48 protein-coding genes and 1 tRNA gene (1 of these 49 running past the window's edge) are annotated in these 57,671 nt (G+C 66.7%); 35 read left to right on the top strand and 14 right to left on the bottom strand.

Going from position 1 to position 57,671, the window contains the following annotated elements:
* The 4 genes from VK92_RS21990 to VK92_RS21975 form a co-directional block, all read left to right on the top strand.
* On the top strand, positions 1–132 hold the 3' end of the coding sequence (locus VK92_RS21990) for a YVTN family beta-propeller repeat protein (RefSeq protein WP_021157647.1). It extends 858 nt beyond the left edge of the window; only the last 132 of its 990 coding nucleotides appear in the window; its start codon lies beyond the left edge, outside the window; its stop codon occupies positions 130–132.
* Between the two features lie 16 nt (positions 133–148).
* A complete protein-coding gene (locus VK92_RS21985) occupies positions 149–1,123 on the top strand; it encodes a sterol desaturase family protein (protein ID WP_021157648.1) in 975 nt (324 codons plus the stop codon).
* Between the two features lie 111 nt (positions 1,124–1,234).
* Positions 1,235–2,062, top strand: a complete 828-nt coding sequence (locus VK92_RS21980) for an EI24 domain-containing protein (RefSeq protein WP_021157649.1) — start codon at positions 1,235–1,237, stop codon at positions 2,060–2,062.
* A complete protein-coding gene (locus VK92_RS21975) occupies positions 2,059–2,874 on the top strand; it encodes a competence/damage-inducible protein A (RefSeq protein WP_048024093.1) in 816 nt (271 codons plus the stop codon). The genes VK92_RS21980 and VK92_RS21975 overlap by 4 nt, the downstream gene beginning before the upstream one ends.
* A 115-nt stretch (positions 2,875–2,989) precedes the next feature.
* On the opposite strand, the gene VK92_RS21970 is transcribed toward VK92_RS21975, so the two are convergent.
* Positions 2,990–3,454 carry a rhodanese-like domain-containing protein gene (locus VK92_RS21970; protein ID WP_048024091.1) on the bottom strand — a complete coding sequence of 155 codons (465 nt, stop codon included), beginning with the start codon at positions 3,452–3,454 and terminating at the stop codon, positions 2,990–2,992.
* 407 nt (positions 3,455–3,861) lie between these two features.
* Between VK92_RS21970 and glnA the strand changes: the two genes are divergently transcribed.
* The 4 genes from glnA (at position 3,862) to VK92_RS21950 (ending at position 10,342) form a co-directional block, all read left to right on the top strand.
* Entirely contained in the window at positions 3,862–5,277 is a 1,416-nt protein-coding gene (gene glnA, locus VK92_RS21965; protein ID WP_017331833.1) for a type I glutamate--ammonia ligase, read from the top strand.
* Between the two features lie 160 nt (positions 5,278–5,437).
* Positions 5,438–6,580 carry a nitrogen regulation protein NR(II) gene (glnL, locus tag VK92_RS21960; protein WP_021157653.1) on the top strand — a complete coding sequence of 381 codons (1,143 nt, stop codon included), beginning with the start codon at positions 5,438–5,440 and terminating at the stop codon, positions 6,578–6,580.
* Between the two features lie 46 nt (positions 6,581–6,626).
* The gene (ntrC, locus tag VK92_RS21955) at positions 6,627–8,144 is read left to right on the top strand and encodes a nitrogen regulation protein NR(I) (RefSeq protein WP_021157654.1); all 1,518 of its coding nucleotides are present in this window, start codon (positions 6,627–6,629) and stop codon (positions 8,142–8,144) included.
* A gap of 89 nt (positions 8,145–8,233) precedes the next feature.
* Complete coding sequence (locus tag VK92_RS21950; RefSeq protein ID WP_048024089.1) at positions 8,234–10,342, top strand: prolyl oligopeptidase family serine peptidase; 2,109 nt, start codon at positions 8,234–8,236, stop codon at positions 10,340–10,342.
* 19 nt (positions 10,343–10,361) lie between these two features.
* On the opposite strand, the gene xth is transcribed toward VK92_RS21950, so the two are convergent.
* A complete protein-coding gene (gene xth / locus VK92_RS21945; protein WP_048024087.1) occupies positions 10,362–11,138 on the bottom strand; it encodes an exodeoxyribonuclease III in 777 nt (258 codons plus the stop codon).
* Between the two features lie 183 nt (positions 11,139–11,321).
* Here xth and VK92_RS21940 point away from each other — a divergent pair.
* Positions 11,322–11,398 (top strand) — tRNA-Met (locus tag VK92_RS21940).
* A 98-nt stretch (positions 11,399–11,496) separates the two neighbouring features.
* On the opposite strand, the gene VK92_RS21935 is transcribed toward VK92_RS21940, so the two are convergent.
* Positions 11,497–12,189, bottom strand: a complete 693-nt coding sequence (locus VK92_RS21935) for an aspartate/glutamate racemase family protein (RefSeq protein ID WP_048024085.1) — start codon at positions 12,187–12,189, stop codon at positions 11,497–11,499.
* 136 nt (positions 12,190–12,325) lie between these two features.
* Between VK92_RS21935 and dinB the strand changes: the two genes are divergently transcribed.
* Positions 12,326–13,519, top strand: a complete 1,194-nt coding sequence (gene dinB / locus VK92_RS21930) for a DNA polymerase IV (RefSeq protein ID WP_021157658.1) — start codon at positions 12,326–12,328, stop codon at positions 13,517–13,519.
* Positions 13,520–13,579: 60 nt separating this feature from the next.
* Here the strand turns inward: dinB and VK92_RS21925 are convergent, their stop codons facing one another.
* The 4 genes from VK92_RS21925 to fixL all read right to left on the bottom strand — a co-directional run bounded on the left by VK92_RS21925 (position 13,580) and on the right by fixL (position 20,147).
* On the bottom strand, positions 13,580–15,667 hold the full coding sequence (locus tag VK92_RS21925; protein ID WP_021157659.1) for a M3 family metallopeptidase: 2,088 nt from the start codon (positions 15,665–15,667) through the stop codon (positions 13,580–13,582).
* Between the two features lie 223 nt (positions 15,668–15,890).
* Positions 15,891–16,751, bottom strand: a complete 861-nt coding sequence (folD, locus tag VK92_RS21920) for a bifunctional methylenetetrahydrofolate dehydrogenase/methenyltetrahydrofolate cyclohydrolase FolD (RefSeq protein WP_048024084.1) — start codon at positions 16,749–16,751, stop codon at positions 15,891–15,893.
* 244 nt (positions 16,752–16,995) lie between these two features.
* Positions 16,996–17,634, bottom strand: a complete 639-nt coding sequence (fixJ, locus tag VK92_RS21915) for an oxygen response regulator transcription factor FixJ (RefSeq protein ID WP_006493245.1) — start codon at positions 17,632–17,634, stop codon at positions 16,996–16,998.
* Positions 17,631–20,147, bottom strand: a complete 2,517-nt coding sequence (fixL, locus tag VK92_RS21910; RefSeq protein WP_048024081.1) for an oxygen sensor histidine kinase FixL — start codon at positions 20,145–20,147, stop codon at positions 17,631–17,633. Before fixL ends, fixJ begins: the two co-directional genes overlap by 4 nt.
* A gap of 273 nt (positions 20,148–20,420) precedes the next feature.
* Between fixL and aceE the strand changes: the two genes are divergently transcribed.
* From aceE to lpdA, 3 genes are all read left to right on the top strand, one after another.
* Positions 20,421–23,117, top strand: coding sequence for a pyruvate dehydrogenase (acetyl-transferring), homodimeric type (gene aceE, locus VK92_RS21905; RefSeq protein ID WP_021157662.1), 2,697 nt, complete (start codon positions 20,421–20,423; stop codon positions 23,115–23,117).
* A 68-nt stretch (positions 23,118–23,185) separates the two neighbouring features.
* A complete protein-coding gene (gene aceF / locus VK92_RS21900) occupies positions 23,186–24,838 on the top strand; it encodes a dihydrolipoyllysine-residue acetyltransferase (protein WP_048024080.1) in 1,653 nt (550 codons plus the stop codon).
* Positions 24,839–25,123: 285 nt separating this feature from the next.
* Positions 25,124–26,884 (top strand): dihydrolipoyl dehydrogenase, encoded by a 1,761-nt coding sequence (gene lpdA, locus VK92_RS21895; RefSeq protein WP_048024079.1) that lies wholly within the window; start codon positions 25,124–25,126, stop codon positions 26,882–26,884.
* Between the two features lie 198 nt (positions 26,885–27,082).
* Here the strand turns inward: lpdA and VK92_RS21890 are convergent, their stop codons facing one another.
* The gene (locus VK92_RS21890) at positions 27,083–27,649 is read right to left on the bottom strand and encodes a phasin family protein (protein WP_006481973.1); all 567 of its coding nucleotides are present in this window, start codon (positions 27,647–27,649) and stop codon (positions 27,083–27,085) included.
* Positions 27,650–28,302: 653 nt separating this feature from the next.
* Here VK92_RS21890 and pbpG point away from each other — a divergent pair.
* Positions 28,303–29,472, top strand: a complete 1,170-nt coding sequence (pbpG, locus tag VK92_RS21885) for a D-alanyl-D-alanine endopeptidase (RefSeq protein WP_021157665.1) — start codon at positions 28,303–28,305, stop codon at positions 29,470–29,472.
* Between the two features lie 93 nt (positions 29,473–29,565).
* Here pbpG and VK92_RS21880 read toward each other — a convergent pair whose 3' ends face one another.
* Positions 29,566–30,375 carry an IclR family transcriptional regulator gene (locus tag VK92_RS21880; protein ID WP_027786965.1) on the bottom strand — a complete coding sequence of 270 codons (810 nt, stop codon included), beginning with the start codon at positions 30,373–30,375 and terminating at the stop codon, positions 29,566–29,568.
* Positions 30,376–30,558: 183 nt separating this feature from the next.
* Between VK92_RS21880 and VK92_RS21875 the strand changes: the two genes are divergently transcribed.
* The 12 genes from VK92_RS21875 to iscX all read left to right on the top strand — a co-directional run bounded on the left by VK92_RS21875 (position 30,559) and on the right by iscX (position 39,678).
* Entirely contained in the window at positions 30,559–31,281 is a 723-nt protein-coding gene (locus VK92_RS21875; protein WP_021157667.1) for a (Fe-S)-binding protein, read from the top strand.
* 34 nt (positions 31,282–31,315) lie between these two features.
* Positions 31,316–32,725, top strand: a complete 1,410-nt coding sequence (locus VK92_RS21870) for a lactate utilization protein B (RefSeq protein WP_021157668.1) — start codon at positions 31,316–31,318, stop codon at positions 32,723–32,725.
* A gap of 129 nt (positions 32,726–32,854) precedes the next feature.
* Entirely contained in the window at positions 32,855–33,082 is a 228-nt protein-coding gene (locus VK92_RS21865) for a hypothetical protein (protein ID WP_027786967.1), read from the top strand.
* Positions 33,083–33,183: 101 nt separating this feature from the next.
* On the top strand, positions 33,184–33,666 hold the full coding sequence (locus VK92_RS21860; protein ID WP_048024076.1) for a low molecular weight protein-tyrosine-phosphatase: 483 nt from the start codon (positions 33,184–33,186) through the stop codon (positions 33,664–33,666).
* Positions 33,667–33,780: 114 nt separating this feature from the next.
* Positions 33,781–34,320 (top strand): Fe-S cluster assembly transcriptional regulator IscR, encoded by a 540-nt coding sequence (iscR, locus tag VK92_RS21855; RefSeq protein ID WP_009691731.1) that lies wholly within the window; start codon positions 33,781–33,783, stop codon positions 34,318–34,320.
* A 65-nt stretch (positions 34,321–34,385) separates the two neighbouring features.
* Entirely contained in the window at positions 34,386–35,609 is a 1,224-nt protein-coding gene (locus VK92_RS21850; RefSeq protein ID WP_021157672.1) for an IscS subfamily cysteine desulfurase, read from the top strand.
* Positions 35,610–35,677: 68 nt separating this feature from the next.
* Entirely contained in the window at positions 35,678–36,085 is a 408-nt protein-coding gene (iscU, locus tag VK92_RS21845) for a Fe-S cluster assembly scaffold IscU (protein WP_006481982.1), read from the top strand.
* A gap of 65 nt (positions 36,086–36,150) precedes the next feature.
* Positions 36,151–36,474, top strand: coding sequence for an iron-sulfur cluster assembly protein IscA (gene iscA, locus VK92_RS21840; protein WP_012492710.1), 324 nt, complete (start codon positions 36,151–36,153; stop codon positions 36,472–36,474).
* A gap of 94 nt (positions 36,475–36,568) precedes the next feature.
* Positions 36,569–37,096 (top strand): Fe-S protein assembly co-chaperone HscB, encoded by a 528-nt coding sequence (hscB, locus tag VK92_RS21835; protein WP_042973645.1) that lies wholly within the window; start codon positions 36,569–36,571, stop codon positions 37,094–37,096.
* 54 nt (positions 37,097–37,150) lie between these two features.
* Positions 37,151–39,019: a Fe-S protein assembly chaperone HscA gene (hscA, locus tag VK92_RS21830; protein ID WP_048024075.1), complete on the top strand. Its 1,869-nt coding sequence runs from the start codon at positions 37,151–37,153 to the stop codon at positions 39,017–39,019.
* Positions 39,020–39,107: 88 nt separating this feature from the next.
* Positions 39,108–39,449: an ISC system 2Fe-2S type ferredoxin gene (fdx, locus tag VK92_RS21825; RefSeq protein ID WP_011352558.1), complete on the top strand. Its 342-nt coding sequence runs from the start codon at positions 39,108–39,110 to the stop codon at positions 39,447–39,449.
* Between the two features lie 19 nt (positions 39,450–39,468).
* A complete protein-coding gene (gene iscX, locus VK92_RS21820) occupies positions 39,469–39,678 on the top strand; it encodes a Fe-S cluster assembly protein IscX (RefSeq protein ID WP_048024074.1) in 210 nt (69 codons plus the stop codon).
* Positions 39,679–39,817: 139 nt separating this feature from the next.
* Here the strand turns inward: iscX and VK92_RS21815 are convergent, their stop codons facing one another.
* The 5 genes from VK92_RS21815 to VK92_RS21795 form a co-directional block, all read right to left on the bottom strand.
* The gene (locus VK92_RS21815; RefSeq protein WP_048024073.1) at positions 39,818–40,561 is read right to left on the bottom strand and encodes a glycine zipper 2TM domain-containing protein; all 744 of its coding nucleotides are present in this window, start codon (positions 40,559–40,561) and stop codon (positions 39,818–39,820) included.
* Between the two features lie 348 nt (positions 40,562–40,909).
* Complete coding sequence (lysS, locus tag VK92_RS21810; protein WP_021157678.1) at positions 40,910–42,436, bottom strand: lysine--tRNA ligase; 1,527 nt, start codon at positions 42,434–42,436, stop codon at positions 40,910–40,912.
* Positions 42,437–42,520: 84 nt separating this feature from the next.
* A protein-coding gene (gene prfB / locus VK92_RS40435; RefSeq protein ID WP_099318679.1) for a peptide chain release factor 2 occupies positions 42,521–43,625 on the bottom strand; the annotation gives its coding sequence in 2 pieces (ribosomal slippage) (positions 42,521–43,543 and positions 43,545–43,625; 1,104 coding nt in all).
* A 152-nt stretch (positions 43,626–43,777) separates the two neighbouring features.
* Entirely contained in the window at positions 43,778–45,475 is a 1,698-nt protein-coding gene (gene recJ, locus VK92_RS21800) for a single-stranded-DNA-specific exonuclease RecJ (protein WP_021157680.1), read from the bottom strand.
* A 17-nt stretch (positions 45,476–45,492) separates the two neighbouring features.
* On the bottom strand, positions 45,493–46,569 hold the full coding sequence (locus tag VK92_RS21795) for a hypothetical protein (RefSeq protein WP_048024071.1): 1,077 nt from the start codon (positions 46,567–46,569) through the stop codon (positions 45,493–45,495).
* Between the two features lie 150 nt (positions 46,570–46,719).
* Here VK92_RS21795 and VK92_RS21790 point away from each other — a divergent pair, with 150 nt between their 5' ends.
* The 9 genes from VK92_RS21790 (at position 46,720) to ftsB (ending at position 57,610) form a co-directional block, all read left to right on the top strand.
* Positions 46,720–47,973 carry a lipoprotein-releasing ABC transporter permease subunit gene (locus VK92_RS21790; protein WP_021157682.1) on the top strand — a complete coding sequence of 418 codons (1,254 nt, stop codon included), beginning with the start codon at positions 46,720–46,722 and terminating at the stop codon, positions 47,971–47,973.
* The gene (gene lolD, locus VK92_RS21785) at positions 47,966–48,724 is read left to right on the top strand and encodes a lipoprotein-releasing ABC transporter ATP-binding protein LolD (RefSeq protein WP_021157683.1); all 759 of its coding nucleotides are present in this window, start codon (positions 47,966–47,968) and stop codon (positions 48,722–48,724) included. Before VK92_RS21790 ends, lolD begins: the two co-directional genes overlap by 8 nt.
* A 63-nt stretch (positions 48,725–48,787) precedes the next feature.
* Positions 48,788–49,576, top strand: coding sequence for a TatD family hydrolase (locus tag VK92_RS21780; protein WP_048024070.1), 789 nt, complete (start codon positions 48,788–48,790; stop codon positions 49,574–49,576).
* A gap of 57 nt (positions 49,577–49,633) precedes the next feature.
* Positions 49,634–52,126: a DNA internalization-related competence protein ComEC/Rec2 gene (locus tag VK92_RS21775; protein ID WP_048024068.1), complete on the top strand. Its 2,493-nt coding sequence runs from the start codon at positions 49,634–49,636 to the stop codon at positions 52,124–52,126.
* Positions 52,127–52,175: 49 nt separating this feature from the next.
* Positions 52,176–53,021: an alpha/beta fold hydrolase gene (locus tag VK92_RS21770; RefSeq protein WP_021157686.1), complete on the top strand. Its 846-nt coding sequence runs from the start codon at positions 52,176–52,178 to the stop codon at positions 53,019–53,021.
* Positions 53,022–53,203: 182 nt separating this feature from the next.
* Positions 53,204–54,862 (top strand): CTP synthase, encoded by a 1,659-nt coding sequence (locus VK92_RS21765; RefSeq protein ID WP_021157687.1) that lies wholly within the window; start codon positions 53,204–53,206, stop codon positions 54,860–54,862.
* Complete coding sequence (kdsA, locus tag VK92_RS21760; RefSeq protein ID WP_021157688.1) at positions 54,859–55,713, top strand: 3-deoxy-8-phosphooctulonate synthase; 855 nt, start codon at positions 54,859–54,861, stop codon at positions 55,711–55,713. Before VK92_RS21765 ends, kdsA begins: the two co-directional genes overlap by 4 nt.
* 106 nt (positions 55,714–55,819) lie before the next feature.
* The gene (gene eno / locus VK92_RS21755; protein ID WP_011352544.1) at positions 55,820–57,103 is read left to right on the top strand and encodes a phosphopyruvate hydratase; all 1,284 of its coding nucleotides are present in this window, start codon (positions 55,820–55,822) and stop codon (positions 57,101–57,103) included.
* Between the two features lie 81 nt (positions 57,104–57,184).
* Entirely contained in the window at positions 57,185–57,610 is a 426-nt protein-coding gene (gene ftsB / locus VK92_RS21750; RefSeq protein ID WP_043190303.1) for a cell division protein FtsB, read from the top strand.
* The last annotated feature ends 61 nt before the right edge of the window (positions 57,611–57,671 follow it).

Here is a 57,671-nt window from a genome sequence, read left to right as displayed (position 1 = left end):
CGCTTCGCGAAGAAGGTCGGGATCATCGACCTGGCGTCGCGCAAGCTGGTGCAGACGATCGCCGTCGGCCGTTCGCCGCACGGGATCTACTTCTACGACCGCGCGCCGTGGCGCGCAGCGAACGGCGCGTGACGGGCGGGGGAGAACGATGCTGCACCTGATCGATGCGTTCGTATCGGACATCCAGACCTGGCTGTACGTCGACGTCGTGCAGCCGCTCCTCTTCAAGTTCAACCTGATGGACTACGACGAGGACACCTACGACGCGCTGTACTGGGTGATCGTTGGTGCGCTGCAGATGGTGCTGATGTTCGTGCTGCTGCGCCCGCTGGAGGCGCTGCGGCCCGTCGAACGCTGGACGAACCGCCGTGCCGTGCGGGTCGACGTGATCTACACCGCGATCGCGAAGCTCGGCATCTATTCGCTGTTCTTCTTCTTCGCGCTGCAGCCGCTGTTCGACAACTTCCAGGCGTGGCTGCGCCTGCACGGGGTCGCGAACGTCAACCTCGACTACCTGTGGCCGGGCGTGACCTCGAAGCCGATCGTCGCGTTCGCGATTTATCTCGTCGTGCTCGATTTCGCCGGCTACTGGTATCACCGCTGGCAGCACAAGTTCGGCGTCTGGTGGGAACTGCACGCCGTGCATCACAGCCAGCGCCAGATGTCGCTGTGGTGCGACGACCGCAACCACGTGCTCGACGACGTGATCCAGTCGTGCTTCTTCGCGGCGATCGCGCTCGTGATCGGCGTGACGCCGTCGCAGTTCGTCGTGCTGACCGCGTTCACCAACTTCATGCAGAGCATTCAGCATACGAATGCGCGCCTGTCGTTCGGCTGGCTCGGCGAGCGCCTGTTCGTGAGCCCGATCTTCCACCGGCGCCACCACGCGGTCGGCTACGGCCACGAAGGCACGAAGTACGGGTGCAACTTCGGCGTGCTGTTCCCGTGGTGGGACATGATGTTCGGCACCGCGTCGTGGAACCGCACGGTCGAGCCGACCGGCATCCGCGACCAGGTCGAGGGCGTGTCCTACGGCGAAGGCTTCTGGGCGCAGCACGGCCTCGCGTTCGTGCGGATCTTCCGGCGCCTGTTCCCCGCCAAGCGCGGCGCGGCGTCGGCCTGATCCGGCCATTCCCACGTTGAGCGGCTCTCCCACGCGGCCCGCATGTGCTTTGGCGCATGCGGGCCGCGTGGTTTATCCTTTCCCCGTTTTTCTCCGTCGATACAGGCTCGCATGAACGACTTGCTGCGTTCCTTCGTCCGGGCATTGGCGAGCGCACTGCATCCGCGCATGCTCTGGCTCACCCTGATGCCGTTTCTCGTCTCGGCCGTCCTGTGGGGCGTCGTGTTGTGGTTCTCGTGGCAGACGCTGCTGGACCTCGCACGCGGCGCGCTCGACGGCTTCGTGCTGACGGCCCTGCTGTACCGCGCGTTCGACGCGATCGGCATGTCGCAGCTGCATGCGGTCGTCGCGCCGTTCGTGGTCGTGTCGCTCGCGATTCCGCTGATCGTGCTGACCGTGCTGTTGCTGATCGCGACGATTTCGATGCCGGTCGTGATCAAGCACCTGTCGAACCGGCAGTTCGCGGCGCTCGAGCCGAAGCGGGGCGGCACCTTCTTCGGCAGCGTGTTCAATTCGCTGTGGGCGGCGCTGGCCGGCGTCGTCGTGCTGGTCGTCACGATCCCGCTGTGGCTGATTCCACCGTTCTTCGCGCTGCTGCCGCCCGTGATCTGGGGCTGGCTCACGTACCGCGTGATGACCTACGACGCACTCGCGCTGCACGCGAGCCGCGACGAGCGCCGGGCGCTCGTGCGCCGGCACCGCTGGCCGCTGATCGGCATCGGCGTCGCGACCGGGCTGCTCGGCACCGTGCCGACCTTCGTGTGGGTGTCGTCGGTCTGGATGATGGTGCTGTTCCCGTTCGTCGCGGCGGCCATGATCTGGGTTTACGCTTTCATCCTCGTCTTCTCGGCGCTGTGGTTCGGGCATTATTGCCTGCGCGCGCTGGAGGACCTGCGTGCGAGTTCGCGCGCCACCGCAATCGACATGGGGCAGGCATGAGCATCGGCATCATCATCATCGGCGACGAAATCCTTTCGGGCCGCCGGCAGGACAAGCATCTGGCGAAGGTCATCGAGCTGCTCGGCGCACGCGGCCTCGCGCTCGACTGGGCCGAATACGTCGGCGACGATCCGGCGCGCATCACGGCGACGCTCGCGCGCGCGATCGCGTCGGGCGACATCGTGTTCTCGACGGGCGGGATCGGCGCGACGCCGGACGACCACACGCGCCAGTGCGCGGCCGCCGCGCTCGGCGTGACGCTCGAGCTGCACCCGGAAGCGAAGGTGCTGATTTCGGAGAGGATCCGCGAAACCCACACCGACCCGGCCACGCCGGTCGATTTCGCTTCTCCGGAGAACCAGCACCGCTTCAACATGGGCGTGTTTCCGGTGGGCGCGACGATCATCCCGAACGGCTACAACCGGATTCCCGGTTTCTCGGTCGGCGACCTGCACTTCGTGCCGGGCTTCCCGGTGATGGCGTGGCCGATGATCGAATGGGTGCTCGATACGAAGTACGCGCACCTGCATCACGCGACGCCGCACGCGGAGCGTTCGCTGTACGTGTTCGAGTTGCCGGAATCGACGCTCACGCCGTTGATGGAGCGCATCGAGCGCGATTTCCCGGGCGTGCGCGTGTTCAGCCTGCCGAGCGTGGGTGATGCGGAGCGTGGCGGGATCTTCGCGCGCCGTCACATCGACCTCGGCGTGAAGGGCGAGCCGGAAGCGGTCGCGGCCGCGTACGTGAAGCTGCGCGAGGGCGTGCACCTGCTCGGCGGCGACGTCGTCGAAGCCGAGGCGTCGCGCGCCTGAGCGGCGTGCCGGCCGGCCGCACAAAAACCACGGGCCGCGCAACGCGGCCCGTCATCGGCATGTCATCGCCCGGCTCGACGATGAGGCTGTCGTTACCAGCGGGCGCGGCGCGCCGTCAGGCGCCGATCCACGGCAGTTTCCGGAAGCACCAGCCATCGACGGTCTTGCGGTGGCCTTCGGCGTCCTTCGCGCCCTCGAAGCCTTCGAGCAGGTCGAACGCCTTCGTGAAGCCGGCCTGCGCGGAGGCGACCGCGGCGAGCTTCGAGCGCGCGGCGCTGCGGCACAGGAACAGGATGGGGGTAGCGGGCGGGAGGGCCGCCTTCAGTTCGTTGACGAATTCGGCGTTCGGCACGCCGCCCGGGTAGCGCGTCCATTCGAGGTGCAGGTACTGGCCGTCGCCGACGAGCGGGCGGCCGATCCAGTCGAGTTCGGCGCGGGTGCGCACGTCGACGAGGCGCGCCGACGGATCGAGCTGCAGCAGTTCGAAGGCTTCGGCCGGCAGCAGCGCCCCGGCGTAGTTGAGCGCGCCTTGGGCGCGGCGTTCGTCGGCCTTCGCGTAAAGCTGGTCGAGCGTACTCATGGCAGGGAGTCTCCGTATCGGTCAAACGAGCATTCTAGCGCGGCGTCGCGGCACGGATGGCCGCGTGCGGTGCGGTGCACGCGTGGCCCACGCGTTCACCAAAAAAGTGCAGAATGGCACGCATGCACCAGAATGATTCCTTGACTGCGGCGGGTCGCCGGAATTGCACCATCACAGTGCTTTCGGCAAGCGACCGGTGCGGCGCAAGGCCCCGGAATCGCGCAGCCCGGCCCTGTCGTGGCGAGCCCCGGCGCGATTTGCGCCCGTCGTTCGCAAAGGTGGCACGGAAGCTGCTATATAGAATTCGGTCGAATCGGGGCGCGCTGCGCCAAAGCAAGACCCCGGTCAGCTCGATAAACGAGGCGGTTCCCAGTCCGCCGGAATTGTTCTAATCAGGAGAAGAGGTTATGAGTAAAACCGTCGCCGACGTCATGCAGCTCGTGAAGGACGAGGACGTCAAGTTTGTCGATTTCCGCTTCACGGATACGCGCGGCAAGGAGCAGCACGTGTCGGTGCCGGTTTCGGCGTTTGACGAAGACAAGTTCGAAAGCGGCCATGCATTCGACGGCTCGTCGATCGCCGGCTGGAAGGGCATCGAGGCGTCGGACATGCTGCTCATGCCGGACCCGAGCGCCGCTTTCGTCGACCCGTTCTACGAAGAGTCGACCCTTGTGCTGACCTGCGACGTGGTCGAGCCGGCCGACGGCAAGGGCTACGAGCGCGATCCGCGTTCGCTCGCGAAGCGCGGCGAAGCGTACCTGAAGAGCACGGGCATCGGTGACACGGCCTACTTCGGTCCAGAACCGGAATTCTTCATTTTCGACTCGGTCCAGTGGAACACGGACATGTCGGGCTGCTTCGTGAAGATCAATTCGGAAGAAGCGCCGTGGTCGGCAGGCAAGGAATTCGAAGGCGGCAACACGGGCCACCGTCCGGGCACGAAGGGCGGCTACTTCCCGGTCGCACCGGTCGACACGTTCCAGGACATGCGTTCGGAAATGTGCCTGCTGCTCGAACAGCTCGGCATTCCGGTCGAAGTGCACCACCACGAAGTGGCGGGCCAGGGCCAGAACGAAATCGGCACGAAGTTCTCGACGCTGGTTCAGCGCGCCGACTGGACGCAATGGTCGAAGTACATCATCCACAACGTCGCGCACTCGTACGGCAAGACGGCGACGTTCATGCCGAAGCCGGTCGTCGGCGACAACGGTTCGGGCATGCACGTTCACCAGTCGATCTGGAAGGACGGACAGAACCTGTTCGCGGGCAACGGCTACGCCGGCCTGTCGGAACTGGCGCTGTTCTACATCGGCGGCATCATCAAGCACGCCCGTGCACTGAACGCGATCACGAACCCGACGACGAACTCGTACAAGCGTCTGGTCCCGCACTTCGAAGCACCGGTCAAGCTCGCGTACTCGGCGCGCAACCGTTCGGCATCGATCCGCATTCCGCACGTGTCGAACCCGAAGGGCCGCCGTATCGAAACGCGCTTCCCGGATCCGATGGCGAACCCGTACCTGTGCTTCACGGCGCTGATGATGGCCGGCCTCGACGGGATCCAGAACAAGATCCATCCGGGCGAAGCAGCGGACAAGAACCTGTACGACCTGCCGCCGGAAGAAGATGCAAAGATCCCGACCGTCTGCGCGGGCCTCGACCAGGCACTCGAAGCGCTCGACAAGGATCGCGAGTTCCTGACGCGCGGCGGCGTGTTCACGGACGGCATGATCGACGCGTACCTCGCGCTGAAGGAGCAGGAGCTGGCGAAGTTCCGCATGACGACGCACCCGATCGAGTTCGAGATGTACTACTCGCTGTAATCGGCGATGGCGCTTCGATTCAGCGCCGTTTTGCCGGTTCGTTCCCGCCGCGTGGTTGGCGGCGGGGGCGGCGGAGTCTGAAAGGGGCGGCGTTCAGCCGTCCCTTTTTTGTTCCGGTGATTTTCCTTTTCTGGCCCGTTGAGGCGCGACAAGCACGCAGATGGTTCTGAAGAATCTGATCAAGGCGAAAACGGGGCAGCCCGAGCGACTGACGGACGACGAGCGGCTCGCACGCTCGGGCCTGCTGGCGGGGCTGGAAGCGCTGCCGACGGTCGTGCTCGTGCTCGACCGCAAGACGCTGCGGATCGCGTTCGCGAACCCGTCCGCGGAGGCGATGCTCGACATCTCGCGCCGGCAGCTCGCGCAGCGGCCGTGGGGCGAGATCTTTCCGAATGCGAACGAACTGGCGTCGACGATCACCGCGATCGGCGAGGAACGCTTTCACGCGACGCACCTCGATACCGTGCTCGACCGGCCCGGCCGCGAACCGCTGCACGTGCACGCGATCGTCGGCTTCCTCGAGACCGCGCCCGATTTCGTGCTCGTCGAGCTGTTCGAGAACGAACGGCAGTCGCGCACCGATCGCGAGGAGCGCATCCACGACCTGACCGCGGTCAACAAGCAGCTGATCCGCAACCTCGCGCACGAGATCAAGAATCCGCTCGGCGGCATTCGCGGCGCAGCCCAGCTGCTCGAATTCGAACTCGGCGAGCGCGAGCGCGGCGAGTTGCGCGAATACACGCAGGTGATCATCAAGGAGTCCGACCGCCTGCAGACGCTCGTCGACCGGTTGCTGGAGCCGCACCGGCATCCGCACATCGTCGGCGACGTGAACATTCATGAAGTATGCGAACGCGTGCGCGCGGTGATGCTCGCGGAATTCCCGCGCGGGCTCACGATCGAGCGCGACTACGACGTGAGCGTGCCGGACCTGCGCGGCGACAAGGAACAACTGATCCAGGCGCTGCTCAACATCGTGCGCAACGCGGCGCAGGCGCTGCGCGAACGGATCGCGCAGGGCGACGCGAAGATCGAGTTGCGCACGCGCATCGCGCGCAAGGTGACGATCGCGAAGCGCCTGTACCGGCTGGCACTGGACTTGCACGTGATCGACAACGGGCCCGGCATCCCGGAAGACATCCGCGACCGGATCTTCTACCCGCTCGTGTCCGGGCGCGACGACGGCAGCGGCCTCGGCCTGACGCTCGCGCAGACGTTCGTGCAGCAGCACGACGGGACGATCGAGGTCGAAAGCCGGCCCGGGCGTACCGAATTTCAGATCCTGCTGCCGCTCGATCATTGAGCGGCGGCATGGCGATTCACCGGATTCACCAATATCTGACCGACCTATGAAGCCGATCTGGATAGTAGACGACGACCAATCGATCCGCTGGGTGCTTGAAAAGGCGCTCGCCCGGGACAGCTTCGCGACGAAGAGCTTCGCGAACGTGCGCGACGCGCTGGCCGCGCTCGACCACGAGACGCCGCAGGTGCTCGTATCCGACATCCGGATGCCGGGCGGCTCGGGCCTCGAGTTGCTGCAGGCGATGCACGAGCGCCTGCCGGGCCTGCCCGTCATCATCATGACGGCGTTCTCCGATCTCGACAGCGCCGTCGCGGCGTTCCAGGGCGGCGCGTTCGAATATCTCGCGAAGCCGTTCGACGTCGACAAGGCGGTCGAACTGATCCGCCGCGCCGTCGAGGAAAGCCTGCGCGGCGGCGTGCCGCAGGACGAGCGCGTGGCCGAGGCGCCCGAGATGCTCGGCCAGGCGCCCGCGATGCAGGACATGTTCCGCGCGATCGGCCGCCTGTCGCATTCGGCCGCGACCGTGCTGATCACCGGCGAATCGGGCACCGGCAAGGAGCTCGTCGCGCGTGCGCTGCACCGTCACAGCCCGCGCGCGAACGGGCCGTTCATCGCGCTGAACACCGCGGCGATCCCGAAGGACCTGCTCGAATCCGAGCTGTTCGGCCATGAGCGCGGCGCGTTCACCGGCGCGCAGTCGACGCGGCAGGGCCGCTTCGAGCAGGCCGAGAACGGCACGCTGTTCCTCGACGAAATCGGCGACATGCCGTTCGACCTGCAGACGCGCCTGTTGCGCGTGCTGTCGGACGGGCAGTTCTATCGGGTCGGCGGGCACAACCCGCTGCGCGCGAACGTGCGCGTGATCGCCGCGACGCACCAGAATCTCGAATCGCGCGTGCGGCAGGGCCTGTTCCGCGAAGACCTTTACCACCGGCTCAACGTGATCCGGCTGCGGCTGCCGCCGCTGCGCGAGCGCAGCGAGGACATCGCGCTGCTCACGCGCCACTTCCTGCAGAAGAGCGCGCGCGATCTCGGCGTCGAGCCGAAACGCGTGTCCGACGAGGCGCTGGCCTACCTGACGTCGCTCGCGTTTCCCGGCAACGTGCGCCAGCTCGAGAACCTCGCGAACTGGCTGACCGTGATGGCGCCCGCGCAGACGGTCGAGATCAAGGACCTGCCGCCCGACCTCGTGCCGGCCGGCGCGCCGGTCGTCGCTGCGGGCGAAGGTGCGGGCACGCACGTCGGCGGTGGCGATACGGCACTCTCGGCACCGGTGACGGGCACGGCGCCGGTGGCGTCCGCGCCGGTCGCGGCCGCGCCGAACGGCAGCGCGCCGGCCGGCTATCCGGTGTGGGAGCATGGTTTGCGCACCGAGGTTGCACGGCTGTTGCGCGAGAACTCGGCCGACGTGATGGACGAACTCGCACGCCGCTTCGAGGCGGCCGTGATCCGCGAGGCGCTCGACTTCACGCGCGGTCGCAAGGTCGAGGCCGCGGAGCGCCTCGGCATCGGCCGCAACACGATCACGCGCAAGATCCAGGAACTCCATCTGGAGCCCTGAGCACGATTTGCGGCATGCGCGGGCATCGCGCATGCCGCGATCGGACATAATCGCGGTTTGCACGCCGTTTGCCATTCCGCCCATCCGCAATGTCCGATTCCTTCCGCTGGCCCGCCGGGGCCGACCCGTTCCGTTTCCTCGAAGCGCTCGACAGCAAGCGCGCCCGCACGTGGGTCGACGAGCAGAACGCGCGCACGCGCGCCGCGCTGCGTGACGACGATGCCTATCGCGCGCTCACGGCGCGCCTCGCGAAAGCGTACCTGCCGCGCGAACGCCCGGTGATTCCAACCCGCTGGCGCGACTGGGCCTACGACCTGTGGCAGGACGATCTCCATCCGAAGGGGCTGTGGCGCCGCACGCGCTGGGACGACTGGCGTGCGGGCCGGCCGGCGTGGGAAACGCTGCTCGACGTCGACGCGCTCGGCGCGGAGGAGGGCGAATCGTGGGTGTTCGAGCAGGACGCGATCCTGTATCCGGACGGCGATCGCGCGCTGCTGTCGCTGTCGCCGGGCGGTGCCGACGCGGTCGTCGTGCGCGAATTCGATCTCGTCGAACGTCGTTTCGTCGACGGCGGCTTCACGATCGACGAGCCGGGGCATCACACGGTCGGCTGGATCGATCGCGATACCGTCTACGTGAGCTGGGATCGCGGCGCCGCGCATGCCACCGCGGCCGGCTATCCGTATGAAGCGCGGCGCTGGGTGCGCGGCACCGCGCTTGCCGATGTGCCCGTCGTCTTCAGCGGCGAACCCGACGACATCAGCGCGGGCGCGGGGTTCGATCCGATCGACAATCGCCACGTCGCGTGGCGCAGCGTCGACTTCTTCGACGCGCATGCGTACCGGCTGACCGATGCGGGCGAGTGGGCGCGCTACGACGTGCCGCCCCATGTCGAGGTCGGGTTCTGGGAAGGCTGGCTCATGCTGGAGCCGCGCCTCGACTGGGATTGCGGCGGTGTGCGCCATGCGGGCGGCTCGCTGCTGGCGATCCGCGAGCAGGCGTTCCTGGCCGGGTCGCGCGAACTCACGACGCTGTTCGCGCCGCAGCCGACGACGTCCGCATGCACGTGGACGCACACGCGCACGACGCTGATCGCGAGCTGGCTCGACGACGTGCACAACCGCACGCTGCTGTGGCAACCGCGACAGGTCGACGACGGTACGTGGACATGGGATGCGCGGCCGTTCGAGTGGACGGGTGACGCGCAGATCGACGTCGAGCCCGTCGAGGCGACGCTGAACGACGAGGTGTACGTCGACGTCGACACCTATCTCGATCCGCCCGAGTGCTGGCTGGCGGATCTGGCCGACCGCGCGGACGATGCGTCGTCGCGCCGCGTGCTGCTCGACCGGCCGCCGGTGCAGTTCGACGCGACGGGGCTCGTCGTGCGCCGCGCGAGCGCGCGCTCGCGAGACGGCACGATGGTGCCGTACACGCTGATCGGGCCGCGCGATGCACTCGATCCGGCCGAAGGCGCCACGCGCGTCGCGCGGCCGTGTTTGCTGTCGGGCTACGGCGGTTTTGCGATCCCGAACCTGCCGGGCTACAGCGACGCGTTCGGCATCGGATGGCTCGAGCGCGGCGGCGTGATGGCGTTCGCGCACATCCGCGGCGGCGGCGAGTTCGGGCCGCGCTGGCACGTCGACGCGCAGCGTGAACACCGCCAGCGCTCGTTCGACGATTTCATCGCAGTGGCCGAGGATCTGGCCGCGACCGGCGTGACGAGCGCCGCACAGCTCGGCATCGAGGGCGGCAGCAACGGCGGGCTGCTGGTTGCCGCGTGCATGGTGCAGCGGCCGGAGCTGTTCGGCGCGGTGCTTTGTCGCGTGCCGCTGCTCGACATGCGACGTTATCCGAAGCTGCACGCGGGCGCCGCGTGGCTTGACGAATACGGCGACCCGGAGGATCCGCACGAAGGTGCGGCGCTTGCCGCGTATTCGCCGTATCACCGCGTGCGCGAGGGCGTCGCGTATCCGCCGTTACTGCTGACGACGTCGACGCGCGACGACCGCGTGCATCCCGCGCATGCGCGCAAGATGGCCGCGCGCATGCATGCGCTCGGTCATGAACGGGTGTGGTATTGGGAGAACACCGACGGCGGCCACGGCAGTGCCGACGATCTGGAACGCGCGGAAGCCGACGCGGCGGAATTCGGGTTCCTGTGGGCCCATCTCGGGCCGGCGCCCGCGCGGCGCTGAACGCGCGCGGGCGGCCCGGTCAGCCGACGACCGCGACCACGGGCGTGTGGTCGGACGGCTGTTCCCACGTGCGCGGCGTGCGATCGACCTCGCACGACGTGCAGGTTTGCGCGAGCGCCGGCGACAGCAGCACGTGGTCGATGCGCAGCCCCGCGTTGCGACGGAACGCCATCATCCGGTAGTCCCACCACGTGAAGGTCTTCTCCGGCTGTTCGAAGCGGCGGAACGCATCGACGAAGCCGAGTTCGATCAGTTGCGCGAAGTGGGCGCGCTCCTGCGGCGACACGAGGTTCTGGCCTTCCCATTTCGCGGGGTCGTGCACGTCGCGGTCTTCCGGCGCGATGTTGTAGTCGCCGAGCAGCGCGAGCTTCGGGTAGCGCTGCAGCTCGGTGCGCAGCCACGCCTGCAGCGCGTCGAGCCATTGCATCTTGTAGACGAACTTGTCCGAGTCGGGCGCCTGGCCGTTCGGGAAATACGCGGACACGATGCGCACGCCGTCGACCGTCGCGGCGATCACGCGCTGCTGCGGATCGTCGAAGCCTGGAATGTTTCGCACGACGTCCGATTCGTCGACGGACAGCGTGTCGCGCGCGAGGATCGCGACGCCGTTGTAGGTCTTCTGGCCCGTGAACCAGCTGCGGTAGCCGGCGGCTTCAAGATCGGCGCGCGGGAATTTCTCGTCCGGCAGCTTCAGTTCCTGCAGGCACAGCACGTCGGTGCCGCTTTGCGCGAGCCAGTCGAGTACGTGCTGCTTGCGGACGTTGAGCGAGTTGACGTTCCAGGTGGCGATTTTCATGAACGGGAGTGTGCGTGCGGGGTAAATGCGAAGGCCGCCATCTTACCGCGAGCACGCGGTGCGAACGCGCCCGTCGTGCGGGGTTGGGGCGGTGCCTCGCACCGTCGTCACGGGGAATCGGGAAGAAATTGTGACAAAAGTATTGACGTGAGTACTTCCTCACCCTATAATTTATTTCTCTGACGCGGGGTGGAGCAGTCTGGCAGCTCGTCGGGCTCATAACCCGAAGGTCGTAGGTTCAAATCCTACCCCCGCAACCAAGCACACCAGACGATGTGCAGCGCAAGTGACCGATGCGCGCTTCGTCGACAGGAACCCGGCCCCGTGCCGGGTTTTTTGTTTTCTGCGCGCGGCGCCGCTATTGCGCCGCCCACTCGACCGCCGCCTTCGCATGCAGCGCGGTCGTATCGAACACCGGCAGCGGCGAGTCGTCCGCGCCGATCAGCAGCGTGATTTCCGTGCAGCCGAGGATCACCGCCTGGGCGCCGCGTGTCGCCAGTTCCTCGATGATCGTCACGTACGTCGCGCGCGATTGCGGCGCGATGATGCCGTGGCACAGCTCGTCGTAGATGATCCGGTGCACGTCGTCGCGCCCGCGTTCGTCCGGCACGAGTACCTCCATGCCGAACCTGTCGCGCAACCGCTCCGCGTAGAACGGCAACTCCATCGTGTAGCGCGTGCCCAGCAGCGCGACGCGCTCGATGCCCGCATCGCGCAGCGCGGCGCCGGTCGGATCGGCGATGTGCAGGAACGGCAGCGTCACCGCGGCTTCGATCGCGGCGTGGACGCGATGCATCGTATTGGTCGTCAGCACGACGAGATCGGCGCCGGCCGCTTCGAGCTGCCGCGCGGCGCTGGCCATCCGCTCGCCGAGCGCGGCCCAGTCGTGCGTGCGCTGCAGCGCTTCGATCTCCGCGAAATCGACCGTGACCAGCACGCTTTTCGCGTTGTGATGCCCGCCGTGCAGCGCCTTCGAATGGCGATTGATCATCCGGTAGTACTCGGCCGACGATTCCCAGCTCATCCCGCCGATCAGTCCGATCGTCTTCATCCGTCACCTTTGCGTTTCGTGTATTGCGGCAGACGAGTATAGGCGCCGCTGCCCGCGCCGGCCGGTACGATCCGTGCAAAGCGGGCCGGTACGGCACAGCCGGGCGCGACCGCACGCGACAGTTGAAACCGGCACTGTGTTTTTGTACAGTATCGGCACCGTGAACCCGACCATCATTCCGCCTGCCGATCCGCACGCGCCGCCACCGGGCGACGTGCTGCCGCGCATGCGCAAGATCATTCATTGCGATTGCGACTGCTTCTACGCGTCGGTCGAGATGCGCGACGACCCGTCGCTGCGCAACCGGCCGCTCGCGGTCGGCGGCCGGCCCGACCAGCGCGGCGTGATCGCGACCTGCAACTACGAGGCGCGGCGCTACGGCGTGCATTCGGCGATGTCCTCGGCGCTGGCGATGCGCAAGTGTCCGGACCTGCTGATCCTGCCGTCCGCGATGGACAAGTACCGCGCGGCATCGCGGCAGATCATGGCGATCTATCGCGACTACACGCCCGACGTCGAGCCACTGTCGCTCGACGAGGCGTACCTCGACGTCAGCGGGTCGGAGCGGTGCCAGGGCAGTGCGACGCTGATTGCGCGGGAGATCCGTCAGCGCGTGCACGATACGGTCGGTGTGACCGTGTCGGCCGGCGTCGCGCCGAACAAGTTCATCGCGAAGATCGCGTCCGACTGGAACAAGCCCGACGGGTTGTTCGTCGTGCGGCCGCACGAGATCGACGCATTCGTCGCGGCGCTGCCGGTGCGCAAGCTGCACGGCGTCGGCAAGGTGACGGCCTCGCGGCTCGACCGGCTCGGCATCCAGACCTGCGCGCAATTGCGCGACTGGCCGCTGATCGACCTGCACCGCGAATTCGGCGCGTTCGGGCGGCGGCTGTACGAATTGTCGCGCGGGATCGACGAGCGGCCGGTGCAGGCCGACCAGGAGCGCAAGTCGGTCAGCGTCGAGACGACCTACGTCACCGATCTGACGACGCTCGAGCAGTGCGCGGAAGAAATCCGCCGCCTCGTCGTGCAGCTCGACGCGCGTATCGCGCGGGCGGGCGCCGCGCGGTCGATCCGCAAGCTGTACGTGAAGATCCGCTTCGCCGATTTCCAGCGGACGACGGTCGAGTGCGTGGCCGACGCGACGCATGCGGATACGGCCGTCACGCTGCTCGCGAAGGGGCTGCAACGGCGTGCGCAGGCGGTGCGGCTGCTCGGCGTCGGCGTGCGCATCGACGAGGATACCGCCGAGCGCCACGGGCAGTTCTCGCTGTTCGACGACGAAACCGGACACGCCGGCGACGCAGCCGACGAACCCCCGGCGCCATGAAAAAAGGCACCGCCGCGGCGGTGCCTTTCGATGCAGCCGGACGAGCCGGACAGCGGGCGCTCAGTGCGCAGGTGCGGCCATCCCGTTGTGGCGCAGCAGCGCATCGATCTGCGGCTCGCGGCCGCGGAACGCCTTGAACGAGTCCATCGCCGGGCGGCTGCCGCCGACCTCGAGGATTTCGCGGCGATAGCGCGTGCCGGTCGCTGCGTCGAGCACGCTGCCGCTCGCGGCGGCCGCTTCCTCGAACGCCGCGTACGCATCGGCCGACAGCACCTCGGCCCACTTGTAGCTGTAGTAGCCGGCCGCGTAGCCGCCCGCGAAGATGTGGCTGAACGTGTTCGGCCAGCGCGAGAACGCGGCTTGCGGGATCACGTGATAGCGTTCGTTGATCTCGCGCGCGAATGCGGTCACGCCGGTGGCGCCTGCCGGGTCGAAGTCGACGTGCAGCAGCATGTCGAACATCGAGAACACGATCTGGCGCAGCGTGCCGAGCCCGCTCTGGAAGTTCTTCGCGGCGATCATCTTGTCGAACAGCTCGCGCGGCAGCGCGGCGCCCGTATCGACGTGCGACGACATCGACGACAGCACGTCCCATTCCCAGCAGAAGTTTTCCATGAACTGCGACGGCAGCTCGACGGCATCCCATTCGACGCCGTTGATGCCCGACACGCCGAGCTCGTCGACGCGCGTGAGCATGTGGTGCAGCCCGTGACCGAATTCATGGAACAGCGTGATGACTTCGTCGTGCGTGAAGCATGCGGGCTTGCCGCCGACCGGTGCCGAGAAGTTGCAGGTCAGGTACGCGACCGGCGTCTGCACGGTGCTGCCGCGCTTCGCGCGCGAACGCGCGTCGTCCATCCACGCACCACCGCGCTTGCCTTCGCGCGCGTACAGGTCGAGATAGAACTGCGCGACGAGCGAGCCGTCGCGGTTCTCGACGCGGAAGAAGCGCACGTCCTTGTGCCACACCGGCGCATCGTCCGGCTTGATCTGGACGCCGAACAGCGTCTCGGTGACGGTGAACAGCCCCTTCAGCGCGGCCGGCTCCGGGAAGTACTGCTTGACCTCGTTTTCCGAGAACGCGTAGCGCTGCTGGCGCAGCTTCTCGGCCGCGTATGCGACGTCCCACGGCGCGAGTTCGGCGAGGCCGAGTTCCTTCGCGGCGAACGTGCGCAGCTCGTCCCAGTCCTTGTCCGCGTGCGGGCGTGCGCGCGTTGCGAGATCCTCGAGGAACGCGATCACCTGCTGCGGCGATTCGGCCATCTTCGGCGCGAGCGACACTTCGGCGAAGTTGCGGTAGCCGAGCATCTGCGCCTCTTCGCGGCGCAGCTTCAGCGCATCGGCGACGATCGCCGTGTTGTCCCATTCGGCCTTGCCGTCGCCGTACTGCGGCCCGAGTTCCGACGCGCGCGTCGCATAGGCGCGGTAGAGCGTCTCGCGCAGCGCGCGGTTGTCGGCGTATTGCAGCACCGGGAAGTACGACGGGAAGTGCAGCGTGAATTTCCAGCCTTCCTTGCCGTCCTTCTGCGCGGCTTCGCGGGCGGCCTCGATCGCGTCGCCGGGCAGGCCGGCCAGTTCGGCGTCGTCCTGCACGATGTACGCGTACGCGTTGGTCGCGTCGAGCACGTGATCGGAGAAGGCCTTCGACAGCGCGGCCTGCTGTTCCTGCAGTTCGGCGAAACGCGGCTTCTGGTCCTCGGGCAGCTCGGCGCCCGACAGGCGGAAATCGCGCAGCGCGTTGTCGAGGATCTTTTTGCGTTCGGTGGACAGCGTTGCGTATTCGGCACTCGCGGCGATTGCCTTGTACTTCTCGTACAGCGCGAGGTTCTGGCCGACGCTCGACCAGAATTCGGTCACGCGCGGCAGGTTTTCGCCGTAGGCGGCTCGCAGTTCGGGGGTATCGGCGACCGCGTTCAGGTGGCCGACGATGCCCCACGCGCGACCGAGCGGCTCCGTCGCGTGCTCGACCGTCTCGACGACATCCGCCCAGGTTGCCGGCGTCGCGGCGGCGCTTGCGGTCTCGACCGCGCGGCTGGCGGCATCGAGCAACGTGTCGAGCGCGGGCGTCACGTGTTCCGGGCGGATCTCGCCGAAGCGGGGCAGGCCCGAGAAGTCGAGAAGCGGGTTGGTGTTGGCGCTGGCGGACATAAGACTCCCTGTCTGTTGCCGGATGAACCGGAGTGAAAAGGGTAAGGCGCGCACGACAGCGCGGCGCCCGATATCGACATTATTGGGGCGCATCGCGCGCTTTCCAATCGTTAGTTTCTAACGACGCGATTGGCGCGGGGTCGAATGCGGGATGGGGTGGCCGGCAAGGTGCGGCCGGCGAGGCGCCGGCGCGCGGAACCGCACGCCGGCTGAACGGGCAGGGTCAGGCTGCTGCGTCGGCCGCGCGCTCGGCGGCTTCGATCGTGTTGATCAGCAGCATCGTGATGGTCATCGGGCCGACGCCGCCCGGCACCGGCGTGATGTGGCCGGCCACTTCCTTCACGCCCGCGAAGTCGACGTCGCCGCACAGCTTGCCCGCATCGTCGCGGTTCATGCCGACGTCGATCACCGTCGCGCCGGGCTTGACCATGTCGGCGGTCAGGATGTTGCGCTTGCCGACCGCGGCGACCACGACATCGGCCTGTCGCGTATGCGCGGCGAGGTCGCGCGTCTTGCTGTGGCAGATCGTCACGGTCGCGCCGGCGTCGAGCAGCATCATCGCCATCGGCTTGCCGACGATGTTCGAGCGGCCGATCACGACCGCGTTCGCACCCTGCAGCGGGATGCCGTGCGCCTCGAACATCTTCATCACGCCGTACGGCGTGCACGGGCGGAACAGCGGCTTGCCGGTCATCAGCGCGCCGGCGTTCGCGATGTGGAAGCCGTCGACGTCCTTCTCCGGCGCGATCGCCTCGATCACCTTGTGGCTGTCGATGTGCGCGGGCAGCGGCAGCTGGACGAGGATGCCGTGGATCTTCGGGTCGCGGTTCAGCTCGTCGATGCGCGCGAGCAGGTCGGCTTCCGACAGCGTGGCCGGGTACGCATCCTTCAGCGAGAAGAAGCCGTTGTCCTCGCACGCCTTGATCTTGTTGCGCACATAGACTTCGCTCGCCGGGTTGGCGCCGACGAGGATCACCGCGAGACCGGGCTGGTGGCCGCGTGCGGTCAGGGCGGCGGCGCGTTCGGCGGCCTGCGCGCGCAAGGTCTTCGAGAGGGCGTTGCCGTCGATGAGGAGGGCTGTCATGGTGGTGGTCCTGCCGGGAAGTTGGAATGCGGGCGTGCGGCACGCGAAGCGCCGCAGCAAAGCACGCAATTATACCGGTCGCCTGCCGTCGTCCGACAGTGAATACAAGGAAAGCGTCATGGCGCCGGTGCCGGCGCTCCGGGAGGAAGCGCCGGGCCATGCCGCGCGAGTGGGCCGCATCGCGCGGCGCGGTAGCCGATGGTGCGGCCGGCCGGGCAGGGCTGCCCGGAGCCGCGCGCGCCGCTCAGGCCTGCTTCTTCGACAGCGCGAGGCGCAGCAGGTCGGCCACCGTATTGACGTTGAGCTTTTCCATGATGTTCGCGCGGTGCGCTTCGACCGTCTTGATGCTGATGCCGAGATCGTCGGCGATCTGCTTGTTCAGGCGGCCCGCGATGATCCGTTCGAGCACCTGCTGCTCGCGCGCGGTCAGCTTCGACAGGCGTTCGCTCGCGGCACGCTGCTCCTGGACGCTCTTGCTTTCGCTTCGGGCCTTGTCGAGCATCCGCTCGACGAGCTTGCGCAGCTCGGCTTCGTCGAACGGTTTCTCGATAAAGTCCATCGCACCCTTTTTCATCGTCGACACGGCCATCGGCACGTCGCCGTGACCCGTGACGAAGATGATCGGCAGCGCGGCATTGTCGGCGATCAGGCGTTCCTGCAGCTCGAGACCGCTCATGCCCGACATCCGCACGTCGAGGATCAGGCACGCGATCTGGCCGGCCTGCTGCGCCGGCTGGTACGCATCGAGGAACTGCTCGGCGCTCGAGAAGCATTGCACGCGATAGCCGTTCGCCTCCAGCAGCCAGCGCAGCGAGTCCCGTACGGCCTCGTCGTCGTCGACGACGAAGACGGTTTCCTGAGTGGTGGTGACAGGGCTATTCATAGTTCTCCCGTAACGGTATGTGATGCCGATGCCTCGCGCCCCCCTTGGCCGAGATCAGCGGGTTCCCCAATGGGCAGGCTGCAGTGGAACGTCGCGCCGGAAATGCGGCCATCCGGCTCGACGTTGTTGACCACCCACAGACGCCCCCGATGCGATTCGATGATCGAACGGCAGATGTTCAGCCCCATGCCCATGCCATCGGACTTGGTGCTGTAAAACGGTTCGAACAGGCGCTCGGCGGTCGCTTCGTCGACGCCCGGGCCCTGGTCGATCACGCGGATGTCGACGAATCCCGCCTCGATGTCGGCGATGACGCGGATCACGCCGTCCGCCGACGCCGGCTTCACGTCGGCCATCGCCTCGGCCGCGTTCTTCATCAGGTTCACGAGCACCTGCTCGATCAGCACGGGGTCGACATAAATAATAGGCATTCTTGCGAGGATTTCCGTGACGATCCGGATCCTGCGCTTCCTGGCCTCGATTTCAGCGAGCCCGACCGCGTCGGCGACGATGTCCGCGACCCGGGCCGGCTGGCGCTTCGGCTCGCTGCGCTTCACGAATTCGCGGATCCGCTTGACGATCATCCCGGCGCGCAGCGCCTGCTGCGCGGTCTTTTCCAGCGCGGGCTGCAGCGTCTCGGGCGTGCCGCGGCCGCTCTTGACGAGCGCGAGCGTGCCCGAGCAGTAGTTGTTGATCGCGGCGAGCGGCTGGTTCAATTCGTGAGCAATCGACGACGCCATTTCACCCATCGTCATCAATCGGCTCGTGAACTGCAGCTTCTCTTCCTGCTGGTGCGCGAGCTCCTGCGCCTTCTTGCGGGTCGTGATGTCGGTCGCGATCTGCATCTGCGCGAGGTGGCCGTCCACCCACTGGATGTACTGGCGGCGCACCTCGAACCACTTCTGGATGCTCTCGACGTACACCTCCTGCGCATCGGCCGTGCTGCTCGTCAGCGCGGCGGCCGGCAGGCCCGCGAACGCGTCGACCATGTCGATCGAGTCGGACGAGGCCTGCGCACGGTCGAAGCCGCCGCCGGACAGCTCGAGATGGCCGTCCGGGCGAATGCCGAACAGGTGGCGGTAGTAGCGGTTCGCGAACAGCAGCTCGGCCTCGTCGGCGGCCAGCACCGACACCGCGGCGTCGAGGCTTTCGAGCACCGTCGTGAAGCGCTCGTGCGCGGCCGCGAGTTCCTCGCGCGCGCGCTTCGGCTCGGTGATGTCGGTCATCGACGACATCCAGCCGGTCTGGCGGCCCGAACTGTCGATCAGCGGCGACACGTACAGGCGCGCATGGAACAGCGTGCCGTTCTTGCGCCGCACGCGCAGCTCGAAGCCCGAGCTCGGCGCCTTGCCGCGCAGCGTCATGTCGAGCTGGCGCTGCATTTCCGGGTAAGCGTCGCGCGGCCAGTACGGGAACGGCGCGACCTTGCCGACGAGGTCGGTTTCGTCCCAGCCCGTCATCCGGCAGAACGCGGGGTTCACGTGCGTGATGCGGCCGTGCATGTCGAGCACGCGCATGCCGATCAGCACCGAATTCTCCATCGCGCGGCGGAAGAACGCCTCCGCGTACAGCGCCTGCTGCGCCTCGAAGCGCTGGCGCGTGTGCTTCCACAGGCTCCAGAGGCTCCACAGCACGAAGCACGACAGGCCCGCCACGAGCCATACGAGCGTGTTGTTGGTGAGGTTCGTGAGCTGCGGGAATGCGTACACGCGCACGGTCAGCCCCTGGCCGGGCGGATCGAGCGGCAGGTCGTAGTGCGAGTCGCGCGGCAGGCGCGGGCGCGTCGACGTGGACGACAGCTCGCGGTTGTTCGCGTCGGTGATCGAGATCTTGTACTTCGACGACAGTTCCTGCGGAATGTCGTGCTTCAGAATGCCTTCGACCGAGAACACCGCGGCGATCGAGCCGAGGTACTCGCGGTCGCCGCGCATGACGGGCGTCTGCAGCGTGATGAAGCCGTTGCCGAAGTCGTCGTAGATCAGCGGCGAATAGGCCTGGCGCCGCGTGCTGCGCGCCTCGTCGTACGCGCCGCGCACGGCGTCCTGCATCTGCGCTTCGCCGGGCTTCGCGAGCCGCTGGCCGAGCAGCGGCGGATGCACGGTCGGCCAGCGCTGTACGCCGGGCGATGTGTACCAGTTCAGGTAGAGGATTTCCGGGTGCGTCTGCATCACGTCCGCGACGGCCATCTGGAACGCGTTCTGGTCGAGACGGCCGGACGCGAGGTCGCGCGACACTGCCTGGAGCTGTTCCTGCGCGCCCGTCATCGACAGGCGGATCTGCTGCTGCGCCCACGCGACGTTCCGGAAGAGGGTGTCTTCCTGCTGCTGCTGTTCGCGGCGGTTGAGGCTCCACAGGATGAGGCTCATCACCACCAGGAACACGAGGATCGACAGCAGTGGCGTCAGCAAATAGGAATTGGACCACCACGGTCCGTGGTGCCAACGGGACGGCTGCGACTCCGCCGGCGGGCCCGACGGTCGCGCCGAGCGTGCGAGAAGCCGATCGGTCAACATGGCAGGATTGTAGCGCAGCGCAATACATGGAAAACCTATACCGGATATGTTGAACGGAAACGGATTTGTTCCGCCGGGACGCGCCGGAGAGCCCCGAAATATGGGTGCAGCGCAGCAATATTTCGTATTGCGAGAAAAGATCTCACAATTCGAAAATTTTGTTGCGCAGGCCCGCGCACGCTCATTACAATCCGCTGGAGCTTGCCCGCAGCCGGTCGCGTCGCGTCGTCTGCACGAGAGCGATCCTCACATTCCAGGACCCAGGAGACGAGAATGTCCGCTGTACCGAACGAAGTGATGAAATATGTCGCCGCCGAACGTGACGACGACCCGCAAGAAACCGTCGAGTGGCTGGAGTCGCTCGATGGCGTGATCTCCTCCGTGGGCACCGGCCGCGCGCATTACCTGATCGAAAAGCAGATCGAGTTCGCCCGCATGCACGGCGAACACCTGCCGTTCTCCGCCAATACCCCGTACATCAACACGATCCCGGTCGAAGCCCAGGCGAAGATCCCGGGCGACCAGGACATCGAGCACCGCATCCGTTCGTACACGCGCTGGAACGCGCTGGCGATGGTGCTGCGTGCAGGCAAGGACACGAACGTCGGCGGCCACATCGCGTCGTTCGCGTCGGCCGCGACGCTCTATGACGTCGGCTACAACCACTTCTGGCACGCAGCGTCCGAGCAGCACGGCGGCGATCTCGTGTTCGTGCAGGGACACTCGTCGCCGGGCGTGTACTCGCGCGCATTCCTGCTCGGCCGCCTGAAGGAAGAGCAGCTCGACAACTTCCGCCAGGAAGTCGACGGCAACGGCATTTCGTCGTACCCGCACCCGTGGCTGATGCCGGACTTCTGGCAGTTCCCGACCGTGTCGATGGGCCTCGGCCCGATCATGGCGATCTACCAGGCACGTTTCATGAAGTATCTGGAAGCGCGCGGCATCGCGAAGACGGAAGGCCGCAAGGTGTGGGCATTCCTCGGCGACGGCGAGACGGACGAGCCGGAATCGCTCGGCGCGATCGGGATGGCGAGCCGCGAAAAGCTCGACAACCTCGTGTTCGTGATCAACTGCAACCTGCAGCGTCTCGACGGCCCGGTGCGCGGCAACGGCAAGATCATCCAGGAACTGGAATCGGAATTCCGCGGTGCCGGCTGGAACGTGATCAAGGTCATCTGGGGCAGCCGCTGGGACGCGCTGTTCGCGCGCGACAAGACGGGCGCGCTGATGCGCCGCATGATGGAAGTCGTCGACGGCGAGTACCAGACGTACAAGTCGGAGTCGGGCGCGTTCGTGCGCGAGCACTTCTTCAACACGCCTGAACTGAAGGCGCTCGTCGCCGACTGGTCCGACGACGACATCTGGGCGCTGAACCGCGGCGGCCACGATCCGCACAAGATCTACGCGGCTTTCCACGAAGCCACGAACACGAAGGGTGCGCCGACCGTCATTCTCGCGAAGACCATCAAGGGCTACGGGATGGGCGAGTCGGGCCAGGCGATGAACATCACGCACCAGCAGAAGAAGCTGCCGGTCGAGCAACTGAAGAAGTTCCGTGACCAGTTCCGCCTGCCGATCACCGACGAGCAGATCGCCGACGTGCCGTACCTGAAGTTCGAGGAAGGTTCGAAGGAACTCGAATACATGCGCAAGCAGCGCATGGATCTCGGCGGCTACCTGCCGCATCGCCGCGAGAAGGCGACGTCGCTGCCGGTGCCGGCGCTCGACGCGTTCGAACCGCTGCTGAAGGGCACGGGCGAGGGCCGCGAGATCTCGACGACGATGGCGTTCGTGCGGATTCTGAACATCCTGCTGAAGGACAAGGCGCTCGGCAAGCGCGTCGTGCCGATCGTCCCGGACGAATCGCGTACGTTCGGCATGGAAGGCCTGTTCCGCCAGATCGGTATCTGGAACCAGGAAGGCCAGAAGTACGTGCCGGAAGATTCCGACCAGCTGATGTTCTACAAGGAATCGCAGACCGGCCAGATCCTGCAGGAAGGCATCAACGAAGCGGGCGGCATGTGCGACTGGATTGCGGCGGCGACGTCGTATTCGACGCACGGCGAGATCATGGTGCCGTTCTACATCTTCTATTCGATGTTCGGCTTCCAGCGGATCGGCGATCTGGCATGGGCCGCGGGCGACATGCGTTCGCGCGGCTTCCTGCTCGGCGGTACCGCGGGCCGCACGACGCTGAACGGCGAAGGCCTGCAGCACGAAGACGGCCACTCGCTGCTGTGGGCGGCATCGGTGCCGAACTGCGTGAGCTACGACCCGACCTTCGGCTACGAACTCGCGGTGATCGTCCAGGACGGCCTGCGCCGCATGGTGCAGGACCAGGAAGACGTGTACTACTACATCACGGTGATGAACGAGAACTACGAGCACCCGGCGATTCCGCAGGGCGAGCACGTGGCGGCCGACATCATCAAGGGCATGTACGCGTTCAGGAAGGCCGACGCCGACAAGAAGGCGCCGCGCGTCCAGCTGCTCGGCGCGGGCACGATCTTCAACGAAGTGATCGCTGCCGCCGACCTGCTGAAGAACGACTGGGGCGTCGCCGCCGACCTGTGGAGCGTGCCGAGCTTCACCGAGCTGGCGCGTGAAGGCCACCAGGTCGAGCGCTGGAACCTGCTCCATCCGACCGAGGAGCGTCGCCTGTCGCATGTGCAGAAGTGCCTGAAGGACACGCAGGGCCCGGTCATCGCGTCGACCGACTACGTCCGCGCGCTGGTCGACCAGATCCGCGGCCAGATCGATCGCCGCTTCGTCGTGCTGGGCACCGACGGTTTCGGCCGCTCGGATACCCGCGAGAAGCTGCGTCACTTCTTCGAAGTCGACCGTCACTGGGTCACCGTCGCCGCGCTCAACGCGCTGGCCGACGAGGGCACGATCGAGCGCAAGGTGGTCGCGGACGCGATCGCCAAGTACAACCTCGATCCGTCGAAGCCCAACCCGATGACCGTTTAACGCACACGCCGTGTGATGCCGCGCGCCGCTTCCGCGAGAAGCGCGCGCAGCCATGGAGACAGAAACAGATGAGTCAAGCGATCGAAGTGAAGGTGCCGGATATCGGCGATTACAAGGACGTGCCGGTGATCGAGATCGGCGTGAAGGTCGGCGACACGGTCGAGCCGGAGCAGTCGCTCGTCACGCTCGAGTCGGACAAGGCGACGATGGACGTGCCGAGCCCGGTAGGCGGCGTCGTGAAGGAAATCAAGGTCAAGGTGGGCGATTCCGTGTCGGAAGGCTCGCTGATCATCCTGCTCGAAGGCGGCGCCGCGGCGCAGGCCAACGGCGCGGCCGCGCCGGCCGCAGCACCGGCTCCGGCGGCCGCGCCTGCGCCGGCCGCAGCGGCACCGGCTGCCGCACCGGCAGCCGCCGGCGGCACGCTCGAAGTGAAGGTACCGGACATCGGCGACTACAAGGACGTGCCGGTGATCGAGATCGGCGTGAAGGTCGGCGACACGGTCGAGAAGGAACAGTCGCTCGTCACGCTCGAGTCGGACAAGGCGACGATGGACGTGCCGAGCCCGGCAGCGGGCGTCGTGAAGGAAATCAAGGTCAAGGTGGGCGATTCGGTGTCGGAAGGCACGCTGATCGTGCTGCTCGAAGCCGCAGGTGCAGCGGCTGCCGCACCGCAGGCGAGCGCACCGGCGCCCGCCGCTGCAGCGCCGGCGCCAGCACCGGCAGCACCTGCACCGGCACCCGCGAAGGCCGCACCGGCCGCTGCAGCGCCGGCTCCGGCCGCGGCATCGTCGGGCGAATACCGCGCCAGCCACGCATCGCCGTCGGTACGCAAGTTCGCACGCGAACTCGGCGTCGAAGTCGCGCGCGTGCAGGGCTCGGGTCCGAAGGGCCGCATCACGAAGGAAGACGTCACGGGCTTCGTGAAGGGCGTGATGACCGGCCAGCGCGCGGCACCGGGCGCGGCAGCCGCGCCGGCAGGCGGCGGCGAACTGAACCTGCTGCCGTGGCCGAAGGTCGACTTCTCGAAGTTCGGCCCGTTCGAGGCGAAGCCGCTGTCGCGCATCAAGAAGATCTCGGGCGCGAACCTGCATCGCAACTGGGTGATGATCCCGCACGTCACGAACAACGACGAAGCGGACATCACCGAGCTCGAAGCGCTGCGCGTGCAGCTGAACAAGGAGCACGAAAAGGCGGGCGTGAAGTTCACGATGCTCGCGTTCGTGATCAAGGCGGTCGTCGCCGCGCTGAAGAAATTCCCGACCTTCAACGCGAGCCTCGACGGCGACAATCTGGTGTTCAAGCAGTACTACCACATCGGTTTTGCCGCGGACACGCCGAATGGCCTCGTCGTGCCGGTGATCCGCGATGCGGACAAGAAGGGGCTCGTCGATATCGCGAAGGAAATGGCCGAGCTGTCGAAGGCCGCACGCGACGGCAAGCTGAAGCCGGACCAGATGCAGGGCGGTTGCTTCTCGATCTCGTCGCTCGGCGGAATCGGCGGCACCCACTTCACGCCGATCATCAATGCGCCGGAAGTCGCGATCCTCGGGTTGTCGCGCGGCCAGATGAAGCCGGTGTGGGACGGCAAGCAGTTCGTGCCGCGTCTGACGCTGCCGCTGTCGCTGTCGTATGACCATCGCGTGATCGATGGCGCGGAAGCCGCGCGGTTCAATGCGTATCTCGGCGCGTTGCTCGCGGATTTCCGTCGCATCATTCTTTGATGAGCGGGGTGGGGCTCGCGGGGGCGTGGTTTTTGGTTGGTTCTCCACGCTCTTGTCGTTGAACCTGTTGCGCTAACGGTCTATTAGCGTCGCCCCTGCGCGGGGCGGCGGTCACTTTTCTTTGTCTTCCAAAGAAAAGTAACCAAAAGAAAGGCGCGTCCTTGGGCGGACGGCAAAGGTGGTCCTGCCCAGCGTCGCGTTCTCTTGTCAGGCCGTAGTCGCAGTAGTGGGTTCTTCCGCGGGTTTCTCCCCCTCTGTCTGCAGCTAATCAAGAAGGGGACAGTCATGAGTCTCATCGAAGTCAAGGTTCCGGATATCGGCGATTTCAGCGGCGTCGATGTCATCGAAGTCAACGTGAAACCCGGCGACGTGATCGAAAAAGAGCAGACGCTCATCACGCTCGAATCCGACAAAGCCTCCATGGAAGTGCCCAGCGACGTCGCCGGCACCGTCAAGGAAGTCAAGGTCAAGGCCGGCGAGAAAGTCTCGCAAGGCACCGTCATCGCCATCGTCGAAGCATCGGCAGGCGCCGCCGCGCCCGCGAAAGCACCCGAACCGGCCAAGCCCGCAGCGGCTGCTCCGGCACCGGCCGCCCCGGCGCCCGCGCCGCAAGCCGGCAGCTACAGCGGTGCCGCCGACATCGAATGCGACATGCTCGTGCTCGGCGCCGGCCCCGGCGGCTACTCGGCCGCGTTCCGCGCAGCGGACCTCGGCATGAAGACCGTGCTCGTCGAACGCTACTCGACGCTCGGCGGCGTGTGCCTGAACGTCGGCTGCATCCCGTCGAAAGCACTGCTGCATACGTCGCTCGTCGTCGAGGAAGCCGCGGCGCTCGCGTCGCACGGCATCACGTTCGGCAAGCCGGAAGTCGATCTCGACAAGCTGCGCGACTTCAAGGGCGGCGTCGTCAAGAAACTGACGACGGGCCTCGCCGGCATGGCCAAGGCGCGCAAGGTCGAAGTGGTCACGGGCGTCGGCGCATTCGTCGATCCGTTCCACATGGAAGTGCAGGGCGAAAACGGCAAGAAGGTCGTCAAGTTCAAGCAGGCGATCATCGCGGCGGGCTCGCAGGCCGTGAAGCTGCCGTTCATGCCGGAAGACCCGCGCGTCGTCGATTCGACCGGTGCACTCGAACTGCGCCAGCTGCCCAAGCGCATGCTCGTGATCGGCGGCGGCATCATCGGCCTCGAAATGGCGACGGTGTACTCGACGCTCGGCGCCGAGATCGACGTGGTCGAAATGATGGACGGCCTGATGATGGGCGCGGACCGCGATCTCGTGAAGGTCTGGGAAAAGTACAACGCGAAGCGCTTCGGCAACGTGATGCTGAAGACCAAGACGGTCGGCGCGGAAGCGAAGGAAGACGGCATCTACGTGAAGTTCGAGGGCGAGAAGGCGCCGGCGGAAGCGCAGCGCTACGACCTCGTGCTCGTCGCGGTGGGCCGCAGCCCGAACGGCAAGAAGATCGGCGCCGACAAGGCAGGCGTTGCCGTTACGGAGCGCGGCTTCATCGACGTCGACAAGCAGATGCGTACGAACGTCCCGCACATCTTCGCGATCGGCGACATCGTCGGCCAGCCGATGCTCGCGCACAAGGCCGTGCATGAAGGCCACGTCGCAGCGGAAGCCGCGCACGGCGAGAAGGCGTACTTCGACGCACTGCAGATCCCGTCGGTGGCGTACACCGATCCGGAAGTGGCGTGGGCCGGCAAGACGGAAGACCAGTGCAAGGCCGAAGGCATCAAGTACGGCAAGGCCGTGTTCCCGTGGGCCGCATCGGGCCGCGCGATCGCGAACGGCCGCGACGAAGGCTTCACGAAGCTGATCTTCGACGAGGAAACCCATCGGGTGATCGGCGGCGCGATCGTCGGCCTGAACGCGGGCGACCTGATCAGCGAAGTGTGCCTCGCCGTCGAGATGGGCGCGGACGCGGAAGACATCGGCAAGACGATCCATCCGCACCCGACGCTCGGCGAATCGGTCGGCATGGCCGCCGAACTGTACGAAGGCGTGTGCACGGACCTGCCGCCGCAGCGCAAGAAGTAACGCGACCGGCGCCGGCATGTTGCCGGCCACAAAAAACGCCGCCTCCCGGGCAATCCGGGCGGCGGCGTTTTCTTTTGCTGGCGGCCGATGCTCAAACGACCGTTCGGGCAAGGCAGGCGGCTTGGCGAGCCCGGCGTGGTGCGGCGCCAGAAACGAAAAAGCCGCGCAGTGCGCGGCTCTTTCAGGAGCAGGGGACGCTTACGCGGCCGGCTTGCTCGAACGACGTGCGGCAGCGGCGGTAGCAGCCTTCGTTGCGACGGCAGCAGCAGCGTTGAAGTTCGTTTCAGCGATTTCGACGGCTTGCTTCGTGGCCTTCTGAACCGTTTCGTACGTGGTGTTCGCAGCGTTCAGTGCCGACTTCAGTGCGGCGACAGCCGTTTCCGAACCGGCCGGGGCGTTCTTCGCGACGTTGTCGACGAGTGCCTGGACCTTCTTGTTCTGCTCTTCGAATTGCGCTTCTGCAACCTTCGCGAACTCGGCTTGCGTCGACGATGCGATTTCGTACAGGTGACGGCCGTACGACAGCACCTTTTCCGCGACCGGCTGCGACAGGCTGGCTTGCAGTGCGATCAGTTCCTGTGCGTCCTTCACCGACAGCAGGCGCTGTGCGTTTTCCTGGCCTTCGGCCAGCGTCGACTTCACGACCTGCAGGTTGAGTTCGATCAGCTTCTCGACGCCTTCGAACGCCTTGGTCGTCAGACCGAACAGGCTTTCGAGGTTGGCTTTCTGTGCAGCGGCGATTTGCTCGGGGGTCAGCAAGGACATGTCCAGCTCCTGAAAAGCGATCGCGTCGATCGCAGGGTAAAGGGCACTACGACGGGGAACCTCGGATGCGCGTGCTTTGTGCAACGCAGCAATGAGGCCTATTTTAGGGCAGCGAAAACGGATGTCAAGTGTTTTTTGTGCGTTGCACAATCGCGACAAATTATCGATAAAACAACAAGTTATCGTGCCCGTTCGGAATCGGTTTCATGCGCGTCTCCCAGATGGTGCGCACGGGCGCGGGGCGCACGCGGCGCACCATGATCATGCACAGGTAAACCTGACAGGGTCATGGAACGTTATCCTTCTGTTCCTGTCGAAAACGCGCCGTTTCGATGCGCGTACCGTGGCGACGTGCCGCCGCCACGGCCGAGACCGGCTCCCAAGGCACCCCGAGCGCCGGATACGTAGTTTCCCCGCTTTAAATCGCCTCCGAAGTGACGTTATCTCAATTAACCGTGTGTAATCGGGAGACGGGTACTGTCGGGCAGCGCATCCCATGAATTTTTTCGATGGGAGCGGGAGGGTTCATTGGTCAGAGGTTGGCCAACCCTTACATTCCGGTTTAACGACGATCGGTAAGTGCCTAATATTGCTCTTTTTTTCAGCTTTAACTACACTTGCGGAAACCTCCCGCCCGCTTTGTCCAGACCCCAATGAAAGCCGAATCGTTTTCACCGCGCAGATTGTTGCAGAGCATGACGCTCGGCACGGCTGTGTCGGTCGCTGTCGCCTTGCTGGCGACCACCGCGTCCGTCACGCCCGCTGACGCCTTTGCCGCCACTGCGAAGACCCAACAAGCCGCCAAGAAAAAGGCTGTCGCTCCTGCTTCGTCCGCGAAGAAGAAGTCGGCCAAGGCCACCTCCGACAAATCCGCCAAGGTCGCCGCGGCCGATGCGCCGCGCGCAAAGGCGTCGCGCAAGCGCGTGACGCTCGCGGCGAACAGCGTGCGTGCCGGCCATCACGGCGCGGTTCGCAAGGTCGCGTTCCAGCCGCGCCGGCAGAGCGTCGGCCAGGCGTTCGGCCTGCACGATACGCCGGACGCACTCGCGCTGCGTTCGAGCGTCGCGTACGTCGTCGACCAGAACACCGGCGAGCCGCTGTTCGACAAGAATTCGCACGCCGTCGTGCCGATCGCGTCGATCTCGAAGCTGATGACGGCGATGGTCGTGCTCGACTCGAAGGCGCCGATGGCCGACCAGATCGAAGTCACCGACGAAGACCGCGACTACGAGAAGGGCACGGGCTCGCGCCTGTCGGTCGGCTCGGTGCTGTCGCGTGAAGACATGCTGCACATCGCGCTGATGGCGTCGGAAAACCGCGCGGCCGCCGCGTTGTCGCGTTATTACCCGGGCGGTCGTCCGGCGTTCATCGCCGCGATGAACGCGAAGGCGAAGTCGCTCGGCATGACCGATACCCATTTCGAGAATTCGACCGGCCTGTCGAGCTCGAACGTGTCGAGCGCGCGCGATCTGGTGAAGATGGTCAATGCGGCGTACCAGTACCCGATGATCCGTCAGTTCTCGACCGATCGCAGCTACGAGGTGTACACGGGCAAGCGCAATCTCGCCTACAACAGCACGAACGCGCTGATCCGCGGCAACGGCTCGTGGGACATCGGTCTGCAGAAGACGGGCTTCATCAACGAAGCGGGCGAATGCCTCGTGATGCAGGCGACGATCCACGGCCGGCCGATGGTGATGGTGCTGCTCGATTCGTTCGGCAAGTATTCGCGATTCGCCGACGCGGCACGCCTGCGCAACTGGCTCGACGCCGGCGGCGGCGAGCGCCTGACGGCGGCCAACACGCCGAACGGCGGGACCTGATCGCACGGCGGCGTGACGGTTCGCCGCCGCGCCGATGGCCGAAAAAAAGCCCCGCAATCGCGGGGCTTTTTTACTGCGGGCGCGCGGAGCGGCTTACGCCTGCCGCTGCAGCCCGTCCGCATCCTTCGTGGGCGCCGGCCGGTAGCCGAGCGATTCCGAAATGGTGAGGGCAGTACGGCTCAACTGGCCGAGCCACGCATCCTGGAGACGATCGGCCGGCGCCGACAGCGACAGGCCCGCGACGAGCTTGCCCGAATCGTCGTAGATGCCGGCCGCGATGCAGCGCACGCCGAGCTCCAGTTCCTCGTTGTCGCGTGCGCACGATTGCTGGCGGACGATCGTCAGCTCGCGCTCGAGCTTCGCGATGTCGGTGATGCTGTTCTGCGTATGGCCGGACAGCCCCGTGCGCGTCGCATAGGCGCGCACGCGCGACGTTTCGTCGGCTGCAAGGAACAGCTTGCCGACCGACGTGAGGTGCAGCGGCGCGCGGCCACCGATCGCACGGACGACCTGCATCCCTGAGCGCTCCGAATACGCGCGCTCGATGTAGACGATCTCGTCGCCCTGGCGCACCGACAGGTTCACGGTCTGCCCGGTGAGGCGGTGCAGCTCGCGCATCGGCATCAGCGCCGCGTCGCGTACCGACAGGCGTGCCTTCACGAGGTTGCCGAGCTCCAGCAGCCGCATGCCGAGGCGATACGTGCCGGGATCGGAGCGGTCGACGAGGCGGCAGGTCACCATGTCGTTGAGGATGCGGTGCGCCGTGGACGGGTGCAGCTCCGTGCGCTGCGCAAGTTCCTTCAGGCTCACGGGGTCACTGTGCGCGGCGAGCGCGTCCAGCAACCGCATCATGCGTTCGATCACCTGGATCGACGTTTTGGAATCCGGGGTGGGTTGGCTCATGTCGGGGGAGAAATCGGTTGACGCGGCAAGCGGTGTTGCAACGATTGTATCTCGTATCGTGAAAAAAGCGAACGCCGTTCGAGGAAGTCCTCGTTTCGCGCAGTGCGGGCTTGCGCGCGAGCCGGCGTTGGTCTCGCCGGCCAAACGGCGGATAATGAGAGCCGTTTTCTCGAAGGAGCGCGTATGCGAGTCGGTTTGTTCGTGACCTGCCTGGTCGATCTGATGCGTCCGGAAATCGGTTTTTCGGCGCTCAAGCTGATTCGCGACGCCGGCTACGAGGTGATCGTGCCGCCCGCGCAGACTTGCTGCGGCCAGCCGGCCTACAACTCGGGCGACCGCGCGCTCGCCCGCGATCTCGCGGAAAAGACGCTGCGCGAGTTCGAGCAGTTCGATTACGTCGTCGCGCCGTCGGGTTCGTGCGGCGGGATGATCCGCGCGCACTACGGCGACCTGTTCCGCGACGACCCCGAGCTGATGGGGCGCTACACGCGGTTCCAGCAGAAGGTCTACGAACTGACCGATTTCCTGGCGAATGTCGCGAAGGTCTCGCTCGCGCCGGGTGAATTCACGGGGCCCGTCACCTATCACGATTCGTGCTCGGGCCTGCGCGAACTCGGCGTGAAGGCGCAGCCGCGCGCGCTGCTCGCGCAGCGCGGCATCGCGGTTACCGAGATGAAGGACTGCGAGCACTGCTGCGGCTTCGGCGGCACGTTTGCGGTGAAGTACGGCGACATCTCGGCGGCCATCGCGGACGAGAAGTGCGCGAACGTGCGCGCGTCGGGTGCGGGCGCCGTCGTGCTCGGCGATCTCGGCTGCATGCTGAACATCGAAGGGCGGTTGCGCCGCACCGGCGACCGCGACACGCGCGTGCTGCACGTCGCGCAGGTGCTGGCGGGCGACGTCTGACGCCCGGTTCCGCTCACTTTTCCCCGATACCGCGATGCAAGTCCAATCGATGCATTTCAAGGCGCGCGCCGGCCAGAAGCTGGCCGACCAGCGCCTGCAGCAGAACCTGAAGAAGCTGTCGACGAAGTTCGTGTCCGCGCGTGCCGACGCGATGACCGCGATCGACTTCCCGGCCACGCGGGCCGCGCTGAAGGCGCGCCGCAACCGCGCGCTGGAGAACCTCGACGTCTGGCTCGAGGCCTTCGAGCAGGAGGCGACGCGGCGCGGCACGACCGTGCTGTTCGCCGAGACGACGGCGGACGCCGCGCGGCTCGTGGCCGACATCGCGCGCCGTCACGACGTGAAGAAGGTCATCAAGACCAAGTCGATGGTGTCGGAGGAAATGCGCCTGAACGCGGTGCTCGCGGAAATGGGCGTGCAATCGATCGAGACGGACCTCGGCGAATACATCCTGCAGATCAACGACAACGAGCCGCCGAGCCACATCATCGCGCCCGTCGTCCACAAGGACAAGGACGAGATCGCCGACCTGTTCGCGCGCACGCACCACCGCGAGCGGCTCACCGAGATTCCGGACATGACGCGGGAGGCGCGCGAGGTGCTGCGCCCGCATTTCATGTCGGCCGACATGGGCGTGACCGGCGGCAACTTCGTGATCGCCGAGACCGGGTCGGTCGCGATCGTGACGAACGAAGGGAACGAGGGGATGTGCACGGTGATGCCGCGCGTGCATGTGGCGGTGACGGGCATCGAGAAGGTGCTGCCGACCCTCGAGGACCTCGCGACCGCGATGCGCCTGCTGCCGCGTTCCGCGACGGGGCAGAAGACGTCGAACTATTTCTCGCTGCTGACCGGGCCGCGCGGGCCGGACGACGAGGACGGCCCCGAGCACAACTACGTGGTGCTTGTTGACGGCGGCCGCACGGGGCTGATCGGCGGCGAGTTCCAGGAGATGCTGCGTTGCATCCGCTGCGGCGCATGCATGAACCATTGCCCGGTTTACCAGAAGGTCGGCGGCCATGCGTACGGCTGGGTCTACCCGGGGCCGATGGGTTCCGTGCTGACGCCGAGTTACGTCGGGCTCGATCGCGCGCTGGATCTGCCGCAGGCCGCGACGCTTTGCGGGGAATGCGACAGCGTCTGCCCGGCCGGGATTCCGTTGTCGCACCTGTTGCGCACGCTGCGCGAGAAGCAGGTCGAGCGGCACCTGCGGCCGTGGCGCGAGCGGGCGGCGCTCGCTGCATGGGGTTTCGTCGCGCGGCGGCCGATGCTGTACGCGCTGACGACGAAGCTCGCGGTGCGCATCCTCGAGCGGCTGGGCGCCGGCGGCACGCTGCGACGCCTGCCGATGATGGGCGGCTGGATGGACACGCGCGACATGCCGACCCCGACCGGGCGCACGTTCCGCGAACTGTACGCGGCGTCGCAAAGCCACCTCGGCTGACGACTGTTCATCCGGCGACAACACTGCGTTCGCTATTTGGATATTTATCTCGATAGGTGCGGTCTATAGAATCTCGTCTGTAGTCCCCGGAATTGGGTTTCGGGGTACGAGGTCAAGGAGGTCCGCATCATGAAAAAGACAATATCGATGTACTGGCCGCTGGCAATCGTCGTTCCGCTGGCTGCGGCTGCCTATCTGCACGCGATGGCCGATGCGCCGTCGCGTGGCCCGCTCGCAGTTCACCAGGCATCTGCCGAACTGGCGCGTGCGGTGTCGTTCGGGCTGGTCGACGACGCGGCGAAGCCGCTGCCGGCGGCATCCGGCGACGTCGCGCTCGTCGCGCCGAAGGCGCTGTAATGCACGGCGCCGTCGCTTTGCCGGACGGCGCGATTCCGGTCGCCTTTGTATAATGGCGTGTTCTTCTCCCGCGCGGTTCGCCGCGGCTTTCCGATAGTGCGATGACCCGCGTTTCGATCTGTTTCGTCTGTCTCGGCAACATCTGCCGTTCGCCCACCGCGGAAGGCGTGATGCGTCATCAGGTCGATGCGGCCGCGCTGGCGGACCGGATCGCGATCGATTCGGCCGGCACCGGCGACTGGCATGTCGGCGAGCCGCCCGATACGCGTGCGCAGGCGGCCGCTCGCGGCCGCGGCTACGACCTGTCGGCGCTGCGCGCACGACAGGTGAGCGCGGCGGATTTCGAGCGCTTCGACCTGCTGCTCGCGATGGACGACGCGAATCTCGCGGAACTGCGCCGCCGCTGTCCGCCGCAGCATCTGGACAAGGTGCGCCTGCTGATGGAATTCGCGCCGGATTCGACTGAAACCGAAGTGGCCGATCCGTATTTCGGCGGCGCGCAGGGTTTCGAGCAGGTGCTCGACCAGGTCGAGCGCGCGTGCGCGGGCCTGCTCGAGACGCTCCGGGCTCGCACGGAGCGCTGATCGCGCGGTATTCAGCGGTCTGCGAATACCCTTTCAAAGACATGGATACTTGACTAAAAACGTCAAATATTTATACTTGACCAAAATCGTCAAGATTGCAGTCCCCTAGACACCATGAGACTCACCACCAAAGGCCGTTTCGCCGTCACGGCGATGATTGACTTGGCACTGCGCCAGGAGCAGGGCCCGGTGACGCTTGCAGGCATCAGCCAGCGCCAGCGGATTTCGCTCTCGTATCTCGAACAGCTGTTCGGCAAGCTGCGCAGGCATGAAATCGTCGAATCCGTGCGCGGCCCGGGCGGCGGCTACAACCTCGCGCGTCGCGCGCAGGACGTCACCGTTGCCGACATCATCATCGCGGTCGATGAACCGCTCGACGCCACGCAGTGCGGCGGCAAAGGCACGTGCGACGGCTCGAAGCAGCCCGACGGCCATTGCATGACGCACGAGCTGTGGTCGACGCTGAACCAGAAGATGGTCGAATACCTCGACTCCGTGTCGCTGCAGGATCTCGTCGATCAGCAGCGCGCACGCGAGGGCGCCCCTGCGGTGTTGCGCGATCGCCGCACGCCGGAGCCCGTCGCTGCACCGGCCGAACCGGTGCGCACGATGCCGCTCGGTCCCAATTCGGTGTTCAACATCGCGAGTTCGTGAGCGCGAAGGCGCCCGCCATACCCCATAACGCACATAGTCCCTGCACAGAATTCCCGGAGCGACAGATGACCCAAGAGACTCTCCACCTGCCCATCTACATGGATTACAGCGCGACGACACCGGTCGACCCGCGTGTGGTCGACAAGATGGTGCCGTACCTGCGCGAGCAGTTCGGCAACCCGGCATCGCGCAGCCACGCGTACGGCTGGGATGCCGAGCGTGCGGTCGAGGAAGCGCGCGAACAGGTGGCCGCGCTCGTGAACGCGGATCCGCGCGAGATCATCTGGACGTCCGGCGCAACGGAGTCGGACAACCTCGCGATCAAGGGTGCCGCGAACTTCTACAAGGGCAAGGGCAAGCACATCGTCACGGTGAAGACCGAGCACAAGGCCGTGCTCGACACGTGCCGCGAGCTCGAGCGCGACGGCTTCGAAGTCACCTACCTCGACGTCAAGGATGACGGCCTGATCGACCTCGACGTGTTCAAGGCCGCGCTGCGTCCGGACACGATCCTCGTGTCGGTGATGCACGTGAACAACGAGATCGGCGTAATCCAGGACATCGAGACGATCGGCGAAATCTGCCGCGAGAAGGGCATCGTGTTCCACGTCGACGCCGCACAGTCGACCGGCAAGGTCGGGATCGATCTGGCGAAGCTGAAGGTCGACCTGATGTCGTTCTCGGCACACAAGACGTACGGCCCGAAGGGCATCGGCGCGCTGTACGTGCGCCGCAAGCCGCGTGTGCGCATCGAAGCGCAGATGCACGGCGGCGGCCACGAGCGCGGGATGCGTTCGGGCACGCTGCCGACGCACCAGATCGTCGGCATGGGCGAAGCGTTCCGCATCGCACGTGAAGAAATGGCGACGGAAAACGAGCGCGTCCGCATGCTGCGAGACAAGCTGCTGCGCGGCCTGTCGCAGATCGAGGAAACGTACGTGAACGGCGACATGGAACGCCGTGTCCCGCACAACCTCAACATCAGTTTCAACTTCGTCGAAGGCGAGTCGCTGATCATGGCGATCAAGGACGTCGCGGTGTCGTCGGGCTCCGCGTGCACGTCGGCGTCGCTGGAGCCGTCGTACGTGCTGCGTGCGCTCGGCCGCAACGACGAGCTGGCGCACAGCTCGATCCGCTTCACGGTCGGCCGCTTCACGACGGAGCAGGAAGTCGACTTCGTGATCAACCTGCTGAACAGCAAGATCGCGAAACTGCGCGAACTGTCGCCGCTCTGGGAAATGCACCAGGAAGGCATCGATCTGTCGACGATCGAATGGGCCGCACACTGAGCGCCGGATTGAACATACCCGCGGGCGGATTCGCGCACGCAGACGTAACGAGTCAAGGAGTCTGAGTCATGTCTTACAGCAACAAGGTTCTGGATCACTACGAAAACCCGCGCAACGTCGGTTCGTTCGCGAAGGATGACGACACGGTCGGCACGGGTATGGTCGGCGCGCCGGCCTGCGGCGACGTGATGAAGCTGCAGATCCGCGTCGGCGCGGACGGCGTGATCGAAGACGCGAAGTTCAAGACGTATGGTTGCGGTTCGGCGATCGCGTCGAGCTCGCTCGTCACCGAGTGGGTGAAGGGCAAGACGCTCGACGAAGCACTGTCGATCAAGAACACGCAGATCGCCGAAGAACTCGCGCTGCCGCCGGTGAAGATTCACTGCTCGATCCTCGCGGAAGACGCGATCAAGGCAGCCGTGGCCGACTACAAGAAGCGCCACGACACCAAGGAAGGCGATCAGGCAGCAGCCTGAGCGGCATCGAGCGGCTAGAGAAGGAAACGCGGCGGGCCCCGGTGGCGCGCCGCGGCAAGGACATCATGGCAATTACACTGACCGAAAAAGCAGCACAGCACGTCCAGAAATACCTCGTCCGTCGCGGCAAGGGTATGGGCCTGCGGCTTGGCGTTCGCACGACCGGGTGCTCGGGGCTCGCGTACAAGCTCGAGTATGTCGACGAGCTGGCTCCCGAGGATCAGGTGTTCGAGAGCCATGGCGTGAAGGTGATCGTCGATCCGAAGAGTCTTGCGTACATCGACGGCACCGAGCTCGACTTCGCCCGCGAAGGCCTGAACGAAGGGTTCAAGTTCAACAACCCGAACGTGAAGGACGAGTGCGGTTGCGGCGAATCGTTCCGCGTGTGACGCGGATCTCCGCGCGATGCGGGCAAGAGGCGGCACGGGCCGCCTTTTTAATGTGCGGCGTTTGCCGTGCGACGAACCGGAATTGAACGCGACGATGGTCTCGCTGAAAGACAGCCACTTCGACCTGTTTCACCTGCCGGCGCAATTCGCGCTCGACGAGACGGCGCTCGACGCCGCCTATCGGACGGTGCAGACGCAGGTGCATCCGGACCGCTTCGCGGCGGCCGGCGATGCGCAGAAACGCATCGCGATGCAATGGGCAACCCGCGCGAACGAGGCGTACCGCACGCTGCGCGATCCGCTGAAGCGCGCGTCGTATCTGCTGTCCCTGCGTGGTGTCGACATCGGTGCGGAAAACAACACCGCGATGGAGCCCGCGTTCCTGATGCAGCAGATGGAGTGGCGCGAGGGCATCGAGGATGCCGCGGCCGCCCGCAATGTCGACGCGCTCGACGCGCTGCTCGCCGAGTTGCGCGAAGAGCGGCGCGTGCGTGTGGAGCGTCTCGGCACGCTGCTAGACAGCGGCGCGGATCAGGCGGCCGCCGAGGCCGTGCGCCAGCTGATGTTCATCGAACGGGTCGCGTCGGAAGTGGGCGCGCAGATCGAGCGCCTCGAAACTTAACCGCGTGCCTCGCGGCACGCGCAGCAAACGGGCCGAGCGCCCGAACGAACCAAGATGGCTTTACTGCAAATTTCCGAACCGGGCATGGCGCCGGCGCCGCATCAGCGGCGACTCGCCGTCGGGATCGATCTCGGCACGACGAACTCGCTCGTCGCGGCCGTGCGTAACAGCGTGCCGGAGGTGCTGCCGGACGAAGCGGGCCGTGTGCTGCTGCCGTCGGTGGTCCGCTATCTCGAGAAGGGCGGCCGGCGGATCGGCCACGAAGCGAAGGAGCAGGCCGCGACCGATCCGCGTAACACGATCGTGTCGGTCAAGCGCTTCATGGGCCGCGGCAAGGCCGAGGTCGAAGGCGCGGCGAACGCGCCGTACGAATTCGTCGACGCGCCGGGCATGGTGCAGATCCGCACCGTCGACGGCGTGAAGAGCCCGGTCGAAGTGTCGGCCGAGATTCTCGCGACGCTGCGTTATCGCGCGGAAGATTCGCTTGGCGACGACCTCGTCGGCGCGGTGATCACGGTGCCCGCGTATTTCGACGACGCACAGCGCCAGGCGACCAAGGACGCCGCGCGCCTCGCGGGCCTCAACGTGCTGCGCCTGCTGAACGAACCGACCGCCGCGGCGATTGCCTATGGCCTCGACAACGGGGCCGAAGGCCTCTACGCGGTGTACGACCTCGGCGGCGGCACGTTCGACCTGTCGATCCTGAAGCTGACGAAAGGCGTGTTCGAAGTGCTGGCCGCGGGCGGCGATTCCGCGCTCGGCGGCGACGATTTCGACCACGCGCTGTTCGGTCACGTGCTCGCGCAGGCCGGCATCGATGCGAAGACGCTCGCGCCCGAGGACGTGCGCCTGCTGCTCGACCGTGTGCGCGTGCTGAAGGAAGCGCTGTCGTCCGCGCCGCAGGCGTCGCTCGACGTCACGCTGTCGGGCGGTGCGCATCTCGTGCAGACGATCTCGCACGATACGTTCGCGTCGCTCGTCGAGCCGCTCGTGCAGCGTACGCTCACGCCGACCCGCAAGGCACTGCGCGACGCGCAGGTCACGCCGGCCGACATCAAGGGCGTCGTGCTCGTCGGCGGCGCGACGCGCATGCCCGTGATTCGCGACGCGGTCGCGAAGTATTTCGACCAGCCGCCGCTCGTGAACCTCGATCCGGACCAGGTCGTCGCGCTCGGTGCGGCGATCCAGGCCGACCTGCTCGCAGGCAATCGCGGCACCGGCGACGACTGGTTGCTGCTCGACGTGATTCCGCTGTCGCTCGGTGTCGAGACGATGGGCGGCCTCGTCGAGAAGATCATCCCGCGTAACTCGACGATTCCGATCGCGCGCGCACAGGAATTCACGACCTTCAAGGACGGCCAGACCGCGATGGCGATCCACGTCGTGCAGGGCGAGCGCGAGCTCGTCGCCGACTGCCGCTCGCTCGCGCGCTTCGAGCTGCGCGGCATTCCGCCGATGACGGCCGGTGCGGCGCGCATTCGCGTGACCTACCAGGTCGATGCGGACGGGCTGCTGTCGGTGTTCGCGCGTGAGCAGCATTCGGGCGTCGAGGCGTCGGTCGTCGTGAAGCCGTCGTACGGTCTCGCCGACGACGACATCGCGAAGATGCTCGAGGACAGTTTCAAGACTGCCGAAATCGACATGCGCGCCCGCGCGCTGCGCGAAGCGCAGGTCGAGGCCGAGCGGATGCTCGAGGCGACGCAGGCTGCGCTGGCGGCCGACGGTGAACTGCTCGACACGGACGAGCGCGCGCAGGTCGATGCGTTGGCCGCGGCGCTGCGCACGATCGCGCAGGGCGACGACACGGACGCGATCGAAACCGCGACCAAGGCGCTGGCCGACGGCACCGACGAATTCGCGGCGCGCCGGATGGACAAGAGCATCAAGCGCGCGTTGTCGGGCCGCCGGCTCGACGAGATCTGAACTCACGAACTGCGCATCGGCCGGTAACGGCCCGCGCGATATTGAACCGTGCGGCGCCTGGCGCCGCACCCTGACTGACGGAACGGACATGCCTCAACTGGTGGTGCTGCCTCACGTCGAACTGTGCCCGGACGGCGCGGTGATCGACGCGACGCCCGGCAAGAGTATCTGCGACAACCTGCTCGAACACGGGATCGAGATCGAGCATGCATGCGAGAAGTCGTGCGCGTGCACGACGTGCCACGTGGTGATCCGCGAAGGCTTCAACGATCTGACACCGTCCGAGGAGGACGAGGACGATCTGCTGGACAAGGCGTGGGGCCTCGAGCCGACGTCGCGCCTGTCGTGCCAGGCGATCGTGAAGGAAGATTCGGACCTGGTGGTCGAGATTCCGAAGTACTCGATCAACCACGCGAAGGAAAATCACTGACAGGAACCGGAGGCAGGCGATGAAATGGACCGATTCGCGTGAAATAGCCATTGCGCTGGCGGACAAGTACCCCGACATCGACCCGCAGCGGATCAACTTCGTCGACCTGCGCCAGTGGGTGCTCGAACTCGACGGTTTCGACGACGATCCCAAGCATTCGGGCGAGAAGATCCTCGAAGCGATCCAGGCCCACTGGATCGACGAATCGGATTTCGACGACGAAGACTGAACACCGCGTGCGTCGCAACGGCGCAGACGGCCGGTCATGAAAAAACGGCTCGTGAGCAATCGCTCACGAGCCGTTTTCGTTTTCAGGCCGCTTGCCCGCGCACGACATGCGGGCAGGGGGCACCGATGCGATCAGGCGATCACGCGCCGACCAGCGTGCCGTTCTCGATCCGCACGCGCTGGCCCTGGCCGAAAGGCGGCGGGTTGTGGTACGTGAACGTGCGCGTCGCGCCGCTCTCCATCTGCACTTGCACCTGATAGTCGGTTTCCGCGCGCACCTGCTTTTCGACCTGGTTGCCGGCGAGACCGCCGCCCAGCGCGCCGATGATCGTCATCGCGGTGCGGCCGTTACCGTGGCCGAACTGGTTGCCGAGCAGGCCGCCGGCTGCAGCGCCGCCCACGGCGCCGATCCCCGAGCTCTGGCCGGGCGTGCGCGTCTGCGTGATCGCGACGATCGTGCCGCAGCTCTGGCAGTAGGTCTGGGCCGGCGCCGACGGCTGCTGCGCGTATTGCGGCGGCTGCGGTGCCGTCGTATGACGGCGGTGCGGTGCAGCCGGGCGCGGCGCGGGCTTCGGCTCGGCCTGCGCGATGGCAGCCTTCTGTTCGGCCGCCTTCTGCTGCGCGGCGGCCTGTTCGGCTGCCTGCTGCTGGGCTTGCGCGGCCAGCGCGGCGCTGGCGGCCGCGGCCGTATCGACGGCCGGCTGCGATGCGATCAGCGCGGCCTGGGTCTGGCCGTTCTGTGCGTTGCTGCTGCTGGCCTTCGGGAAGATGCCCGTGATCGCAGCCGTCGCCGCGAGGCTGGCGACGATGACGGCGCCGGCGGCGGTGGCGATAAGCGGGTGAAGGCGTTGCTTTTGCGGCGTGGTCTGATTCTGGTTGTCCATTTTTTTCTCCGATGTCGATCCGGATCGGCACTGCGGCGCCGGGCCTGATCCCACGCTGCGGGCTCGAGCAGACTTGGCGTTCCTGCGCCTCGTTCTGGGCCCGTGGTCATGCGTGGTGACGCAAACGGAGTGTCGTCCACCGGCAAGCGGCGCGCCGTATCAAGGTGTAACGAATTGCAGCGGGGCGCTGGCGACCATGACAGGGAAAACCCGGAGAAGGTCGTCGCGACGGGGGAATAAAACAGGGGAGGATCGAGAGCCGGTGGACACCGGCCGAAGGGATTTACGCGTCGTTACAAAGCTGACGCGTGCGCACCGCAGGGCGCGGCGCACACGCGGGCGCGGCGATCAGTCTTCGCGGCGCAGATGCGGGAACAGCAGCACGTCGCGGATCGTCGGGCTGTCGGTCAGCAGCATCACGAGGCGGTCGATGCCGATCCCGCAGCCGCCGGTCGGAGGCATCCCGTATTCGAGCGCGCGGATGTAGTCGGCGTCGAAGAACATCGCTTCCTCGTCACCTGCGTCCTTCTGCTCGACCTGCTTCTTGAAGCGTGCGGCCTGGTCTTCCGGATCGTTCAGCTCCGAGAAGCCGTTCGCGATTTCGCGGCCGGTCATGAACAGCTCGAAACGCTCGGTGATGCCCGGCACCGTATCCGATGCGCGTGCGAGCGGCGACACTTCGACCGGGTAGTCGATGATGAAGGTCGGCTCCCACAGCTGCGCTTCGGCCGTTTCCTCGAACAGCGCGAGCTGCAGTGCGCCGGTACCCGCGTTCAGGAACGCCGGCTGCGACACGTCGACGCCGAAGCGCTTCAGTTCGGTGCGCAGGAACGCGTCGTCCGACAGCTGGCCGTCGGTGTAGTCCGGTGCGTACTTCTGGATCGCCTGCGTGATCGTCAGGCGATGGAACGGCTTCGCGAGGTCGAGCTCGCGGCCTTGATACTGGATCGTCGCGGTGCCGAGCGCATCGATTGCCGCCTGGCGGATCAGTTGCTCGGTGAAGTCCATCAGCCAGCGGTAGTCGGTGTACGCGGCGTAGAACTCCATCATCGTGAATTCCGGATTGTGACGCGGCGACACGCCTTCGTTCCGGAAGTTACGGTTGATCTCGAACACGCGTTCGAAGCCGCCGACGATCAGGCGCTTCAGGTACAGCTCCGGCGCAATGCGCAGGAACATCTGCATGTCGAGCGCATTGTGATGCGTGACGAACGGCTTCGCCGCTGCGCCGCCCGGGATCGGGTGCAGCATCGGCGTTTCGACTTCCATGAACTCGGCGTTGTCCATGAACTTGCGGATCGACGCGATCGTCTTCGTGCGGGCGCGGAACGTGTCGCGCGTTTCCGGCGTGACGATCAGGTCGACGTAGCGCTGGCGGTAGCGCATTTCCTGGTCGGACAGGCCGTGGAACTTGTCCGGCAGCGGGCGCAGCGCCTTCGACAGCAGGCGCAGTTCCTTGCACTGGACCGACAGCTCACCCTTGTTGGTGCGGAACAGCACGCCACGCGCGGCGACGATGTCGCCGAGGTCCCACTTCTTGAATGCGTCGTAGGTTTCCGCGCCGACGTCGTTCGGCGTCACGAAGAACTGAATCTGGCCCGACCCGTCCTGCACCGTCGCGAAGCTCGCCTTGCCCATCACGCGCTTGAGCATCATGCGGCCGGCCACCGACACCTCGACCGGGTTCGCTTCGAGCGCGGCCTTGTCCGAGTCGGCGAATTTCGCCTGCAGGTCGGCTGCGTGGTGCTCGGGCCGGAAATCGTTCGGGTAGGCGACGCCTTGCTCGCGCAGGGCGCGCAGCTTCTCGCGGCGCTCCGCGATGATCTGGTTTTCGTCCGCGGTGACGGCGGGCTGCGTTTGGGTCGGTTCGGTCATGATGGTCGGAATTCGGAGTGGGTGCGGCAACGCAAACGGGGGAAGGGCAAGGGGGCGCGGCCTGGCCAGGCCGCGCCGCGGCGCTTACACGCCCTGTTTGAGGCTCGCGCTGATGAAGTCGTCGAGGTCGCCGTCGAGGACGGCTCTCGTGTTGCTCATTTCGACGTTCGTGCGCAGGTCCTTCACGCGGCTCTGGTCGAGCACGTACGAGCGGATCTGATGGCCCCAGCCCACATCGGTCTTGCTCGATTCGAGCTTGTCCTGTTCGGCCTGGCGCTTGCGCATCTCGACTTCGTACAGGCGCGACTTCAGCATTGCCATCGCTTCGGCGCGGTTGCGGTGCTGCGAGCGGTCGTTCTGGCACTGCACGACGATACCGGTCGGCATGTGCGTGATCCGCACCGCGGAGTCGGTCTTGTTGATGTGCTGGCCGCCCGCGCCCGATGCGCGGTACGTGTCGATGCGCAGGTCGGCCGGGTTGATCTCGACTTCGATCGAGTCGTCGATTTCCGGATAGACGAACACCGACGAGAACGACGTGTGGCGGCCGCCCGACGAGTCGAACGGCGACTTGCGCACGAGGCGGTGGATGCCCGTTTCGGTGCGCAGGAAACCGTATGCGTATTCGCCCGAGACCTTGACCGTCGCGTTCTTGATGCCGGCGACGTCGCCGTCCGACTCTTCGAGCACTTCGGCCTTGAAGCCCTTGCGCTCGCAGTAGCGCAGGTACTGGCGCAGCAGCATCGATGCCCAGTCGCACGCCTCGGTACCGCCGGCGCCGGCCTGAATGTCGATGAAGCAGTTGTTCGGGTCGGCCGGGTTCGAGAACATCCGGCGGAACTCGATGTCGCCGACGCGTGCCTCGAGCTTCGCGGCGTCTTCTTCCGACGCGATGAGGGTGTCTTCGTCGCCTTCCTCGCGGGCCAGCTCGAACAGGTCGAGCGCGTCGCGCAGGTCGCCATCAAGCGCGGTGAGCGTCGTGACGACGCCTTCGAGCAGCTTCTTCTCGCGACCGAGCGCCTGGGCGTTCTTCGAATCGTTCCAGACGTTCGGGTCTTCGAGTTCCTTGTTGACTTCGGTCAGACGCGCAGCTTTGGCGTCGTAGTCAAAGATACCCCCGGAGCTCGCCCGCGCGATTGCGCAGGTCGAGCAGGGAGCTTTCGATCGCGTTGAGACGTTCCGCTTCCATGATCGCTCGCTATTCTTGCTTCGTAAAAAAGCGGAATTATAGCCGATCGGCAGGGTTGCCCGGTGACGCAAACGGTGCTCGCACGCGCACCGCGGCCCTGTCCGGCGCGGCGCGCATGCATCGGCGGGCGCCGCGGGCCGGGCGGCCCGCGCTCAGCCGGCCGCGTGTTCGACGATCAGCTGGACGCGCGTGACGCCGTTCCACGTGTCGGCGACGAGCCGGTACGCGACCAGCGCGCTTTCCGGCAGGGGCTCCGTGTGGTTGAACCAGATCGCGTTGAAGCGTTGGCGGCCACGTGCAAGCTGCAGTTTCAGGTGCTTTTCCTTCACGAGCGACTGGGACACGACGTCGAATTCGCCCGAGAAAAGCGGGGCCGGAAAACCTTGCCCCCAGACGGCCTCGTCGAGCAGCCCGACGAACTGCGGCGTGAAGTAGGCGTCCTCGAGTTCGCCGTCGGTCTCGATCACGCGGGCGAGCGCGTCGTCGGACAGCCATTCGCGCGCGACCGCCTCGAACGCGGCGGCGAAGCGCGGCACGTTCTCGGTGTCGAGCGTGAGGCCGGCCGCCATCGCGTGGCCGCCGAACGCGACGATCAGGTCCGGTTCGCGTTTCGACACGAGGTCGAGTGCGTCGCGCAGGTGGAAACCCGGGATCGACCGACCCGAACCCTTGACCCGCTTGCCTTCGTCGTCCGCGTGCGCAAACGTGAACGACGGGCGGTGGAATTTTTCCTTGAGCCGGCCGGCGACGATGCCGATCACGCCCTGGTGCCACTCGGGATTGAAGAGGGTGATCGTGCACGCGTCGGCCGGGTCGACGTCGGCGAGATCGGCAAGCGCCTGCTGCTGCATGCCGGCCTCGATCTCGCGGCGCTCGCGGTTCATCACGTCGAGCTGCTGCGCCAGGTCCCAGGCACGGCCGATGTCGTCGGTGATCAGGCACTCGATGCCGAGCGACATGTCGGAGAGCCGCCCGGCGGCGTTCAGGCGCGGGCCGAGGCCGAAACCGAGGTCGAAGCCCGATGCCGTGCGCGCCTCGCGCGCGGCGGCGCGGAACAGCGCGGCGACGCCCGGTTGCATGCGGCCGTTGCGGATGCGCTGCAGCCCCTGCGCGACGAGCACGCGGTTGTTGCCGTCGAGCCGCACGACGTCGGCGACGGTGCCGAGCGCGACGAGGTCGAGCAGGCCGTCGAGGCGCGGCTCGGCTTCCTTGCTCGCAAAGGCGCCGCGGCGGCGCAGCTCGGCGCGCAGCGCGAGCAGCACGTAGAACATCACGCCGACGCCGGCGAGGTGCTTGCTCGGGAACGCGCAGCCCGGCTGGTTCGGGTTGACGATCGCGCGTGCGGCGGGCAGTGCGTCGCCGGGCAGGTGGTGATCGGTTACGAGCACGTCGATGCCGCGTGCGTTCGCGGCCTCGACGCCCGCGACGCTCGCGATCCCGTTGTCGACGGTGATCAGCAGGTCGGGCTTGCGCGCGGCGGCGAGTTCGACGATCTCGGGCGTGAGGCCGTAGCCGTATTCGAAGCGGTTCGGCACCAGGTAGTCGATCTGCGCACCGAACATCCGCAGGCCGCGCACCGCGACCGCGCAAGCGGTCGCGCCGTCGCAGTCGTAGTCGGCGACGACGAGCAGGCGCCGCTTGTCGGCGATCGCGTCGGCGAGCAGCGACGCCGCGTCGGCGCAGCCTTTCAGCTCGGTGGGCGGGACGAGCCGCGCGAGCGCGGTCTCGATGTCGGCGGGGGACTGCACGCCGCGCGACGCGTACAGGCGCGCGAGCACGGGATGCAGGCCGTGGCGCGCGAGCGCTTCGGCGTCGGCGGGCGCGACGGGGCGGGTAACGATCCGGGTCATACGGGGTGTGCTTGTTGTTATTCGAACAGGGAGGCCAGCGCGCGGCGGCGCCAGAACTTGCGCAGGTCTGAGCGCGTCGCACGCAGCGTCACGGAACTCGTGTCGCCGCACAGCGTGAAATCGACGCCCGCCAGCTCGCCGTTCCGCAGCGCGGCGAGGGCCGGCGCGAACCAGTCGCGCTCGAGCGTGGCGAGTCCGTCGTGCCAGCGCGCCCAGTCCTGCTCGATGAACGGGGTGGTCAGCGCCGGCAGTTCGACGAGCGTCGCGCCGTCGGCAGCGGGCAGTGTGCCGAATGCGGCGGGCACGCCCGAGGCGTCGATCCGCGCGGCACGTGCAAGGCCGAGCGCCGCGGGCGATGCGGACAGCACGCGCGCGAACGGCTGGCCGACCGGTTTCAGCGTGCCCTGCGCATGGAACCAGATCGAGTTGACGGCCGGCAGCCCGCGCGCTTCGCGCGCTTCGTTGACCGGGTGCTGGAACCAGGCCATCTGCACTTCGTTCTGCAGCTTCATCCACATCCGCGAGCGTTCGCCCGTATGCGCCTCGTGCGGCAGCCAGATTTCGATGTTGCGGCCGCTCGCGCGCAGCGGCGCGGCGCCGGCGAGCCGGGCGAGCTGCTCGCTCGACAGGTACCAGCGTGACGGGTTCGGCGCTTCGAGCCGTACGCCGAGCTCCTCGATCAGCGGCCGGGCGACCGCGAGCAGCGCGGCCGCGTCGCCGTCGTCGAGCGCAAGGGCCGCCGGATCGACGAGCACCAGGTGATCGTGCGCGATTTCGACGTGCACGGGCTCGACGCAGGCCCAGGCCCGGGCGCCCGGATCGCCGCCGTCCGCCAGCAGCATGTAGGGCGCGAGCGGCGCCTCGTCGGCGGCGTTGCCCTGGGTCGCGCCGAACTGGCGGGCCAGCCAGCGCTCGTGCGGCAGCGTGCGCTGGAAGTCCTCGCCGGCCACGCGCTCGACGAGGCTGGCGCGGGCGAGCAACTTTTCGAGCGCGGGGCTGTCCAGCGTGTGCAGGGACGAGGCCGCATCGGCCGCCGACGGCAGCGCGAACGGAACGAGAAAATGGAGGCGTCGGTCGTGCATGATGGTGCGCATTGTATGGCAAACTGCGCGCGTGATCGGGCCGGCTGACGGCCCGTTCGCGTCCGGCAGCCGTTTTTCGACCGTGCCCGGGCCGGTGCCCGCCACCGGGCGGCGGTCCGGCCGCGGGGCGCCTCCCCGCCGTAACCAGCAGAAAGGATTCGCTTGAAACTTCCGTACGAATGGCAGATCGGCTGGCGCTACACGCGCGCCGGCAAACGCACGACCGGTAACGGCTTCATTTCCTTCATCGCGCTCGTGTCGATGCTCGGGATCGCGCTCGGTGTCGCGGCGCTGATCGTCGTGCTGTCGGTGATGAACGGCTTCCAGAAGGAAGTGCGCGACCGCATGCTGTCGGTGCTCGCGCACGTCGAGGTGTTCTCGCCGACGGGCTCGATGCCCGACTGGCAGCTGACCGCGCAGGAAGCGCGCCGCAATCCGTCGGTGATCGGCGCGGCGCCGTACGTCGACGCGCAGGCGCTGCTCACTCGCCAGGACGCGGTGAGCGGCGTGATGCTGCGCGGTGTCGAGCCGACGCTCGAGCCGCAGGTGTCGGACATCGGCAAGGACATGAAGGCCGGCCAGCTCGCCGCGCTCGTGCCGGGCCAGTTCGGCATCGTGCTCGGCGATGCGCTTGCCGGCAACCTCGGCGTGACGGTCGGCGACAAGGTGACGCTCGTCGCGCCGGAGGGTTCGATCACGCCGGCCGGCATGATGCCGCGGCTGAAGCAGTTCACGGTCGTCGGCGTGTTCGAGTCCGGGCACTACGAATACGACAGCACGCTCGCGATGATCAACATCCGCGATGCCGAGGCGCTGTTCCGGATGGCCGCGCCGACCGGTGTGCGGCTGCGGCTGAAGGACATGCAGAAGGCGCCGGACGTGGCGGTCGAGCTGTCGCATACGCTGTCGGGCAGCCTGTACATCCGCGACTGGACCCAGCAGAACAAGACCTGGTTCTCGGCCGTGCAGATCGAGAAGCGGATGATGTTCATCATCCTCACGCTGATCATCGCGGTGGCCGCGTTCAACCTCGTGTCGTCGCTCGTGATGACGGTGACCAACAAGCAGGCCGACATCGCGATCCTGCGCACGCTCGGCGCGCAGCCGGGGTCGATCATGAAGATCTTCGTCGTGCAGGGCGTGACGATCGGCTTCGTCGGCACGGCGTCGGGCGTCGCGCTCGGCTGCCTGATCGCATGGAGCATCCCGTGGCTGATCCCGATGATCGAGCACCTGTTCGGTGTGCAGTTCCTGCCGCCGTCCGTGTACTTCATCAGCGAGCTGCCGTCGGAACTCGTCGCGAGCGACGTGATCCGGATCGGGCTGATCGCGTTCGCGCTGTCGGCTGTCGCGACGCTCTACCCGAGCTGGCGCGGCGCGAAGGTGAAGCCGGCGGAGGCCCTTCGCTATGAATGATCGCGCGACCGCATTCGCGGATTCACGACAACACAACAGACAGGATTCGGCAGGTATGCAGGAATACGTGCTTCAGGCGCGCGGGATCACGAAGGCGTTCGTGCAGGGCGGCTTCAACGTGCAGGTGCTCGACAATACCGAGCTGACGGTGCGGCGCGGCGAGAAGCTTGCGGTCGTCGGCGCGTCGGGCTCCGGCAAGAGCACGCTGCTGCACGTGCTGGGCGGGCTCGACGAGCCGAGCGCGGGCGAGGTGTCGCTGCTCGGCAAGCCGTTCACGCAACTCGCCGAGCGCGAGCGCAACGAATTGCGCAACCGTGCGCTCGGTTTCGTCTACCAGTTCCATCACCTGCTGCCCGAGTTCACCGCGCTCGACAACGTCGCGATGCCGCTGCGCATCCGCCGGATGACGACCGAGGCCGCGCGTGCCGAGGCCCAGGCGATGCTCGAGCGCGTCGGTCTCGGGCCGCGGGCGAAGCATCGGCCGGGCGAGCTGTCGGGTGGTGAGCGGCAGCGCGTCGCGATCGCGCGCGCGCTGGTCACGAAGCCGGCGTGCGTGCTCGCCGACGAGCCGACCGGCAACCTCGACGGCACGACGGCCGATACGGTGTTCAACCTGATGCTCGAATTGTCGGAAACGCTCGAAACGAGCTTCGTGATCGTCACGCACGATCCCGATCTCGCCGCGCGCTGCGACCGCATCATGCGGCTGCGCGACGGCGTGCTGCACGAGGAGCCGGCGTTGCCGGTGTAAGTGGACGCCGCTGGCCGGTGCCGGGTTCGTCCCGGCGCGGCGCCAGCGTGCTGGAACATCGCCATGTGGATCGATACGCACTGCCATCTCGATGCCGCCGAGTTCGACGCCGACCGCGATGCGGTCGTACAGGCGGCGCACGCGGCCGGCGTGTCGCGCATCGTGATCCCGAGCGTCGGGCGCGACAACTTCACGACGGTGCGCGAGCTTGCGCAACGCACGCCGGGCGCGGTCTATGCGCTCGGCATCCACCCGATGTACACGCCGCGCGCACGCGACGAGGATCTCGACCTGTTGCGCATGGAAATCGAGGCGAGCCTCGACGATCCGCGCTTCGTCGCGATCGGCGAGATCGGACTCGACTATTTCGTGCCGGGGCTCGACGACGCGCGGCAGCAGTTCTTCTACCAGGGGCAGCTGAAGCTGGCGCGCGAATTCGACCTGCCCGTGCTGTGTCACGTGCGCAAGTCGCAGGACCGCGTACTGGCCGGGCTGCGCCGCTTCGGCGTGCGGCGCGGCATCGCGCATGCGTTCAACGGCAGTTTTCAGCAGGCCGAAGCGTATCTCGCGCATGGGCTGCATCTCGGCTTCGGCGGCAACGTGACGTTCACGCGGGCGCTGCAGATCCGCCGGCTCGCGGCGCAGTTGCCGCTCGATGCGATCGTCGTCGAGACGGACGCGCCCGACATCGCGCCCGAATGGGCATACAAATCCCGCAACACGCCCGACCAGGTGCCGCGCATCGGCGACGTGCTCGCCGAACTGCGCGGGATCGACACGGGCGCGCTCTCCCTATGCACTTCGGCTAACGCGCTCGCCGCGCTGCCGCGACTCGCCCTTTCGTCCGCATAATCGTTGCCGGAAGGCGCCGTATTCGCAATGGCGGCGCCGGATCGACGAGGAGGGGCGATGCGCGTGTGGTGGATCGCGTTCGCGCTCGGCGTGGTCGTACTGCAGCGGCAGGCGACGCTGCCGGGTGCGTTCGCATGGACGATCGGTGCGGCCGTGCTCGCGGGCTGCGTGATCCTGGGCGCATGGTGCGTGCGCCGCCGGCGTATGCGCATGACCGTCGCGCTCGGATGGATGCTTTGCGTGCTCGCGGCCTGCGTCGCCGGATTCGGCTACGCGGCCGCACGGGCCGAATGGCGGCTGGGCGACAGCCTGCCCGTCGAGTGGGAAGGGCGCGACATCGTCGTCACCGGTGTGATCCGGGGGCTGCCCGTGGTCGACGACACGGGTGCGCGGCTGCTGTTCGCGGTCGAGTCGAACGATGCGGGGCTGGCCCGTTTCCCGCCGTTGATCCGTCTGTCGTGGCGCGCGTATGACGCGGCCGCGACGCGCGACGCGCTGCCCGATCTGCGCGCCGCGCAGCGCTGGCGTTTCGTCGTGCGCCTGAAGCGCCCGCATGCGGAATCCAATCCCGGCGTGCGCGACAGCGAGGCGGCCTGGCTTGCCGTGGGTATTCGCGCCGTCGGTTACGTCAGCGCGCCCCGGCGGGCGGTATTGCTCGATGCGCGCGCGTCGGGATGGGGTGCATCGATCGATCGGCTGCGTGACGTGCTGCGCTCGCGTATCGGCGAGACGCTCGGCGGCGACGCCGGCCATCGCGGCATCGTCGCCGCGCTCGCGATCGGCGACCAGTCGGGCATCGGCGACGACGACTGGCGCGTGCTGCGCAACACGGGCACGAGCCACCTCGTCGCGATCTCCGGCCTGCATGTCGGGCTCGTCGGCGCGATCGCGGGCGGGCTCGTATCGATGGTCTGGCGCCGTCTGCGGTGGCGCGCGCGGGCCGCGCCGCTCGTGTTGCCGGCGCCGTACGCGGCCGCGCTCGCCGCCCTGGTGGCTGCGGCCGGTTATGCGGCGCTCGCCGGCTTCAACGTGCCGGCGCAGCGCGCGTGGTGGATGATCGCGGGCGGCGGCATCGCGTATCTGGCCGGACGCAGCGTACCAACGTCGGCGGTGCTGTGCGCGGCGCTCGGCGGCGTCCTGCTCGCCGATCCGTGGGCGGTGCTGTCGGCCGGGTTCTGGTTGTCGTTCGGTGCGGTTGCCGTGATCCTGCTGGCGGTTGCCGGCTGGCGCGCCGCGCGCGAGGCCGATGCGGAAGGCGATGACGGTGACGAAGGCGACGGCCCGGCCGGCTTGTCCAGCCGGTTGCGCGCGTGGGGTGCACGCGCCGGGCGCCGCATCGCCGAGGCCACGCGCGTGCAGTACGCGGTGACGATCGGCCTCGCGCCGCTGACGGCCGCCTGGTTTGCGCAGATATCGCTGTCGGGCCCGTTCGGCAATGCGTTCGCGATTCCCTGGGTCAGCTCGGTCGTGACGCCGGTCGTGCTGGCCGGCATCGCGCTGCCGGCGCCGTTCGACGCCTATGCGTTCCGGCTCGCGCACGCGGCGCTCGAACCGATGATGACGTTATTGGGATACCTCGCCGACTGGCCGGCCGGGGTGTTCTGGTTGCGCATGCCCGACTGGCCGGTGCTGGCGCTGGCCTGCGTGGGCGTCGCATGGGCGCTGATGCCGCGCGGCTGGCCGCTGCGCTGGGCTGCGCCGCTCACGTGGCTGCCGCTCGTCGCGCCGGCAGCCGATGCGCCGCCGCCGGGCGGTTTCCGGCTGACCGTGCTCGATGTCGGGCAGGGCGCGTCGGTGCTGGTGGAGACCGCCCGACGGACCTTGCTGTTCGACGCGGGACCGGGCGAGGAGTCGACGCATGCCGGTGCGCGGATCGTCGCGCCGGCATTGCGCTCGCGAGGCATCGCTGTGGTCGATTCGCTCGTGCTCAGTCACGCGCACGCCGATCACGCGGGCGGCGCACCGGCCGTCTATGCGGCTGCCGACGTGCGCCAGCTGCTGGCGGGCATTCCGCCGACGAGCGGGCTGTGGCGCGATGCGATGGCCGCCGGCGTTGCCGACCGGCTGCCGTGCGCGGCCGGGCAGCGCTGGACCTGGGACGGCGTGGTGTTCACGATGCTCTGGCCATCGGGCGGTCCGGGCGCGGGTTCGTCGAACGGGCAGTCGTGCGTGCTGCGCATCGACGCGGGCGGGACGTCCGCGCTGCTGACGGGCGACATCGAAGCGCCCGTCGAACGCCAACTCGTGGGCACTGCGCGCGACACGCTGGCCGCGCAGATCCTGGTCGTTCCGCACCACGGCAGCCGCACGTCGTCGGTCGAGCCTTTCCTCGATTCGGTCGGGCCGCGCGTCGCGGTATTTCCTGTAGGCTATCGCAATCGTTTCGGGCATCCGCACCGGGCGGTTCTCGCACGTTACGAGGCGCGCGGGATTCCGCTGCCGCGCACCGATCGCGACGGCGCCGTGCGGTTCGACGTCGCGCCGGCCGACGGCGGGTTTGCCTTCGAGCGTCATCGCGACGTTCGGCGGCGATACTGGATGGATCGGTGATCGCGGCAAGGGCCGCGTCAATTCCGGTCGACAAGGGAGACATCGGCGTTTGAAGGACATCCTCCATTTCTCGCATGCGAACGGCTTTCCGGCGTCGACGTACCGCACGATCTTCGCCGAACTGGCCGACGACTACGAGCTGCGCTACATCGAACGGATCGGCCACGACCGCCGCTACCCAGTGACGCGCGACTGGCCGCATCTCGTCGAGCAACTGCTCGACGACATCGGCAGCCGCTACGAGCGTCCCGTCTGGCTCGTCGGCCATTCGCTCGGCGGCTACCTGTCGCTGATGGCTGCGCTGAAGAAGCCTCAATGGGTGCGCGGCGTCGTGATGATCGATTCGCCGATCATCGCGGGCTGGCGCGCCGGCGCATTGCGTGCGAGCCAGTGGGCGGGGCTCGACGAGCGGCTGTCGCCGGCCGCCGCGACGCGTAACCGGCGCACGCGCTGGACGAGCCGCGACGAAGTGTGGCGGCACTTCCGCGAGAAGCCCGCGTTCGCGCGCTGGGACGAGCGGATGCTCGCCGACTATATCGACTACGGGATCCCGCAGGCCGGGGCCGACGGCGAGCGGGCGCTCGCGTTCGACCGGCAGGTCGAATACCTGATCTACCGGACGCTGCCGCACACGCTCGGCCCGAGGCTCGCGCACGGCGCGCCGGTGCCGCTCGGTTTTCTCGCCGGCACGCGTTCGCGCGAGGTGCGCCAGGTCGGGCTCGATGCGACGCGCCGCGCGGCGCGCGGCCGCGTCGAATGGCTGGAAGGCAGCCACCTGTTCCCGATGGAGCGGCCGCTCGAGACGGCCCGCGCATTGCAGCGGATGCTGAATTCGCTGAAGGCGGCCGAGGGCGACGTGTCGCAGGGCAGCGCCCCGCTCGCGAAGCGCGCCTGACCCCGGGCCCGGTGACCGGGCCGCGCCGCCGGTGCGTGCGGCTGCGCCGGCCGGCGGTGGGGCCTTCGCCCCGGCGCCCACGGCTGGTGCGGGACGGCGCGAAAGGGCGCGATCATCGAGTCAATTGCTGAGAGAAGGGCGGGCTTTACGGTATAATCCGTTTTTCCCGCGAGCATTCAGCGATGACCAAATATGTTTTCGTCACCGGCGGCGTAGTTTCTTCCCTCGGCAAGGGTATTGCCGCCGCCTCCCTCGCCGCGATCCTAGAATCGCGCGGTCTGAAAGTCACCCTCCTCAAACTCGATCCCTACATCAACGTCGACCCCGGCACGATGAGCCCGTTCCAGCACGGCGAAGTGTTCGTGACGGAAGACGGAGCGGAGACCGACCTCGACCTCGGCCACTATGAGCGCTTCATCAGCACGAAGATGCGCAAGGCCAACAACTTCACGACCGGCCAGATCTACGAATCGGTGATCCGCAAGGAACGCCGCGGCGACTATCTCGGCAAGACCGTGCAGGTGATTCCGCACATCACGAACGAAATCCAGGCGTTCATCGAGCGCGGGGCGGCATCGGCCACCTGCGGCGAGCCGGATGTCGCGATCGTCGAGATCGGCGGCACGGTCGGCGATATCGAATCGCTGCCGTTCCTTGAAGCCGCGCGCCAGATGAGCCTGCGCCTCGGCCGCAACAGCGCGTGCTTCGTGCACCTGACGCTGGTGCCGTATGTCGCGACCGCCGGCGAGCTGAAGACGAAGCCGACCCAGCACAGCGTGCAGAAGCTGCGTGAGATCGGCATCCTGCCGCACGTGCTGCTGTGCCGTGCGGACCGCCGCATTCCGGACGACGAATCGAAGAAGATCTCGATGTTCTCGAATGTGCCGGAGGACGCCGTGATCTCGGTGTGGGACGCTGACAGCATCTACAAGATTCCGCAGATGCTGCACGACCAGGGCCTCGACCGGATCATCTGCGAGGAACTGAAGCTGTCGCCGAAGGACGCTGACCTGAGCATGTGGTCGGAGCTCGTCGAGAAGCTCGAGAACCCGAAGCACGAAGTGACGATCGGCATGGTCGGCAAGTACGTCGACCTGACCGAGTCGTACAAGTCGCTGATCGAGGCGCTGCGCCACGCGTCGCTGCATACGTCGACCAAGGTCAACATCGAATACATCGACTCGGAAGAGATCGAGTCGAACGGTGTCGACAGCCTGAAGCACCTCGACGCCGTGCTGGTGCCGGGCGGTTTCGGCCGTCGCGGCACGGAAGGCAAGATCGCGGCGATCCGCTATGCGCGTGAAGCCAAGGTGCCGTATCTCGGCATCTGCCTCGGCATGCAGCTCGCGGTGATCGAATTCGCACGCGACGTCGTCGGCCTGAAGCAGGCGAACAGCACGGAATTCGAGCCGGACACGCCGGAACGCGTGGTCGCGCTGATCACCGAGTGGTATGACCGCGACGGCAAGGTCGAGACGCGCACCGAGGAATCCGACCTCGGCGGCACGATGCGCCTCGGTTCGCAGCGCTGCCCGATCAAGCCGGGCACGATGGCCGAAGAAATCTATGGCAAGGACGTGAACGAACGCCATCGCCACCGTTATGAAGTCAATAACCGCTTCGTGCCCCAGCTCGAAGCCGGCGGCCTTATCATCAGCGCCCGTACCCCGAGCGAGGATCTGCCGGAAATGATGGAACTGCCGCGTTCGATGCACCCGTGGTTCGTCGGCGTCCAGTTCCACCCGGAATTCACGTCCACGCCGCGTGACGGTCACCCCCTCTTCAAGTCGTTCGTCGAAGCCGCGCTCGCCAACAAGCAAGCGCGCGGAGTGCAAGCATGAAGCTGTGCGATTTCGAGGTCGGTCTCGACAAGCCTTTCTTCCTGATCGCGGGTACCTGCGTCGTCGAATCGGAGCAAATGACGATCGACACGGCAGGCCGCCTGAAGGAAATCTGCGCGAAGCTGAACGTTCCGTTCATCTACAAGTCGTCCTACGACAAGGCGAACCGCAGCTCGGGCAAGTCGTTTCGTGGCCTCGGAATGGACGAGGGCCTGCGGATCCTGTCCGAGGTGAAGCGCCAGCTCGGCCTGCCGGTGCTGACCGACGTGCATTCGATCGACGAGATCGAGCAGGTCGCGTCGGTCGTCGACGTGCTGCAGACGCCCGCGTTCCTGTGCCGCCAGACCGATTTCATCCAGGCGTGCGCGCGCTCGGGCAAGCCCGTCAACATCAAGAAGGGCCAGTTCCTCGCGCCGCACGACATGAAGAACGTGATCGACAAGGCGCGCGACGCCGCACGTGAAGCGGGGCTGTCGGAAGACCGCTTCATGGCGTGCGAGCGCGGTGTCTCGTTCGGCTACAACAATCTCGTGTCGGACATGCGTTCGCTCGCGATCATGCGCGAGACGAGCGCCCCGGTCGTGTTCGACGCGACCCACTCGGTGCAGTTGCCGGGCGGGCAGGGCACGAGCTCGGGCGGCCAGCGCGAATTCGTGCCGGTGCTTGCCCGTGCGGCAGTCGCGACAGGCGTCGCGGGCCTCTTCATGGAAACGCACCCGAATCCGGCCGAGGCAAAATCGGACGGCCCGAACGCGGTACCGCTGAACCGGATGAGCGCGCTGCTGGAGACCCTCGTCACGCTCGACCAGGCGGTGAAGCGCCATCCGTTCCTGGAAAACGATTTCAATTAAAGATCGAATGAACCTTGCGACGGTTTCGCGCGTCAGTAGCGAAAGCGGTTCGTGCGCGTGCGCCGTCGCAGTTTGAAGAATCCATCGTCATTCTCAGAGGAAACCCATGAGTGCAATCGTAGATATCATCGGCCGCGAGATTCTGGATTCGCGCGGCAACCCCACCGTCGAATGCGACGTGCTGCTCGAATCGGGCACGATGGGCCGCGCGGCCGTGCCGTCGGGCGCGTCCACCGGCTCGCGTGAAGCGATCGAACTGCGCGACGGCGAAGCCGGCCGCTACAACGGCAAGGGCGTGCTGAAGGCGGTCGAGCACATCAACACCGAAATCTCCGAAGCCATCATGGGCCTCGACGCGTCGGAACAGGCGTTCCTCGACAAGACGCTGCTCGAGCTGGACGGCACCGACAACAAGTCGCGCCTCGGCGCGAACGCGATGCTGGCCGTGTCGATGGCCGTCGCGAAGGCAGCGGCTGAAGAGGCCGGCCTGCCGCTGTACCGCTATTTCGGCGGTTCGGGCGCGATGCAACTGCCGGTGCCGATGATGAACATCGTCAACGGCGGCGCGCATGCGAACAACAGCCTCGACATCCAGGAATTCATGATCGTCCCGGTGAGCCAGCCGACGTTCCGTGAAGCCCTGCGTTGCGGCGCGGAAGTGTTCCACGCACTGAAGAAGATCCTGAGCGACCGCGGCATGAGCACGGCAGTCGGCGACGAAGGCGGCTTCGCGCCGAACTTCGGCAGCAACGACGAGTGCCTGTCGACGATCCTGCAGGCGATCGAGAAGGCCGGCTACCGTGCGGGCGAAGACGTGCTGCTCGCGCTCGACTGCGCGGCATCCGAGTTCTACCACGACGGCAAGTACCAGCTCGCGGGCGAAGGCCTGCAACTGTCGTCGGCCGAATTCACCGACTACCTCGCGACGCTCGCCGACAAGTTCCCGATCGTGTCGATCGAGGACGGCATGCACGAAAGCGACTGGGAAGGCTGGAAGCTGCTGACCGACCGCCTCGGCAAGAAGGTGCAGCTGGTCGGCGACGACCTGTTCGTCACGAACACGCGCATCCTGAAGGAAGGCATCGAGAAGGGCATCGCGAACTCGATCCTCATCAAGATCAACCAGATCGGTACGCTGACCGAAACGTTCGCGGCCATCGAAATGGCGAAGCGCGCAGGCTACACGGCCGTGATCTCGCACCGCTCGGGCGAAACGGAAGATTCGACGATCGCGGATATCGCGGTCGGCCTGAACGCCGGTCAGATCAAGACGGGTTCGCTGTCGCGCAGCGACCGTATCTCGAAGTACAACCAGCTGCTGCGCATCGAGGAAGATCTCGGCGACATCGCGAGCTACCCGGGTAAATCGGCTTTCTATAACCTGCGCTAACGCGCTACTATCGGGTTCGTCATCTCGACGCCGCTCTGTGCCTGTGCGCGGAGCGGCGCTTCTTATATCTGCGTCTCTTACATGCGGCTTGTCACTGTCGTCCTGATTGCCTTGCTGGCGCTCATTCAGTACCCCCTATGGTGGGGGCACGGCGGCTGGCTGCGGGTGCATGAATTGCGTCAGCAGCTCGACGACCAGCTCCAGAAGAATGCGGACGAGAAGCTGCGCAACGAGCGCACTGCCGGCGAAGTGCAGGATCTGCAGAGCGGCACCGCGGCCATCGAGGAGCGCGCGCGCTACGAGATGGGCATGGTGAAGGACGGCGAGGTTTTCGTGCAGTTCGTGTCGCCGAATGCACCGGCCGCGCCGCTGAACAACACGCCGTCGAATACGTCGACCCGCGGCGCCGTGTCCGCGGCGCCGGTGCGCGTCGTGCCGAATCCGCAGTCGATCGCGAAGCCGTCGCGGCATCATGGCGGCGACAAGGGCAAGGCCGCGCATCACTGACCGCGATCGTTCGAACCCATTGAAAAAGCGCGGGAAATGTGAACTGCACCCCAAAAGTTGG

The sequence above is a fragment of the Burkholderia sp. LK4 genome (genome assembly GCF_001043615.1).
Classification (GTDB): Bacteria; Pseudomonadota; Gammaproteobacteria; order Burkholderiales; family Burkholderiaceae; genus Burkholderia; species Burkholderia cepacia.
This window is presented reverse-complemented; position numbering and strand designations above follow the sequence as displayed.

Coding starts and splice junctions, on each gene's coding strand:
- VK92_RS21985 (WP_021157648.1), top strand. CDS start 149: ATGCTGCACCTGATCGATGCGTTCGTATCGGACATCCAGACCTGGCTG.
- VK92_RS21980 (WP_021157649.1), top strand. CDS start 1,235: ATGAACGACTTGCTGCGTTCCTTCGTCCGGGCATTGGCGAGCGCACTG.
- VK92_RS21975 (WP_048024093.1), top strand. CDS start 2,059: ATGAGCATCGGCATCATCATCATCGGCGACGAAATCCTTTCGGGCCGC.
- VK92_RS21970 (WP_048024091.1), bottom strand. CDS start 3,454: ATGAGTACGCTCGACCAGCTTTACGCGAAGGCCGACGAACGCCGCGCC.
- glnA (WP_017331833.1), top strand. CDS start 3,862: ATGAGTAAAACCGTCGCCGACGTCATGCAGCTCGTGAAGGACGAGGAC.
- glnL (WP_021157653.1), top strand. CDS start 5,438: ATGGTTCTGAAGAATCTGATCAAGGCGAAAACGGGGCAGCCCGAGCGA.
- ntrC (WP_021157654.1), top strand. CDS start 6,627: ATGAAGCCGATCTGGATAGTAGACGACGACCAATCGATCCGCTGGGTG.
- VK92_RS21950 (WP_048024089.1), top strand. CDS start 8,234: ATGTCCGATTCCTTCCGCTGGCCCGCCGGGGCCGACCCGTTCCGTTTC.
- xth (WP_048024087.1), bottom strand. CDS start 11,138: ATGAAAATCGCCACCTGGAACGTCAACTCGCTCAACGTCCGCAAGCAG.
- VK92_RS21935 (WP_048024085.1), bottom strand. CDS start 12,189: ATGAAGACGATCGGACTGATCGGCGGGATGAGCTGGGAATCGTCGGCC.
- VK92_RS21925 (WP_021157659.1), bottom strand. CDS start 15,667: ATGTCCGCCAGCGCCAACACCAACCCGCTTCTCGACTTCTCGGGCCTG.
- folD (WP_048024084.1), bottom strand. CDS start 16,751: ATGACAGCCCTCCTCATCGACGGCAACGCCCTCTCGAAGACCTTGCGC.
- fixJ (WP_006493245.1), bottom strand. CDS start 17,634: ATGAATAGCCCTGTCACCACCACTCAGGAAACCGTCTTCGTCGTCGAC.
- fixL (WP_048024081.1), bottom strand. CDS start 20,147: ATGTTGACCGATCGGCTTCTCGCACGCTCGGCGCGACCGTCGGGCCCG.
- aceE (WP_021157662.1), top strand. CDS start 20,421: ATGTCCGCTGTACCGAACGAAGTGATGAAATATGTCGCCGCCGAACGT.
- aceF (WP_048024080.1), top strand. CDS start 23,186: ATGAGTCAAGCGATCGAAGTGAAGGTGCCGGATATCGGCGATTACAAG.
- lpdA (WP_048024079.1), top strand. CDS start 25,124: ATGAGTCTCATCGAAGTCAAGGTTCCGGATATCGGCGATTTCAGCGGC.
- VK92_RS21890 (WP_006481973.1), bottom strand. CDS start 27,649: ATGTCCTTGCTGACCCCCGAGCAAATCGCCGCTGCACAGAAAGCCAAC.
- pbpG (WP_021157665.1), top strand. CDS start 28,303: ATGAAAGCCGAATCGTTTTCACCGCGCAGATTGTTGCAGAGCATGACG.
- VK92_RS21880 (WP_027786965.1), bottom strand. CDS start 30,375: ATGAGCCAACCCACCCCGGATTCCAAAACGTCGATCCAGGTGATCGAA.
- VK92_RS21875 (WP_021157667.1), top strand. CDS start 30,559: ATGCGAGTCGGTTTGTTCGTGACCTGCCTGGTCGATCTGATGCGTCCG.
- VK92_RS21870 (WP_021157668.1), top strand. CDS start 31,316: ATGCAAGTCCAATCGATGCATTTCAAGGCGCGCGCCGGCCAGAAGCTG.
- VK92_RS21865 (WP_027786967.1), top strand. CDS start 32,855: ATGAAAAAGACAATATCGATGTACTGGCCGCTGGCAATCGTCGTTCCG.
- VK92_RS21860 (WP_048024076.1), top strand. CDS start 33,184: ATGACCCGCGTTTCGATCTGTTTCGTCTGTCTCGGCAACATCTGCCGT.
- iscR (WP_009691731.1), top strand. CDS start 33,781: ATGAGACTCACCACCAAAGGCCGTTTCGCCGTCACGGCGATGATTGAC.
- VK92_RS21850 (WP_021157672.1), top strand. CDS start 34,386: ATGACCCAAGAGACTCTCCACCTGCCCATCTACATGGATTACAGCGCG.
- iscU (WP_006481982.1), top strand. CDS start 35,678: ATGTCTTACAGCAACAAGGTTCTGGATCACTACGAAAACCCGCGCAAC.
- iscA (WP_012492710.1), top strand. CDS start 36,151: ATGGCAATTACACTGACCGAAAAAGCAGCACAGCACGTCCAGAAATAC.
- hscB (WP_042973645.1), top strand. CDS start 36,569: ATGGTCTCGCTGAAAGACAGCCACTTCGACCTGTTTCACCTGCCGGCG.
- hscA (WP_048024075.1), top strand. CDS start 37,151: ATGGCTTTACTGCAAATTTCCGAACCGGGCATGGCGCCGGCGCCGCAT.
- fdx (WP_011352558.1), top strand. CDS start 39,108: ATGCCTCAACTGGTGGTGCTGCCTCACGTCGAACTGTGCCCGGACGGC.
- iscX (WP_048024074.1), top strand. CDS start 39,469: ATGAAATGGACCGATTCGCGTGAAATAGCCATTGCGCTGGCGGACAAG.
- VK92_RS21815 (WP_048024073.1), bottom strand. CDS start 40,561: ATGGACAACCAGAATCAGACCACGCCGCAAAAGCAACGCCTTCACCCG.
- lysS (WP_021157678.1), bottom strand. CDS start 42,436: ATGACCGAACCGACCCAAACGCAGCCCGCCGTCACCGCGGACGAAAAC.
- recJ (WP_021157680.1), bottom strand. CDS start 45,475: ATGACCCGGATCGTTACCCGCCCCGTCGCGCCCGCCGACGCCGAAGCG.
- VK92_RS21795 (WP_048024071.1), bottom strand. CDS start 46,569: ATGCGCACCATCATGCACGACCGACGCCTCCATTTTCTCGTTCCGTTC.
- lolD (WP_021157683.1), top strand. CDS start 47,966: ATGAATGATCGCGCGACCGCATTCGCGGATTCACGACAACACAACAGA.
- VK92_RS21780 (WP_048024070.1), top strand. CDS start 48,788: ATGTGGATCGATACGCACTGCCATCTCGATGCCGCCGAGTTCGACGCC.
- VK92_RS21775 (WP_048024068.1), top strand. CDS start 49,634: ATGCGCGTGTGGTGGATCGCGTTCGCGCTCGGCGTGGTCGTACTGCAG.
- VK92_RS21765 (WP_021157687.1), top strand. CDS start 53,204: ATGACCAAATATGTTTTCGTCACCGGCGGCGTAGTTTCTTCCCTCGGC.
- kdsA (WP_021157688.1), top strand. CDS start 54,859: ATGAAGCTGTGCGATTTCGAGGTCGGTCTCGACAAGCCTTTCTTCCTG.
- eno (WP_011352544.1), top strand. CDS start 55,820: ATGAGTGCAATCGTAGATATCATCGGCCGCGAGATTCTGGATTCGCGC.
- ftsB (WP_043190303.1), top strand. CDS start 57,185: ATGCGGCTTGTCACTGTCGTCCTGATTGCCTTGCTGGCGCTCATTCAG.